The organism is Pseudomonas sp. FYR_7, from assembly GCF_043106155.1.
In the GTDB taxonomy this organism is placed as follows: domain Bacteria; phylum Pseudomonadota; class Gammaproteobacteria; order Pseudomonadales; family Pseudomonadaceae; genus Aquipseudomonas; species Aquipseudomonas parafulva_B.
Map to the genome: position 1 here is coordinate 57,672 of NZ_JBICMI010000034.1, position 50,823 is coordinate 108,494.

Genomic DNA, 50,823 nt, shown 5'->3' on the forward strand with positions numbered 1-50,823 from the left:
GCCGTCGGCCGCACGGCCGAGCAACCACAGCGCATCGGCTTCGAACGGCACGTTCTCGGCCTCGAGCACGTGGCTCAGGTGCTCGACCACACGCTCCGGGCTCATGTTCTTCAAGGAGAACTGAAGGCAGCGCGAAAGAATGGTAGCCGGCAGTTTCTGCGGGTCGGTGGTGGCGAGGATGAACTTGACGTAGGGCGGTGGTTCTTCCAGCGTCTTGAGCAACGCGTTGAAGGAATGGGTCGAGAGCATGTGCACTTCGTCGATCAGGTAGACCTTGAAGCGACCACGGCTCGGCGCGTACTGGACATTGTCCAGCAGCTCGCGGGTATCCTCGACCTTGGTACGGCTGGCGGCGTCGATCTCGATCAGGTCGACGAAACGTCCTTCATCGATTTCCCGGCAGACCGAGCAGGTACCGCAGGGCGTGGAGGTAATGCCGGTTTCGCAGTTCAGGCATTTGGCGATGATGCGCGCGATGGTAGTCTTGCCTACACCGCGCGTGCCGGTGAACAGGTAGGCATGGTGCAGGCGCTGGTTGTCCAGCGCGTTGATCAAGGCCTTGAGCACATGGGCCTGGCCGACCATTTCGCGAAACGAGCGCGGACGCCATTTACGTGCAAGAACCTGATAACTCATCGAAAAACCATCGTAGCCTGATCGAGCGGAAGAGCGCTAATGCTAGCGGAGCGGGGGCAAAATTGCACTGCCTGACTGGCCGGGCGCGACGATGGACAGCGGATCATGGAGGACCTGCGGTGCGGACCCTGCTGACTTTGCTTCTTTTCTGGTCGGCTCACAGCCTGGCTGAACAGCCGGTACTGCGTTTTTCGGTGGCCGAGAGCTGGAGCATGCCGCTGATTCGCATCGAGAACGGCCAGCCGGTCGAGGGCCTGTTGTTCGATGTGATGCAGGCGGCCGCCGAGCAAGCCGGTGTACGCGCCGAATATCATGTAATGGCTCGAATGCGCCTCGAGGAGGCGATGAACCAGGGTGATATCGATGTACGTTGCTATGTCAGCGATCAGTGGCTGATGGCGCGGCCGAAGGACTTCATCTGGAGCGTGCCGCTGATTCACCAGCGCGATGTGCTGGTAGGCCGCATAGGCGAAGGCGGCCCGATTTCGCCGCAACGGTTGTCACCCCAGCCCATCGGCACCGTCCTGGGCTACACCTACACCACGCTTGAACCCCTGCTGGCGGCACACCGCCTTTACCGGGAGGATAGCCGCAGCCAGGAGCTGGCCCTGCAGAAGCTGCAAGCGGGACGGTACCGCTATGCCGTCAGCAACCAACTGTCACTGCGGTGGTTCAACCATCAGCGCCATGCGCAACTGCAGCCACTGGCGGTGCTGGACGAACAGGACCTGGGCTGCCTGGTACGCAACGACCCTGACATACCCGCCCAAGCGCTTCTGCGCGCATTGGTGCGCCTCAAGCAGAGCGGGGAGATGGAGCGCTTGCTGCAACGCTACGGCAGCACCGCAGAGCCCCAACCCGCCGGGACGGGCACCTGACACCTACAGCGCCAAGGCCGTCACGTACATCCCGATACCGAATACCAGGTGATTCACCAGGCTCTTGAACCGCGCGCGCCAGGGGCTGGGCGTGCGTGAAGCAAAAAAGCCCATGCCCATGGCAGGCTGCATCAGGCACAGGGGCGCCAGTACCGTACCTGCGCCCACGGCCAATGCCGGCCACAGGGTCGGGGCGCTCAGCCAGGGGGTGCCCGCCGTGATGACCAGCAACATCGCGAACGCCACGCCAATGACGTAGTGCAGCGTCCAGCCCAAGATCCGCTCATGCTTGATGGGCGGGGCCTGACGGATTGCCTGGTGGCGCCAGCGCCCTCGCAGTGCATGCCCCGCCCAGCGACCCACCAAGGCGTAATCGAGCGTGCTAACGCCCAGGCGCCGGGAGACCGCCGACCAGCCGTCCATGACCAGTGTGGCCCCGACGCCGATACCTATTGCTGTAATCCACTGTTCGCTGATGCCCATGACGCTCTCTCTGATTTGACGTTGTCGGATACGCCGGTCAGCATGCAAGTTGAAGTCAACTTCAAGTCAAGGGCTTGTACATGGACATTGCCGATGTGGCGAGGCGGACGGGCGTGCCCTCTTCGACGCTGCGTTATTACCAGAAGAAGGGACTGCTCACGGCGCGTGGCGAGCCTGGCCAACGCCGGCAGTTTTCGGCTGACGTGGCGCAAAGGCTCGCATTGATAGCGCTGGGCCAGGCCGCCGGTTTTTCGCTAGACGAAATCAGCACCCTGCTGGTGGACATGAAGGTCGACCGGGGTCAACTGCTGGCCAAGGCCGATGAGCTCGACAGCCGGATCAAGACGTTGCAGGCCATGAGCAAAGGCTTGCGCCACGCGGCTGAGTGCCCTGCCGACGATCATCTGGCTTGCCCGAGGTTTCGCCGGTTGATGGCAGTGGCCTCAGCGAGGTCAGCACGCATGAAAGTGTCGAGCCGCTCTGTGAAGGCCGGGTAGAAACGCGGTAGTGTGCGCAGCGCCATAGCCAATTGCCTCAGGGGCGTGACCGGGCTGCGCTTACAACAAAAACCGAAACGCCTTGGCGCATTGTGGCAAAGGCCGACAGATTTTCGTGTGCAGTCTGAGTGACCAAGCGCTTGGCCTTTTAGAACTCAAGGCCTGAAATGGAGGCGGCCCCGCCAGCCACACCCCGGCACTCGATGTTCCCGCTATGGCTGCTCCCTTCCGGGCCTGACCAGGTTAACGGGTAATCAATGCGGGAGGACCGACAGGGCCACCACAACATGTCTCGCTGAACAGCGAGTGGCGCCATTGTACCGGTCCTGAGCCCAGATACAACCTCTGCAGCAGAAAAAGTCATCATTTCTCAATGACTTGTCTGGCTAGCGCGCGCCACGCGGTCAAACACCTCGCCAGCCACCCCCGCACGCCAAGATGGCCAAGTGCCGACAATCACGCACCGGGCCAACACGGCTCCAGGGTTATCAGACCTCGATGCCCTGCTGGGCAAGAAACGCCACGAACGCCTCTTCATCGAGCACCTTCACGCCCAGCTCGCTGGCCTTGGCCAGCTTCGACCCGGCACCCGGCCCTGCCACCACGCAGTGGGTCTTGCCAGAAACGGACCCCGCCACTTTCGCCCCCAGGCCTTCGAGCTTTTCCTTGGCGATGTCGCGGCTCATGCGTTCCAGGGAGCCGGTCAGCACCCATGTTTGGCCCGCCAGAGGCAGCCCCTCGGCCACCTTCTTCTCGCTGCGCCAGTGCATGCCGAAGGCCAGCAGCTGCGCCTCGATGGCATGGGCAAGACGCTGGTTGGCTTCATCCCTGAAGAACGCGCGTACAGCCTCTGCCTGGCGCGTATTGAGCGCCTGGCGCAGGTCAATGCCGTCGGCGGCGATGATCTTGTCCAGGCCGTCCAGGCGCGCCACCAGCTTTTGCGCGCCGGTAGGCCCTACCGAGGGGATGTCGAGCTTGGCGAGCATGTCAGCCAGGGTGGTACTGGCGGCGAACTCCGCGGCCAGTTCGCCTTCGTCCTGCAACTGCATGCCGCTGTCCAGCAGCTGGCGGATGACCTTCTGGTTGTGTTCGTCTTCAAAGAAGTTGTGGATCTCATGGGCCACTTCCAGGCCAATGTCCGGCAGATAAGTGAGCACCTGCGGCAATGCCTGTTGCACGCGCGACAGGCTGCCCAGTGAGCGGGCCAGCACCTTGGCGGTTTCTTCACCGACATCGGGAATGCCCAGGGCATAGATGAAGCGGGCAAGGGTCGGCTGCTTGCTGGCGGCGATGGCATCGAGCAGCTTGCGGCTGGACACTTCGGCAAAACCTTCGAGGCCGACGATTTGGTCAAACGTGAGCGTGTAAAGGTCGGCGGGTGAGGCAATCAGGCCCTCGTCCACCAACTGCTCCACGCTTTTCTCACCCAGCCCGTCGATGTCCATGGCCCGGCGCGACACGTAGTGGATGATCGCCTGCTTGAGCTGCGCCCCACAGGCCAGGCGACCGACACAGCGGTACACGGCCCCCTCGCTGGTCACTTCCCTGCCCTTGCTGCGCTTGACCAGCTGGGTGCGCTCCACATGCGAGCCGCACACCGGGCACTGGCTGGGCACCCGCACTTCACGCGCCCCTTCCGGCCGACGCTCCAGCACCACCTGCATCACCTGCGGGATCACGTCGCCTGCGCGGCGGATGATGACCGTATCGCCAATGCGCAAGCCCAGGCGGGCGATCTCGTCCATGTTGTGCAAGGTGGCATTGGACACCGTCACACCGGCGACCTTGACCGGCTTCAGGCGGGCGACTGGGGTGACCGCGCCCGTACGCCCCACCTGGAACTCCACGTCCAGCACCTCGGTGAGCTCCTCCATCGCCGGGAATTTATGGGCGATGGCCCAGCGCGGCTCCCGGGCACGGAAACCCAGCTCCCGCTGTGCGGCCAGGCTGTTGACCTTGAACACCACGCCATCGATCTCGTAAGGCAGGCTGTTACGCCGCTCGCCGATGTCGCGGTAATAGTCCAGACATTGCTCGATGCCGGCCGCGTGCTTGAGCTCGCGACTGATCGGCAACCCCCATGTCTTGAGCTGCTCCAGCGTGGCGATATGGCTGTCGGCCACAGGTGCGGACACCTGGCCGACACCGTAGCAGCAGAATTCCAGCGGGCGACTGGCAGTGATCTTGGAGTCCAGCTGACGCAGGCTGCCTGCCGCGGCATTGCGCGGGTTGGCGAAGGTCTTGCCGCCGAGGTCGGCCTGGGACGCATTGAGCCGGTCGAAGCCGGCCTTGCTCATGAACACCTCGCCGCGCACTTCCAGCACCGCAGGCCAGCCTTGCCCGTGCAGCTTCAAGGGAATGTTGCGCACGGTACGCACGTTGGCGCTGATGTCTTCACCCGTGGTGCCGTCGCCTCGCGTGGCACCCTGCACCAGGTGACCGTCACGGTAGAGCAGGCTGACCGCCAGGCCATCGAGCTTGGGCTCGCAGCTGAAATCCACCGCGCCTGGCTGGTCCAGCCCTTCCGTCACACGGCGACCGAACTCACGCAGGTCAGCCTCTTCGAAGGCATTACCCAGGCTGAGCATGGGAATCTCATGACGAACCTGGCTGAATGCGGCAAGGGCCGCCCCACCTACCCGCTGGGTGGGCGAGTCGGGCGTGACCAGGTGGGGATGCTCGGCCTCCAGCGCCTTGAGTTCGTTGAACAGCCGGTCGTACTCGGCGTCGGGCACGCTGGGTTCGTCCAGCACATAGTAGCGGTAGTTGTGCTGGTCGAGTTCGGCACGCAGTTCGTGAATGCGGGTTTCAGCGGTCATTTTGAGCTTCTCTTGCAAAACGAAAGAGCAGCCTGGCAGCCTCTGGAGAGCCAGGTCTCGTCATCGCCTTGTGCCTTAGGCAGCGAGCCCGCTCCACAGGTTCGCCACAGCCTTCAAAGGCTGCGGTGAAACCGTGAAGCGGGCTCGCTTGCCGAAAGCCGAGTCGATGAGCAAGAGGCCTGAACCGACCAGCACGCCCCGAGGCTGCTCTTCGTCTGGATTTATCAGCGCTTCTGGGTCAGGGCACGGCGCTCGAATTCCACGATGCGCTGGCGGTAGTGTTCGATGGTCTGCGCCGTTAAAACGCTGCGCTGGTCATCCTTGAGTTCACCGTTGAGCTCATGGGCCAGCTTGCGCGCTGCCGCCACCATGACGTCGAAGGCCTGCTTCGGATGGCGCGGGCCGGGCAGGCCGAGGAAGAAGCTCACCGCACGCGTGCTGAAATGGTCGATGTCATCCAGGTCGAAGATGCCAGGCTTGACGGCATTGGCCATGGAGAACAGCACTTCGCCGTGACCGGCCATGCTCTCGTGACGGTGGAAGATGTCCATCTCGCCGAACCGCAGGCCACTTTCCAGAATGTTCTGCAGCAACGCCGGGCCCTTGAACCCACCCTCGTCACGGGAAATAACGCTGATCACCAGCACTTCCTCGGCCGGCGGCAGCTCCTTGACGCTGTTGTTGGCCGCTGCAGGGGATGGGCTACGCCCTTTGTCCGCCGCGAAGTCGTCCTCGTCGTCGATCACAATATCCGCTTCACGGGAGGGCGCGCTGAAGCCTGCGTCAACGCGCGGCGCTTCTGCAGCCGCCGGGCGTTTTGGCCACTTGCTGACCTTGGTAGGTTTGGGTTCGCGCTCACGGTCCCGGTCCGAGGCACTGAGCGACGGAAGATCACTTTCGTCCAGCTCAGGCTCCCTGTGGGTGTCGAGCACGCGGGGTGGGCCGAGCACTTCGGCACCACCGCCTTCATCGTCCGCCGCATTGACATAACTGCGGTCCAGACGGAATTTCAACTTACCCTTGCCGCCGCGCATACGGCGCCAGCCATCGAAAAGAATGCCGGCAATGACAATGATGCCGATAAGGATCAGCCACTCGCGCAGACCGATTTCCATGTAATCCCGTGCCTCTAATAAATATGCTGAAAACAAAGGCTTCAAAGGCCTTTAACACGTGGCGCCAAGCCTATGTTCTGACAGGCGTTTTACCCACGCAGAAAACGAGTGACATAAAGCTAGCACGACCAAAGACAACTTTACACCGTCTGTCTCACATGACAGGGGCATTTCAATGAAGATTGTGCCGTTCGACCACAGGTTTCACGCATCGACCATCGCCATGGCCGCCTCCACATCCACGGCCACCAGGCGTGAACAGCCCGGCTCGTGCATGGTGACCCCCATCAGCTGGTCGGCCATTTCCATGGCGATCTTGTTGTGCGTGATGTAAATGAACTGCACGCTCTCACTCATTTCCTTTACCAGTCGGGCATACCGCCCGACGTTGGCATCGTCCAACGGTGCGTCGACTTCATCGAGCATGCAGAACGGTGCGGGGTTCAACTTGAAGATGGCAAACACCAGCGCCAAGGCGGTCAGTGCTTTTTCGCCACCGGACAGCAGATGAATGGTGCTGTTCTTCTTGCCCGGTGGTCGCGCCATGATCGTCACCCCTGTATCGAGTAGATCTTCGCCCGTCAGTTCCAGATAAGCGCTGCCGCCACCGAAAACTTTTGGGAAAAGTGCCTGCAATCCGGCATTTATCTGATCAAAGGTATCTTTGAAGCGGTGGCGGGTTTCCTTGTCGATCTTGCGAATGACGTTTTCAAGCGTGTCCAGCGCTTCGACCAGGTCAGCATCCTGGGCATCGAGGTAGCGCTTGCGCTCGGACTGCTGTTCGTACTCCTCGATGGCGGCCAGGTTGATCGCGCCCAGCCGCTGGATACGGGCATCGAGTTGCTCCAAGGCCTGTTCGGTGCCGGCCTCGGTAGCGTCGGGCTCGACCGTGGCGAGAACGCCCTGCAAGTCGTAACCGTCGGCGAGCAACTGCTCCTGCAATGTGGTACGCCGCACTTCCAGGCCCTGACACTCCAGGCGCAGTTGTTCGAGTTGACCACGCAGCAACTGAGCCTGCTGCTCGGCCTGGGTGCGGCGCTTTTCGGCATCGCGCAGTTCGCGGTCGGCCTCGTCCATTTGCAGGCGTGCCTGGCGCATTTCTTCGTCGACACCCATGCGCCGTTCCAGCAACTCTTCGAGCTTGAGCCGCAGCTCCTCCAACGGCGCCTCCCCCTCCTCCAGGTTCAGACTCAGCTGCTCCTGTCGCTCGCTCAGACGGGCCGCTTGCAGTTCCAGGCGTTCCAGGGCCTGACGCGTGGAGTCATGCTGGGCGCGCAGCGACCCCAGGCGCACGGCCAGCTGGTGGGCATGGTCCTTGTGCTGCCTGGCTTCCTGACGAATGCGGTCCAGGCCCTCACGCAGCCGGTCGCGCTGGGCCAGCAGCACTTCGCGCCGATCGGTGTCCTGGGCCATGAGTTCGAGGGCATCCTGCAACAGCAAACGGGCTTCGCCCAGTTGCTCATGCTCGAGGGCGCGCTGCTCGTCGAGCTCAGCCAGCTCTTCGTCCAAACGGCGGCGGCGCAGCGCGACCTGTTCGGCACGGGCACGGTTGGCTGACAAGCTGGCCTTGAGTTCGGCTTGCAGGCGGCTTTCTTCCTGGGCGCGACGGCGTACCTGCTCGCGCTGCGCTTCCAGGTGCTGCTGCTGTTCACGCAGGGTGTGCAGCTGCTGGTCAAGCTGCTGCAGGGCGATGTGCTGCTCACGCTGACTGTGCTCGAGCCGCTCGATCTCCTGACCGCGCGCCAGCACCCCGCCTTCACCGCTGCCACCGCGGCGCACACGAAGGCTGTGGCGGGCGACCCAGTAGCCATCGCGGCTGACCAGGCTCTGCCCTTCGCCCAACGCAGCACGCAAGGCCAAGGCCTCGGCCAGGTCTTCCACGGGCCTGACCTGGCCCAGCCATGGCGCGAGGTCGACGGGGCCTTGTACCTTGTCCAGCAGGCTGCCGGAAGGCACCGCCTGGCTGGCGCAAGCCGCGAGCAGCAGGCTCACATCGCCCTGCTGCAAGCCCGCCAGATCCAACGGTGCGAAGTCGTCCACCAGCACGGCTTGCAAGTCGGCGCCCAACACGGTTTCCACCGCAAGCTCCCACCCGGGCTCAACGCGCAACGCTTGTGCCAGGCGAGGGCAGTCTGCCAACCCCTGCCCCTGCAACCATTGGCCCACACCAGCACCTGGGTCCAGGGCTGCCTGCTGCAGGGCTTCCAGCGATGCCAGGCGCCCGCCCAGGCGTTGCACATCACCCTGGGCCTGTTGCTGAGCCAGCCCGGCCTCCTGCAGCGCCTGGCGCACCGTTTCCAGGCGCTCGATAACCTCCTCTTCCTCCAGCTGCAGTGCTTCGAGCGACAACTCGCTGCTGGCCAACTGCTCAACCTGCTCCAGCATGGCCGCGTCTTGCGGGTCTTCGCCCAACTGCACCTGTTCGTCGGTGAGTTTGCGCTGACGCTCGGCCAGGCGCTCCAAGCCGCTTTCCAACTGCTGCAAGCGCGCCTGCTGCACTTCGGCCTGACGACGCGGTTCAGCCGAGCGACTGTTGAAGGTGTCCCACTGCTCCTGCCAACCGTGCATGCCTGATTCGGCCTCTTCCAGCACGGCAGCGCTTTCTTCGGCAGCCGCCAGGGTCAGCGCCTGCTCGGGCTCGAGCATGGCCAGTTCTTCTGCCAAAGTTGCCAGCAGCGTACGGTCATGCCCCAGGTGCGATTCGGTTTCCTGGCGCGTGCGTTCGGCTTCCTTGAAATCGTCCTGCAACTGGCGCAAACGTTGCTGGCCGTGCTGGATGCTTTGCTCGACCCGGGCGATGTCGCCGGCCACCGAGTAGAACCGGGCCTGCACCTGGTTGAAGCGCTCGGACAGCTCATGATGACCGTCACGCAGCCGCTCGATGCTGGCATCGGCATTGCGCTGCTCGGCCACCAGCGCCTCGAAGGACACATCCTGGTTACCGATCACCGACTGACGCTGACGAACCCGTTCGTCCAGCTCGCGCCAGCGCAACGCCGCCAGGCGCGCCTTGAGCTGGCGTTCCTGCGCCTTGTATTCACGGTATTTCTCGGCCGCCTGGGCCTGGCGGTGCAGGCGCTCAAGCTGGCGTTCCAGCTCCTCGCGCAGGTCGGTCAGGCGTGCCAGGTTCTCCTGGGTTCGGCGGATGCGGTTTTCAGTTTCGCGGCGACGCTCCTTGTACTTGGAGATACCCGCCGCTTCCTCGATGAAATTGCGCAGTTCCTCGGGCTTGGCTTCGATCAGCTTGGAGATCATGCCCTGTTCGATGATCGAGTAGCTGCGAGGCCCAAGGCCTGTGCCCAGGAAGATATCGGTGATGTCCCGACGCCGGCACTTGGTGCCATTGAGGTAGTAGCTGTTCTGGCTGTCGCGGGTCACCTTGCGCCGAATCGAGATCTCGGCGTAGGCGGCATACTCGCCCACAAGGGTAGTCTCGCTGTTGTCGAACACCAGTTCGATGCTGGCCTGGCTGACCGGCTTGCGGCCGCTGGAGCCGTTGAAGATGACGTCGGTCATCGACTCGCCGCGCAGGTTCTTTGCCGAACTTTCGCCCATCACCCAGCGTACGGCGTCGATGATGTTGGACTTGCCACAGCCATTGGGGCCTACGACCGCCGCCATGTTGCTTGGGAAGTTGACGGTGGTGGGGTCGACGAAGGACTTGAACCCCGCCAGGCGGATGCATTTGAGGCGCATCGGTCAGGGCCGGGCCAGCGCTGCCAGTACCAGTTCGCAACTGCGCTGGCCATAGGCGGTAAGTACTTCACGAATGCGCGGCAAGTCGCGCAGCAACACCGCCTCGAGCAAGTGACCGAACAGGCCCAGGTAATCGACCATGTTCGCCTGGCGCTGGTCCAGGGACAGGTAATAGGCGCGGCTCATGGCTGGCTGCAGGTTCTCGACGGTTTCCTGCAGGAACGGGTTGTCGGCGAAGGGGTAGGCAGCACGCATCACCTCGAAGCTCTCGGCCACGAACGCCTCGATGTCGCGTGCGGCATGCGCCACCTGAAGACGCTGCTGAATGTCCAGAAACGGGCGCAGTTCGTCTTCGCTGCGCCAGCGTTGTGCAACCGCGTTGCCCAGCAGAATGTAGAACTCGCTCATGAGCGTGCACAGGCTGCGCACGCTGCGCTCGTCCAGTTCGGTGACGTGGGCGCCCCGGCGCGGCAATATCGCCACCAGGTGGCGACGTTCAAGGATCAGCAGCGCTTCGCGCACCGAACCCCGGCTGACGTTGAGCGCCTGGGTCACCTTCTGTTCCTGGATACGCTCTGCAGGCGCCAGTTCGCCGCGGATGATGCGCTCGGCCAGGTAATCGGCAATCTGCTCGGCGAGGCTGTCCGGGGCCTTGAACGTCATGGTTTTCCTTCAAATCACTGAACGGGACACAAGGGGGCGGATTGTAGCCTACTTGCCCCCGGGAAGCGCAGCGGGCTATCGGGGTTTATTTGACCACCCGGACAGCTGCCGGGCCGGCGCGATCTATGCTTGGTGTAAGCATCATCAACCAGGGTGGGCCGGCCGCCGGACGATTTCCTGACCTTTGAGTCAGAAAAACATTGACCCGTGCGACAGGTGTTGCTTAGAGTCGGCCCAACAACAATAAAACCATTGCGAGGCCATACCCGTGATCCAGTTTCTCGTCAACCAGGAGCTGCGCAGCGAGCACGCCCTGGACCCGAACATGACCGTGCTGCAATACCTGCGCGAGCAGTTGGGCAAACCCGGCACCAAAGAGGGCTGCGCCAGCGGTGACTGTGGTGCCTGCACCGTGGTGATCGGTGAACTGACCCAGGACGACGCCGGCGACGATGCCTTGCGCTATCGCAGCCTCAACTCATGCCTGACGTTCGTGTCCAGCCTGCACGGCAAGCAACTGATCAGCGTCGAAGGCCTCAAGCACCAAGGCCAGCTGCACAGCGTGCAACAAGCCATGGCGGACTGCCATGGGTCGCAATGCGGTTTCTGTACGCCAGGCTTTGTGATGTCGTTGTTCGCCCTGCAAAAGAACAGTCAAGGTGCCGACGTGCATCAGGCCCAGGAAGCACTGGCCGGCAACCTGTGCCGCTGCACGGGTTACCGGCCCATCCTCGACGCCGCCCAGCAGAGCTGCCGGCAGCCCTGCCGCGACCAGTTCGATGCCCAGCAAGCGCAGACCATTGCCCGCCTCAAGGCCATTGCACCGTCGCAGACTGGCGAGCTGAACAGTGGCGACAAGCGTTGCCTGGTCCCGCTGACCGTCGCCGACCTGGCCGAGCTTTATAGTTCGCACCCCGAAGCCCGGTTGCTGGCAGGCGGTACCGACCTGGCGCTGGAAGTCACGCAAATGCACAAGACCCTGCCAGTGATGATCTACGTGGGGCATGTGGCCGAGCTCAAGCGGATCGAGCAGACCGCCACCCATCTTGAAATCGGTGCTGCCACCCCGCTCACCGACTGCTACCAGGCGTTGAACGCCCAATACCCGGACTTCGGGGCGCTGCTGCATCGCTTCGCTTCGCTGCAGATCCGCAACCAGGGCACCCTGGGCGGCAACATCGGCAACGCTTCGCCCATCGGCGACTCACCGCCCTTGTTGATCGCGCTGGACGCCCAGGTAGTCCTGCGCCAGGGCGAGCGCCAGCGCACGATGCCGCTGGAAGCCTATTTCATCGACTACCGCATCACCGCCCGGCAGGACAGCGAGTTCATCGAGAAGATCCTGGTACCCCTGGCCCGGCACGACTGGACGTTCCGCGCCTACAAGGTTTCCAAGCGCCTGGACGATGACATTTCGGCGGTGTGCGCAGCGTTCAACCTGAGCATCGAGCACGGGATGGTCAGCGGCGCACGCATCGCCTTCGGCGGCATGGCGGCCATCCCCAAGCGCGCCCGTGCCTGCGAGGCGGCGTTGCTGGGCCAACCCTGGAACAAGGCCAGCGTGGAGCGCGCCTGCCAGGCCCTGGCCGAAGACTTCACCCCGCTCAGCGACTTCCGCGCCAGCCAGCAATACCGCCTGCTGACCGCGCAGAACCTGCTGCGCAAGTACTTTATCGAACTGCAAACGCCGCACATCGAAACCCGGGTGACCGCTTATGTCTAACCATCATGTGCCCAAAAGCCAGGCCGAAATGGCCGACCTGTTCCGCCAGGACCTGACCACCGGGGTCGGGCGCAGCGTCAAGCACGATAGCGCCGACAAGCACGTGTCCGGCGAAGCGTTGTACATCGACGACCGACTGGAATTCCCCAACCAGCTGCACGTCTACGCACGTACCGCAGACCGTGCCCATGCGCGCATCCTGCGCATCGACACCACGCCCTGCTACGCCTTCGAAGGGGTGCGCATCGCGATCACCCATCAGGACATTCCCGGGCTCAAGGACATCGGCCCGGTGGTGGCAGGCGATCCCTTGCTGGCCATCGACAAGGTCGAGTTCTTCGGTCAGCCGGTCCTGGCCGTGGCCGCACGTGACCTGGACACCGCACGCCGCGCCGCCATGGCCGCCGTCATCGAATACGAAGACCTCGAACCGGTGCTCGATGTGGTCGAGGCGCTGCGCAAGCGGCACTTCGTGCTCGACAGCCACACCCATCAGCGCGGCGACAGCGCTGCAGCCCTGGCCAGCGCCCCGCATCGCCTGCAAGGCACCCTGCACATCGGCGGCCAGGAACACTTCTACCTGGAGACCCAAATTTCCTCGGTGATGCCCACCGAAGACGGCGGCATGATCGTCTACTGCTCGACCCAGAACCCCACTGAGGTGCAGAAACTGGTGGCCGAAGTGCTCGATGTGCCCATGAACAAGGTGGTGCTGGACATGCGCCGCATGGGCGGCGGATTTGGCGGCAAGGAGACCCAGGCCGCGAGCCCGGCTTGCCTGTGCGCCGTCATCGCCCGCCTGACCGGGCAACCGACGAAGATGCGCTTGCCGCGGGTCGAGGACATGACCATGACCGGCAAGCGACACCCCTTCTACGTCGAGTACGACGTGGGCTTCGACGACCAGGGTCGCCTGCACGGCATCAACCTGGACCTGGCCGGCAACTGTGGCTACTCCCCGGACCTGTCCGGCTCGATCGTCGACCGCGCCATGTTCCACTCCGACAACGCCTACTACCTGGGCGATGCCACCGTCCACGGGCACCGCTGCAAGACCAACACCGCGTCGAACACGGCCTACCGGGGCTTTGGCGGGCCGCAAGGCATGGTCGCCATCGAGCAGGTGATGGACCACATCGCCAGGCACCTTGGCCGCGACCCGCTGGCCGTGCGCAAGGCCAACTACTATGGCAAGGACGAGCGCAACGTCACCCATTATTACCAGACCGTCGAGCACAACATGCTCGAGGAGATGACCGCCGAGCTTGAAGCCAGCAGTGACTACGCCGAGCGGCGGGCGGCCATCGGCCGCTTCAATGCCAGCAGCCCGATCCTGAAAAAAGGCCTGGCGCTGACCCCGGTCAAGTTCGGCATCTCGTTCACCGCCACCTTCCTCAACCAGGCAGGGGCGCTGATCCATATCTACACCGATGGCAGCATCCACCTGAACCACGGCGGCACTGAAATGGGCCAGGGCCTGAACACCAAGGTGGCGCAGGTGGTGGCCCAGGTCTTCCAGGTCGATATCGACCGGATCCAGATCACCGCCACCAACACCGACAAGGTACCCAACACCTCCCCTACCGCCGCTTCCAGTGGGGCTGACTTGAACGGTAAGGCCGCACAGCATGCAGCCGAGATTCTCAAGAAACGTTTGACCGAATTCGCTGCCAGGCACTACCAGGTCACCGAGGAAGACGTGGAGTTCCGTAATGGCCACGTGCGTGTGCGCGACCAGATCGTCAGCTTCGAGCAGTTGGTGCAGCAGGCTTATTTCGGTCAGGTGTCGCTATCGAGCACCGGGTTCTACCGCACGCCAAAGATCTTCTATGACCGCAGCCAGGCACGGGGGCGCCCCTTCTACTACTACGCCTTCGGCGCGGCCTGCGTGGAAGTGATCGTCGACACCCTGACCGGCGAATACAAGATGTTGCGCGCCGACATCCTGCACGATGTGGGCGACTCGCTGAACCCGGCCATCGACATCGGACAGGTCGAGGGAGGATTCATTCAAGGCATGGGCTGGCTCACCACCGAGGAGCTGGTGTGGAACGCCAAGGGCAAACTGGTGACCAACGGCCCGGCCAGCTACAAGATTCCAGCGGTGGCCGACATGCCGCTGGACATGCGGGTCAAGCTGGTGGAGAACCGCAAGAACCCGGAGGACACGGTGTTCCATTCCAAGGCCGTGGGCGAGCCGCCGTTCATGCTCGGGATCGCCGCCTGGTGCGCGATCAAGGATGCGGTGGCCAGCCTTGCCGACTACCGCGTGCAACCGAACATAGATGCCCCTGCCACGCCGGAGCGGGTGTTGTGGGGCTGTGAGCAGATGCGCAAGGCGGCCACCCTGCAACCTGCGGTGCAGGAGCTGGACGCAGTGAACAATTGAAGGTGCGTTGCCTGTTCGGGCCCATTGCCGGCAAGTCGGCGAGAAGGCCCGAACAGGCACCCATAGATGAGGATCTTGCATCATGCACCAATGGATCAACGCCCTGGCCGAACACCAAGCCCGCGGCGAGGCCTGCGTACTGGTGACCATCATCGAAGAACGCGGCTCCACCCCGCGCAATGCCGGTTCGAAAATGGTGGTCAGCGCCTGCGGATCATACGACACCATCGGCGGCGGCCATCTGGAATACAAGGCGCTGCACATCGCCCGGCAGATGCTCGGCGAGCACCGCGGTACCCCGCACCTGGAACGCTTCAGTCTTGGCGCCAGCCTCGGCCAGTGCTGCGGGGGTGTGACGGTGTTGTTGTTCGAACCCATGGCCGCCGTGCAGGCGCAGATCGCCGTGTTCGGCGCGGGCCATGTCGGCCGGGCTCTGGTACCCTTGCTCGCCGCGCTGCCCTGTCGGGTGCGCTGGATCGATTCGCGCGAGCAGGAATTCCCTGCCCAGATTCCCGCCGGCGTGACGCGCGTGGTCAGCGAGGAACCGGTCGACGAAGTGGCAGACCTGCCGCCGGGCAGCTACTGCATCGTCATGACCCATAACCATCAGCTCGACCTGGAGCTGACCGCTGCCATCCTCAAGCGCAACGATTTCACCTGGTTCGGCCTGATCGGCTCGAAGACCAAGCGAGTCAAGTTCGAGCATCGCCTGCGCGAGCGCGGGTTCGACCCCGCCCTGGTGGCGCGCATGCGGTGCCCGATGGGCCTGACCGAGGTCAAGGGCAAGCTGCCCATCGAAATCGCCGTGTCCATCGCCGGCGAAATCATCGCCACCTACAACGCCCGCTTCGGCCAGCACGACGCTGCCGCCAACGCCGGCCCCATTGCCCAGTTGCTGCCGCCTTCACGGCGCAGCCAAGCCATTTGACGAGTGAGATATGACCGTTACCCGCAAAGCCTACCGAGCCGCCATCCTGCACAGCATCGCCGACCCGGCCGAGGTAGGCCTGGACGCTTCCCATGAGTATTTCGAAGACGGCGTGCTTGTGATCGACGGCGGACGCATCCAAGCCGTGGGCCATGCCAGCGACTTGTTGCCGACCCTGGACGCCGACATACCGGTAGAGCACTACCAGGACGCATTGATCACCCCAGGGTTCATCGACATTCACATCCACTTCCCCCAGACCGGCATGATCGGCTCCTACGGGGAGCAGTTGCTGGACTGGTTGAACACCTACACCTTCCCTTGCGAGAAGCAATTTGCCGACAAGGACCATGCCGACCAGGTGGCGCAGATCTTCCTCAAGGAGCTGCTGCGTAACGGCACCACCACCGCCCTGGTGTTCGGCAGTGTGCACTCCGAATCGGTCAACGCCTTGTTCGAAGCAGCCGAGCGCCTGGACCTGCGTCTGATCGCTGGCAAGGTGATGATGGACCGCAACGCCCCCGATTACCTGACCGACACCGCCGAGTCCGGTTACGCCCAGAGCAAAGCGCTGATCGAGCGCTGGCATGGCAAAGGCCGCCTGCACTACGCTGTCACCCCGCGTTTCGCACCGACCAGCACGCCTGAGCAGCTGGCACGGGCGGGCCAACTGCTCAAGGAACACCCAGGCGTTTACCTGCACACGCACCTGTCGGAGAACCTTCAGGAAATCGACTGGGTCAAGTCGCTGTTCCCCGAACAGAAGGGCTACCTGGATGTGTACGACCATTTCGAACTGCTGGGCGAGCGCTCGGTCTTCGCCCATGGCGTGCACCTGTGCGACGAAGAATGCCAGCGCCTGGCCGAGACGGGCTCGGCGATCGCGTTCTGCCCCACCTCCAACCTGTTCCTGGGCAGCGGGCTGTTCAACCTGCCTCAGGCGGAGCGCTTCAAGGTCAATGTCGGCCTGGGCACCGACGTAGGCGCCGGTACCAGCTTCTCGCTGCTCAACACGCTCAATGAGGCATACAAGGTGATGCAGCTGCAAGGCGCACGCCTGCACCCTTTCAAGTCGCTCTACCTGGCGACCCTGGGCGGTGCGCGCGCGCTGCGCCTGGATGACCGGATCGGCAGCCTGCGCCCGGGCAATGACGCGGACTTCGTGGTGCTGGACTACAAGGCAACGCCGCTGCTGGACTATCGCCTGCAGCAGTCCAGAAGCATCGAGGAAACGTTGTTCGTGCTGACCACCCTGGGCGACGACCGCACGGTTCGTGAAACCTATGCGGCCGGGCGTTGCGTGCATCAGCGCGAAAGGTAAGGGTCGCGCTGATGCGAGCCCAGGCGAACGGTCAGTTCTTGACCGTGAGCTTGGGCTTTTTCAGCAGATGGGAGAACACCGCATGCAGATCGTCCGAGGCGCTCTCCTCGTCCAGGTTCAGCTTGCTGTCGATGTGGTCCATGTGATGCATCATCAGGCTGACTGCCTGGGCGGCGTCACGCGCCTCGATGGCATCGATCAGCTGCAGATGCTCGTCGTACGAGCAGTGGGAACGATTGCCGCTCTCGTACTGGGCGATGATCAGCGAGGTCTGCGATACCAGGCTGCGCTGGAAGCTCACCAGCGGCGCATTCCCCGCCGCTTCGGCAAGCTTGAGGTGAAACTCGCCGGACAGCCGGATGCCGGCGCCGCGATCCCCTCGGGAAAAACTATCGCGCTCTTCGCGGACCATCTGCCGAAGCTCGGCCAACTGCTCGGCGGTGGCGTGCTCCACGGCAAGCTCGGTGATGGCACGCTCGACCATGCGCCGCGAGAAGAACACCTGGCGCGCCTCCTCCACGGTTGGGCTGGCGACCACGGCGCCCCGATTGGGCCGCAGCAGCACCACGCTCTCGTGGGCCAACCGTGACAGGGCCCGGCGGATGATGGTGCGGCTGACGCCGAAAATCTCGCCCAGCGCCTCTTCGCTGAGCTTGGTGCCCGGCGCCAGACGTTGCTCCAGGATGGCCTCGAAGATGTGCGCATAGACAATGTCGTCCTGGGTACCACTGCGACCGGCCTTGCCAGCACGCGCGGGTTTTTTCAGGGGTTGCAGCTGTTCGTTCATGGGCTCTCGAGGCACGAAGGAAAGTATGGCGTCATTGTACACAGGCTGAGCCGTTTCTGCAGGCGTGCTTTAACGCATATAGCGATTGTTCACCTCACCTAGCATACAAAACATAAAACAGTATTTGCTTTCTTTGTACACAAAAGCATAATCGCTCAGGCAACTTCCTGACCTTACGGTCAACAATGCGCCACGGCACTGCATGCTGCTGGCCAGTTGCCGCCCTCGCGGAGCCGCCAAGTGCATTGCTCAGGACCACGGGCTCCATAACAACAAGAAAGACTTGAGGAGTACTCGCTGTGGAAAGCCGCAAAACCGAAGTCCCTACGCTGGACATCGCTTCACCGCCCGCCACGGGTTGGCTGGAGCGCATTTTCAAACTCAGGCAACACGGCAGTACCGTTAAAACCGAGCTGATCGCCGGGGTGACCACCTTCATCACCATGGCCTACATCATTTTCGTCAACCCCAACATCATGGCCGATGCCGGCATTGATCATGGCGCAGCCTTCGTGGCGACTTGCATCGCCGCCGCCCTCGGCTGCCTGCTCATGGGGCTGTATGCCAACTGGCCAGTGGGCCTGGCACCCGGCATGGGCCTCAATGCGTTCTTTACCTACACCGTGGTCGGCACCATGGGCTACAACTGGGAAACGGCACTGGGCGCGGTCTTCATCTCCGGCGTGCTGTTCATGTTCCTGACGCTGTCCAAGGTGCGCGAGTGGCTGCTCAACAGCATCCCCGTCAGCCTGCGCCATGCCATGGGCGCCGGGGTGGGCCTGTTCCTCGGCCTGATCGGCCTGAAGACCGCAGGTATCATCGTCGACAGCCCCGCCACCCTGATCAAACTCGGTTCGCTGCATGAGCCAGGCCCGCTGCTGGCGGCGATGTGCTTTTTGATGATCGCCATCCTCAGCTACAAGCGGGTATTCGGGGCGATCCTGATCAGCATCATCGGCGTAACGCTGGCGGGCTGGGGTCTGGGACTGGTGAAGTTCGGCGGCGTGGTGTCGATGCCGCCCAGCCTGGCGCCGACCTGGATGGCCATGGACGTGGCGGGCGTGTTCAACGTGAGCATGATTAGCGTGGTCCTGGCCTTTCTGTTCGTGCACATGTTCGACACCGCCGGGACGCTGATGGGCGTGGCACAGCGGGCGAACCTGGTGGCCCCCGACGGCCGTATCGAGAACCTGTCCAGAGCCCTCAAGGCCGACAGTGCTTCGAGCGTGTTCGGCGCCGTAGTCGGCGTGCCGCCGGTCACCAGCTATGTGGAAAGTGCCGCGGGGGTGGCCGCCGGGGGGCGCACCGGCCTGACGGCTGTGGTGGTGGGCGTCCTATTCATTGCTGCCATGTTCTTTGCACCGCTGGCTGGCATGATCCCCGCCTATGCAACCGCTGGCGCCTTGATCTACGTCGCGATGCTGATGATGGGCAGCATGGCGCACATCAACTGGGACGAGGCGACCGACAGCATTCCGGCAATCGTCACCGTGATCATGATGCCACTGACGTTCTCGGTAGCCGATGGCATTGCGCTGGGTTTCATCAGCTACGTGGCGCTTAAAGCCGGTACGGGTAAATACAAGGAGATCTCTGCCAGCCTGTGGGTGCTGTGTGCGATCTTTATTGCCAAGTTCATCTTCCTCTGAAACTTTCGCAACAGCCAAGGGCGCTTCGGCGCCCATTTGTCATTACCGGCGCGATTGGCGTGCAAATCGATCAAACTAGGATTTTTGCCAGGTGCAAACTGAATCGGTGCTTGTTACAAGTGAAAGCCTTTACGGAGGCCTGCCGATGCACATACCTACCTCTGCCTTATCCACCTATACCCCATATGGTCATAGCCTATGGAGCAAGAGCTCATTGGGCTTCAACGGCGAGTTCAGTGATCCGATTTCCCGCCTGTACCCTCTAGGCAAAGGCCACCGGCTCTACGACCCGACACTGATGAGGTTGCAGAGCCCTGACCACTGGAGTCCATTTGCTCAGGGTGGGCTCAATCCATACGCCTACTGCCAGAACGATCCGGTGAACATGGCCGACCCGTCGGGTCGAGCGCCCGTGACGTTCAGCGCAATCAAGAAGTGGTGGAGGTCAAATCATGAGCTCGCGGCCGAAAGCTTGGGTCTTACCCGAAAGTCGATATCGCCAAACCCGCAGTCCATACCTAGCTTCAATGGGGGACGGGCCGTGATCCATGAATACACGAGGAAACTCTCAACCAGTACGCCTTTCATTCACAAGCTTGGCGTGGTCAACAGCAACCTGGCCAGCCACGGTGATAATTCCCTGAGCATTGAGCACGCGCAAGTCTATGTAGACATCGCCGATCGCACTAGACGCGCTAGCATTTCCAACACATCTGCGCATTTACTGGCCAGTCAGGAATGGATGAAGGAACGGGGAGCACCTCGCCTGGTCGGCACGAGTTTCAACCTGCTAGGTGCGTTGGCCGCAGGCGCAGAAGACCACGCATTGTTCAGGACCGGCAAGTCGCTGGCATATATGCAACAGAGCATTCGTACCGAAACCACCTAGGCCTAGGCGAAAAAAAGCCCGCCAGTGTGAGAGCGGGCCAAAGGACCTACGAAGATTCTTCTAGCGACCAACTAGCTTCCACGGTAGGTCGAATAACTGTACGGCGATATCAGCAGCGGCACATGGTAGTGCTCCTGCTGCGCATCGATGCCAAAGCGCAATACCACCACATCCAGAAACGGCTGCTCAGGCAGCGCCACGCCACGCCCACGGTAGTAGTCACCGGCATTGAACTGCAGCTGGTAAACACCCGAACGGTAGTCATCGCCTTGCAATAATGGCGCGTCGACGCGGCCATCGCTGTTGGTGAGCGCCGAGGTGACCAACGTCAACTGGCTGCCTTCGACACGGTACAACTCCACCTTGATTGCGCTGCCTGGGCAGCCATGGGCTGCGTCCAGTACGTGAGTGGTCAAACGTCCCATCTGCTTGTCGCCTCTTGTTTGCCAGGGGCAAGTACGCACGCCAGTGACCCGAACTGGGGCAGCGAGCGCCTTGAATTCGCCTAATTAAGACATTCGCATGGAAAATTGTACACAATTTTTTTGCTTTCCCGGCGAAGGAGGTGACGGACCATGACACCAGCAGCAATAAAGCGGAGCACTGCGTTGTCGTCAGGCTTAGTTGACCAAGTGGGCAGGTTTCTTGCAAGGTACCCAGACACGGCTCCTAGGCAGAAATACGGAAATTCAGACTTACAAAAGAATTCATAAGTTGTATACAATCATCGCATCCGGTGGTGCGACACAGCGACGCGGCCCGCCACCCTGCCCACACGTACAAGAAGGAAGACTGCAGTGAGCGCTGACTACCCTCGCGACATGATTGGTTACGGCAATAACCCTCCTCACCCGCAATGGCCAGGCAACGCCCGCATTGCCCTGTCATTCGTGCTCAACTACGAAGAAGGCGGCGAGCGCAACATCCTGCACGGCGACAAGGAGTCCGAAGCCTTTCTCTCCGAGATGGTCGCTGCCCAGCCGTTGCAGGGCGTGCGCAACCAGAGCATGGAGTCGCTCTACGAATACGGCAGCCGCGCAGGCGTGTGGCGCCTGCTCAAACTGTTCAAGGACAGCGGCATTCCCTTGACCATCTTCGCCGTGGCCATGGCCGCCCAGCGCCACCCCGACGTGATCCGCGCCATGGTCCAGGCCGGCCATGAAATCTGCAGCCACGGCTACCGCTGGATCGACTACCAGTACATGGACGAGGCCCAGGAGCGCGAGCACATGCTCGAAGCCATCCGCATCCTCACCGAAATCACCGGCGAACGCCCGCTGGGCTGGTACACCGGCCGCACCGGTCCCAACACCCGCCGACTGGTCATGGAAGAAGGCGGCTTTCTCTACGACAGCGACACCTATGACGACGACTTGCCCTACTGGGAGCCGAACAACCCCACCGGCAAGCCGCACCTGGTCATTCCCTACACCCTGGACACCAATGACATGCGCTTCACCCAAGTGCAGGGCTTCAACTGTGGCGAGCAGTTCTATCAGTACCTCAAGGACGCTTTCGACGTGCTGTACGCCGAAGGCGCCGAGGCGCCGAAGATGCTCTCCATCGGCCTGCACTGCCGCCTGGTCGGTCGGCCGGCACGCCTGGCAGCGCTCAAGCGTTTCGTCGACTACGCCAAAAGCCACGAGCAGGTATGGTTCGCCCGCCGCGTCGACATCGCCCGCCACTGGCAAGCCACCCACCCGTACCAGAAAGAGACCGTCTGATGACCACCTTCAAGACCCTCAAGCCGTCCACCCTTGACCGTGACGCGTTCGTCCACGCCTTCGCCGACATCTACGAGCACTCGCCGTGGGTCGCCGAGAAGGCCTACGACCTCGGTCAACTGGACGAACTGGACAACGTGCAAACACTGCACCAGCGTATGAGCGACATCCTGCTGAGCGCACCCCAAGCCGACCAACTGGCCTTGATCAACGCCCACCCGGACCTGGCCGGCAAGGCTGCCGTGCAGGGTGAACTGACCGCCTCGAGCACCAACGAACAGGCCGGAGCTGGTATTCACCAATGCACCGCCGAGGAATTTGCGCGCTTCACCTCGCTCAATGAGGCGTACAAGGCCAAGTTCCAGTTCCCGTTCATCATGGCCGTGAAGGGCAGCGACCGGCACCAGATCCTGGCCTCGTTCGAACAGCGCATCCACAACGATGCCAAGGCCGAATTCGCCGAGGCGCTCAAGCAGATCAACCAGATCGCCCTGTTCCGCCTGCAACAGCTGTAAGCGACCGACGATTCTTTACAGAACAACGCACAATAGAAGAGATAACCGCATGCGCACCCTGATGATCGAGCCCCTGACCAAAGAAGCCTTCGCCCCTTTCGGTGACGTGATCGAAACCGACGGCAGCGACCACTTCATGATCAACAACGGCTCGACCATGCGCTTTCACAAGCTCGCCACGGTCGAGACCGCCGAGCCCGAAGACAAGGCGATCATCAGTATTTTCCGCGCCGACGCGTTGGAAATGCCGCTGACCGTGCGCATGCTCGAACGCCATCCGCTGGGCAGCCAGGCTTTCATTCCGCTGCTCGGCAACCCCTTTCTGATCGTGGTCGCGCCACTTGGCGATGCACCTGTATCAGGCTTGGTCCGCGCCTTCCGCAGCAACGGCAGGCAGGGCGTCAATTACCATCGCGGCGTCTGGCACCATCCGGTGCTGACGATCGAAAAGCGGGATGACTTCCTGGTGGTTGATCGCAGTGGTTCTGGCAACAACTGCGATGAGCATTACTTCAGCGAGGAACAGATGCTGATCCTCAACCCCCACCAATAAGAAAAGGTCGGTCATGCCAGGGCACTGCCCGCGCCTGTGACCGGCAAGAGGTACATACTGTGGAAGCACACCTTCACGAGTGGCTGAACCTGAGCATTCGCTGGGTTCACATGATCACCGGCGTGGCCTGGATCGGTGCATCGTTCTACTTTGTCTGGCTGGAAAACCACCTGAATCGAAGCAACCCGCGCGATGGGTTGTCAGGTGACCTCTGGGCCATCCATGGCGGTGGTATTTACCACCTGGAAAAATACAAGCTCGCCCCGCCGAAAATGCCCGAGAACCTGCACTGGTTCAAATGGGAAGCCTACTTCACCTGGATGTCCGGCATTGCCCTGCTGTGTGTGGTGTTCTACTGGAACCCCACCTTGTACCTGCTGGCACCGGGCAGCACCCTCAGCGGCGCCGAGGGCGTGGCGATCGGTATCGGGTCGCTGGTCGTGGGCTGGTTCGTCTACGACTTCCTCTGCGACTCGCCCCTGGGCAAGCGCCCTGCCCTGCTGGGTGCGGTGCTGTTCGTGCTGATCATTGCCGCCTGCTGGGGCTTCAGCCTGGTGTTCAGCGGCCGTGGGGCCTACCTGCACACGGGCGCGATCATCGGCACCATCATGGTCGGCAACGTGTTCCGCATCATCATGCCGGCCCAGCGCCAGCTGGTGGCTGCCATCGAGAACAACCAGACCCCGGACCCGGTGTTGCCGGCCAAGGGCCTGCTGCGTTCACGCCACAACAACTACTTCACGCTGCCGGTGCTGTTCATCATGATCAGCAACCACTTCCCCAGCACCTACGGCAGCCAGTACAACTGGCTGATCCTGGCGGGGATCGCAGTGGCGGCGGTGTTGATCCGTCACTACTTCAACACCCGCCACGACAGCAACAAGTACGCCTGGACGCTGCCGGTCGGCGCCCTGGCCATGATCTGCCTGGCCTATGTCACAGGTCCCAAGCCGATGCCGGTCAGCCCGGAACAGGCCGCTGCCAAGATCGAGTACCAGCCGTTGCCAGCCACGGCCGTGGGCGGCAAAACGGCAGCCGAACGCCGCGCCGAAGACGCGGCCAAGCCCGCCGAACCGGCAGTGCCGGCGCAGGCGACGGTGCAGGCCGGCGGTGACAGCTTCGAGAAGATCCACCACGTCATCCAGGAACGCTGCACCGTGTGCCACTCCTCCAAGCCGACCAGCCCACTGTTCAGTGCCGCCCCAGGTGGCGTGATGTTCGACACCCCGCAACAGATCCAGGCCCAAGCCGCGCGCATCCAAGCGCAAGCGGTTGCCAGCCAGATCATGCCGCTGGGCAACATCACCCAGATGACCACCGAAGAGCGCAAGCTGGTAGGCGACTGGATCGCCAAGGGCGCGCCTGTCAACTGACCGCAATTGGCTACACCGCATAACGTCGTACGCAAGCATCGAGCGCAGGCGCTGGCCCAGGCTTAAAGCAACGCGATCTTCAAGTCGAAGATCGCCGCTTGAACCTTGGGCTCGCCCGCCGCTTGGATCCGAGAATAAAAACAAAACTCGAGGTGCTGCATGTCCGAGTCATCCAATGCGTCTATCCCGGTAGCGCCGCCGCGACAGCCCCTGCCCCTGTTCCAGCTCTTTCTGGTTGGCCTGCAACATGTGCTTCTGATGTACGGTGGCGCCATCGCGGTACCGCTGATCATCGGCCAGGCCGCAGGCCTGTCCCGCGAAGAAGTCGCCTTTCTGATCAACGCCGACCTGCTGGTCGCTGGGGTCGCCACCCTGGTGCAATCACTGGGCATCGGCCCGGTGGGCATTCGCATGCCCGTGATGATGGGGGCCAGTTTTGCCGCCGTCGGCAGCATGGTGGCCATGGCCGGCATGCCCGGCGTGGGCCTGCAGGGTATCTTCGGGGCCACCATTGCCGCAGGCTTCTTCGGCATGCTGGTCGCGCCCTTCATGTCCAAGGTGGTGAGGTTTTTCCCGCCGCTGGTGACCGGCACGGTGATCACGTCCATCGGCCTGTCGCTGTTTCCCGTGGCGGTGAACTGGGCCGGAGGCGGCCAGCAAGCGACCACCTTCGGCTCACCGATCTACCTGCTGGTCGCCGGCCTGGTGCTGGCAGTGATTCTGTTGATCAACCGCTTCATGCGTGGCTTCTGGGTCAACGTGTCGGTACTGGTGGGGATGGGCCTGGGTTACCTGCTGGCGGGATCGATCGGCATGGTCGACCTCTCGGGCCTAGGGGCCACGCCCTGGTTGCAGGTGGTCACCCCGCTGCACTTTGGCATGCCCACCTTCAGCCTGGCCCCGATCCTGTCGATGTGCCTGGTGGTGGTGATCATCTTCGTCGAGTCCACCGGCATGTTCCTGGCCTTGGGCAAGGTCACCGACCGCGAAGTCACCCCAGGCATGCTGCGCCGCGGGCTGCTGTGCGACGCTGGCGCTTCCTTCATCGCAGGCTTTTTCAACACCTTCACCCATTCCTCGTTCGCCCAGAACATCGGCCTGGTGCAGATGACCGGCGTACGCTGCCGTTTCGTCACGGTGGTGGCCGGCGGCTTGCTGGTGGTGCTCAGCTTGCTGCCCAAGGCGGCCTACCTGATCGCCTCGATTCCGCCAGCGGTGCTCGGCGGCGCGTCCATTGCCATGTTCGGCATGGTCACTGCCACTGGCATCAAGATCCTCCAGGAAGCGGACATCGGGGATCGGCGCAACCAGTTGCTGGTGGCGGTCAGCGTCGGTTTCGGCCTGATCCCGGTGGTACGGCCGGAATTCTTCGCTCAGATGCCCCAGTGGATGGAGCCCATCACCCATAGCGGCATCGCCATGGCCACGGTCAGTGCGCTGGTGCTCAACGTGCTGTTCAACATTCTCGGCGGTGCGGACCGCGCGGCGCACAACGCGCCCTGCCACCCCCACTGAGCCAACGGGCGGCGCCCTGCCCGCCCGTGCTTTACGCCTGAATCACTGCTGTGCCGTCGGCCCACCCCGCGTGGGCCGCCCGGGGCGCGCACGCGCCTGACAACCCACAAGAACAACATCCGGGAGCTGTCACATGAACCACATCCCCACAGCCTTGTTGCTGGGCACCAGCCTGCTGGCCAGCGTACCGAGCCAGGCCGGCCAATGGCTGCAATGGCACGGCGAGAGCCTGACCTACCTGTACGGCAAGGACTTCAAGATCAACCCTGGCATCCAGCAGACGCTCACCTTCGAGCACGCCAACAAGTGGAAATACGGCGACACCTTCCTGGTCGTCGACAAGATTTTCTACAACGGCAAGGCCGACCCCGGCAAAGGGGTGACCACCTACTACGGCGAATTCAGCCCTCGCTTCTCGCTGGGCAAGATCCTCGACCGCAAGCTCGCGTTCGGCCCGGTCAAGGACGTGCTGCTGGCCATGACCTACGAGCGTGGCGAAGGTGACAATCAAGCCTACCTGATCGGCCCAGGCTTTGACCTCGACGTGCCAGGCTTCAACTATTTCGTGCTCAATTTCTACGTGCGCAATACCGAAGGCAGCCGCCCTGGCGACAACGTATGGCAGATCACGCCTGCCTGGTCCTACACCGTGCCACTGGGCAAGTCCGACATTCTGATAGACGGCTATATGGACTGGGTGACCGACAACGACCAGAACCGACGGGGCACCTACCACGCCAACCTGCACTTCAACCCGCAGGTGAAATACGACCTGGGCAAGGCGCTGAGCCTGGGCAACAAGCAGCTGTACGTGGGCTTGGAGTACAGCTACTGGAAGGACAAATACGGCATCGACAGCCGGGGCGCCCTGGACAGCAATCAGAGCGTGGCCAGTGCCTTGATCAAGGTACACTTCTGACAACCTGACCACATGCACAGGTTTGCTCCACCATGCTCCACGACGGAGCACTTGAGGCCAGGCGCGCAAGCCAGTAATCTGCGCGCCCCCTCGATCAGGGCAGGACGGATTCTGCCTGCGTTTACTGACCGCTCAGTCAATGAATTCGGGCGGTTGGCCAACGTGTTGCCAGCCTGAAAGACCCTTTTCATCCGTTCAGAACGACGTCGAGCAGGACGGTTTCGCCAACCGGGAGAAAGTTGGCTCAACCCTTGCCAGACAGCTGTGGCCCATCGAAAAAAGCTGACTAAAAAGACAGAAAAAGCGCCAACACCGAGCGCTGACAACAGATCAACCAAGGGAGCGACATCCGCAATGCGTACCATCAACAGCCTGATCCTCGCCGGCGGCCTGCTGGCCTGTGGCACCACCTTCGCCGGCGACCTGCTGCAGTGGCAGAGCAACAGCCTGACCTACCTGTGGGGCAAGAACTTCAAGGTCAACCCGTCGACCCAACAGACCCTGACCTTCGAGCACGCCGACGGCTGGAAGTACGGCGATAACTTCCTGTTCGTCGACAAGATCTTCTACCAAGGCCAGAAGGACGCCGGCAACGGTCCCAACACCTACTACGGCGAGATCAGCCCGCGCCTGTCGTTCAACAAGATCTTCGACCAGAAGCTGTCCTTCGGCCCGGTCAAGGACGTGCTGCTGGCCATGACCTATGAGTTTGGCGAGGGCGACACGGAAGCCTACCTGATCGGCCCTGGCTTCGACCTGGACATCCCAGGCTTTGACTACTTCCAGCTGAACTTCTACCAGCGCACCACCGATGGCAGCCGCCCTGGCGACAATGTCTGGCAGATCACCCCGGTGTGGGCCTACACCATCCCGGTCGGCTCCTCCGACGTGTTGATCGATGGCTTCATGGACTGGGTGGTGGACAACGATGAAAACCGCCGTGGCACCTACCACGCCAACCTGCACTTCAACCCGCAGATCAAGTATGACCTGGGCAAAGCCATGCACCTGGGCGAGAAGCAGCTGTACGTGGGTGTTGAGTACGACTATTGGAAGAACAAGTACGGCATCAAGGACTCCGGCGCCTTCACCACCGACCAGAACACCATGAGCTTCCTGGTCAAGGTGCTGTTCTGATCACGGCATGATCGCGGGGCCGCGAGCCGGCCCCTTTGCCGAGGCGTCGTCGCTCAACCGGTCGCGCGTGCGCGAACCCAAGAGAATCCGCCGACCACCAGTGCCGCCAGGCCTCCGGCGACAGCCCCGACAACCCCGAACACGACGTGCTTGGCAACCGCTTCCCAGCTTCCGCTGTGCGCAACCCAGCCTTCGATGACATGCTCCAGGGGTGCAATGCCTTCGGCAATGAATGTTCCGCCGACCAAGAACATCGCGACCGTTCCGATCCAGGACAGCGCCTTCATCAGGAAAGGCGCGGCCGACACCAGCACTTCACCCAACTTTCTGACCGCACGGCCCCACATACCCTGGGCCTTGGATTTGGCCAAGGCGAAGCCTGCGTCGTCCAGCCGCACAATGCCAGCGACCAGCCCATAGACGCCCATCGTCATGACCAGGGCGATCAGAACCAAGGTCAGGATCTGCTGGTACAGCGCAGCCTCAGCCACCACGTTGAGGGTGATGACGATGATCTCCGCGCTCAAAATGAAGTCGGTCTTGATCGCCCCTTTGATCTTGCGTTGCTCATACGCGGCCAGTGCCTCGGGGGTTTTGGGAAGCGCCTTTTTTCCTTGCGCCTTGGCGCCATGCTCGCTGCGAGAAAACTTGTCCTTGATCGCCTCGAAGCCCTCGTAGCACAGATACAGGCCGCCGGCCATGAGCAGCCATTTGACCGCTGCCGGCAGGACCGCACTGAGGATCAGGGCGCAGGGCACCAGGATGGCCTTGTTCTTCAGAGAGCCCTTGAATACCGCCCATACCACCGGCAGTTCGCGATCGGCCTTCATGCCCGTCACTTGCTCGGCGTTAACGGCCAAGTCATCGCTCAGCACGCTGGCCGACTTCTTGGCCGCGACCTTGGTCATCAACGAGATGTCATCCAACAGGGCCGCGATGTCATCCAACAACGCAAAAAAACTGCTGCCAGCCATTCCATTCACCCTTAGTAGACGCTTGCGATTTCATCATCCTGAAACGCCTGAATAGCCAGACGTGCTCCCAGGGCAATCACGATGGCATACAGACCGGCCGGTGGCTGAACAGTTCTGCCGGGCGTGTGTGCGGTGGCCTGCGGCAGCAGAGGAGGTTCAGGGCAGCGTCAGGCACGGGGCAGCGCGCATGACGATTCGTTCATGGACGCAAACGAACAGCCGTGGCCAAGCGCCTGTCTCTATCTCATCGATCACGTCCTTTCATTCGCACCAGGAGTATTCATGGCAAAGCTCAACATGGCCCAGCAGTTGGCCTCGACCCTCGAACAGGCCGGTATCAAACGGATCTGGGGCCTGACCGGCGACAGCCTAAATGGCCTGACCGACGCCCTGCGCAGCATGGACAGCATCGAATGGATGCACGTGCGCCATGAGGAAGTCGCTGCCTTCGCCGCCGGTGCCGAGGCGGCGGTCACCGGTGAGTTGACGGTGTGTGCTGGCAGTTGCGGGCCGGGCAACCTGCACTTGATCAATGGCCTGTTCGACTGCCACCGCAACCGGGTGCCCGTGCTGGCCATCGCCGCGCAGATCCCCTCCTCGGAGATTGGCCTGAACTACTTCCAGGAAACCCATCCGCAAGAACTGTTCAAGGAATGCAGCCATTTCATCGAACTGGTCAGCAACCCTGCGCAGATGCCGCAGGTGCTGCACCGGGCCATGCGCTCGGCCATCCTCAATCGCGGTGTGGCGGTGGTGGTGATTCCCGGTGACGTATCGCTGCTGGAGGTCGAGCAGAAACCGGCGGCCTGGCCTTCCCTGCAGCAGCCACGCATCCTGCCAACCGAAGTCGATCTGCAGCGCCTGACCGAGTTGTTGCAGGACAGCCACAAGGTGACCCTGCTGTGCGGCAGCGGCTGCGCCGGTGCGCATGACCAGGTCGTGGCCCTGGCCGATGCACTCGGCGCACCGGTGGTCCATGCGTTGCGCGGCAAGGAGCATGTGGAATGGGACAACCCCTTCGATGTCGGCATGACGGGCTTGATCGGCTTCAGTTCCGGTTACCACGCGATGCTCGGCTGCGACACGCTGGTGATGCTGGGCACCGACTTCCCCTACCGGCAGTTTTTCCCAAGCGACGCCAAGATCGTGCAGGTCGACCGTGATCCGCAAGCGCTGGGACGACGCGCCACGTTATCGCTGGGCATCGCTGCCGATGTCGGCGAAACCCTCAACGCCTTGCTGCCACGCCTGACGCGCAAGACCGATCGGCGCTTCCTGGATGATGCACTCAAAGCCTACAGCAAGGCGCGTCAGGGGCTGGACGACCTGGCGGTACCCTCCAAGGGTGACCGGCCGATCCACCCACAATACGTCACGCGCCTGCTCAGCGAACTGGCCAGCGAAGACGCGATCTTCACCGCCGACGTCGGTTCGCCCACGGTCTGGGCGGCGCGTTACCTGAAGATGAATGGCCAGCGTCGCCTGGTCGGCTCGTTCAACCACGGCTCGATGGCCAACGCCATGCCACAGGCCATGGGCGCACAGGCGGCCTTCCCGGGGCGCCAGGTGATCTCGATGAGTGGCGACGGTGGGTTCAGCATGCTGATGGGTGACTTCATCTCGCTCGCCCAGCTTAAGCTGCCCGTGAAGGTGGTAGTGTTCAATAACGCGTCACTGGGCTTCGTCGCCATGGAAATGAAGGCTGCCGGTTACCTGGATACCGGCACCGACCTGCACAACCCAGACTTCGCCGCCATGTCCAATGCCATGGGCATTCTGGGCATTCGCGTCGAGCGCTCCGAAGACCTGGAGCAGGCCCTGCGCCGTGCTCTGGACCACGACGGCCCCGTACTGGTCGATGTGGTCACCGCCACGCAAGAGCTGGTCATGCCGCCGGCGATCAAGCTGGAGCAGGCCAAGGGCTTTAGCCTGTACATGCTCAAGGCAGTGATGAGCGGGCGCGGCGACGAAGTGCTGGACCTGGCGAAGACCAACCTGCTGCGCTAGCGCCCACGCGCGCGACTGGATGCAAAGGCCCTGCCCAAAGCCGCTGCCTTGAGCCGCCCTTGGGCACGGTGCTACCATGCCGGCTGCCTCCTAGGCTCTGTGTGAAAAGTCTTGAGACGAAGGTCAGGCAAGGCGAAAACAGCCGAGGAAGCGGAGTTTACGGGTTGTAAATGAGCATTCCGAGGCTGTTTTCAACGCAGCATCACCGAGTATCAAGGCTTTTCACACAGAGCCTAGAGGTGGCCTGACACGAGGAAAATCCCTGACCATGAGCACCATTCGCGAGCGCAACAAGGAATTGATCCTACGCGCGGCCAGCGAGGAATTCGCCGACAAGGGCTTCGCAGCCACCAAAACCAGCGATATTGCCGCCAAGGCTGGCCTGCCCAAGCCCAACGTCTACTACTACTTCAAGTCCAAAGACAACCTGTACCGCGAGGTGCTGGAAAGCATCATCGCGCCGATCATGCAGGCCTCCACCCCGTTCAACGCCGATGGCGATCCTCGCGAGGTGCTGAGCGCATACATTCGCTCCAAGATCCGCATCTCCCGCGACCTGCCCCATGCGTCGAAGGTGTTCGCCAGCGAAATCATGCACGGCGCCCCGCATTTGTCGCCCAGCCAGGTCGAACAGCTCAACGAGCAGGCGCGGCACAACATCGAGTGCATCCAGCACTGGATAGACCGCGGCCAGATCGCCCACGTCGATGCGCATCACCTGATGTTCAGCATCTGGGCGGCAACCCAGACGTACGCTGATTTCGACTGGCAGATCTCGGCAGTGACCGGCAAGGCCAAGCTGGCCGACAGCGACTACGACGCGGCGGCCGAAACCATCATCCGCATGGTGCTCAAAGGCTGCGAACCCGAGCCGGCCTGAGCAGTACCGCCTTGCCGTTTGCCCTGCCCCGTCCCAGGTCCTCTGGGGGCTGGGGCATCGAGCAACGGCAGTTGATGCGGGTCAGGCCACCGCGCCCGCATCGGCGCGCAGCCCCAGCGCCTCGATGGCACTGATCGCACACTGCTCGTCGATATCCGATGTGTCCCCGCTGATCCCCACCGCCCCCAGCACCCGCCCATCCTGATCACGCACCAGCACACCGCCTGGCGCCGGCACGACCGCCCGTTCGCCCAACCCGTTGAGCGCGGCGAAGAAGGCCGGCCGTTGCTGCGCATCCAGCGCCAGCAGACGCGAGCCCTTGCCCAGCGCTATCGCACCCCAGGCTTTGCCAGTGGCGACCTCGGGTCGGATCAGGCTCGCCCCGTCTTCGCGCTGCAAGGCAAGCAAGTGCCCACCGGCATCGAGCACCGCCACCGTCAGTGGCGCCGCCTGGATGGTACGCCCGGCAGCCAATGCGGCGTTTACCAGGCTCAGCGCCAGGTTCAGGTTCAGGTTCAAAGCATTCATGGGAAGGTCCTCTTTTTATTGTGAGAAGCCCTGAGGGCAGTTGAAAACCGATACGCCAATAGAACACAACCAAAAATATTTTTGTATACAATATTTAGATTCAATCGTATTCGATAGCGCAAACACCCTATTTCACGGCCGCATCGACTTGCCCGATCAAAACCCATTGACCGGATCACCTGAGCATGAATACACTGCATCGCAACGCAGGTTGTATACAATTACAAAATCGATGAGGCACAAATCATGAGCAAAATGAGAGCAATCGATGCAGCCGTACTGGTCATGCGCCGTGAAGGCGTGGTGACTGCGTTCGGCATCCCAGGGGCTGCCATCAACCCGTTGTATTCAGCCCTGAAGAAAGTGGGTGGCATCGATCACGTCCTCGCTCGCCACGTCGAAGGCGCCTCGCACATGGCAGAGGGCTACACCCGTGCCAACCCCGGCAACATCGGTGTGTGCATCGGCACCTCCGGCCCGGCGGGCACGGACATGGTCACCGGCCTTTACAGCGCCAGTGCCGACTCCATTCCGATCCTGTGCATCACTGGCCAGGCGCCACGCTCCCGCCTGCACAAGGAAGACTTCCAGGCCGTGGACATCACCAGCATCGTCAAGCCCGTCACCAAGTGGGCAACCACCGTGCTGGAGCCTGGCCAGGTGCCGTATGCGTTCCAGAAAGCGTTCTTCGAAATGCGCAGCGGCCGGCCCGGCCCGGTACTGATCGACCTGCCATTCGACGTGCAGATGGCTGAAATCGAGTTCGACATCGACGCCTATGAACCGCTGCCCGTGCACAAGCCTTCCGCCACGCGCGTCCAGGCGGAAAAGGCCCTTGCCATGCTCAACGAGGCCGAACGGCCCTTGCTGGTGGCAGGCGGCGGCATCATCAACGCCGACGCCAGCGACAAACTGGTCGAATTCGCCGAATTGACCGGTGTGCCAGTGATCCCGACGCTCATGGGCTGGGGCACCATCCCGGATGACCACCCGCTGATGGTCGGGATGGTCGGCCTGCAAACCTCCCACCGCTATGGCAACGCCACCCTGCTCAAGTCCGACCTGGTACTGGGCATCGGCAACCGCTGGGCCAACCGCCACACCGGTTCCGTGGACGTGTACACCGAAGGCCGTAAATTCGTGCATGTGGATATCGAGCCGACCCAGATCGGTCGCGTGTTCACCCCAGACCTGGGGATCGTTTCCGATGCCGGCAAGGCCCTGGAGGTGTTCCTGGAAGTCGCCAGGGAATGGCAGGCCGCTGGCAAACTCAAGTGCCGCCAGGCCTGGCTTGAAGACTGCCAGCAGCGCAAGGCCAGCCTGCAGCGCAAGACCCATTTCGACAACGTGCCGGTCAAGCCCCAGCGCGTGTACCAGGAGATGAACCAGGTGTTCGGCAAGGACACCTGCTATGTCAGCACCATTGGTCTGTCGCAGATCGCCGGTGCGCAGTTCCTGCACGTGTACAAGCCACGGCACTGGATCAACTGCGGCCAGGCCGGCCCACTGGGCTGGACCATCCCTGCGGCACTGGGTGTTGTCAAGGCCGACCCCACGCGCCAGGTCGTGGCCTTGTCGGGCGACTACGACTTCCAGTTCATGATCGAAGAACTGGCCGTCGGGGCGCAGTTCAACCTGCCCTACGTCCACGTGCTGGTGAACAACGCCTATCTGGGGCTGATTCGCCAGGCCCAGCGTGGTTTCGACATGGACTACTGTGTACAACTGGCGTTCGAGAACATCAACGCCACCGACGCTGCCAGCTATGGCGTCGATCACGTCGCCGTGGTCGAAGGCCTGGGCTGCAAGGCCCTGCGGGTATTCGAGCCGGCCGACATCGCCCCTGCCCTGCTAAAAGCACGGCAAATGGCCGAGCAGTTCCGCGTGCCGGTCGTGGTCGAGATCATTCTTGAACGGGTTACCAACATTTCCATGGGCACCGAGATCAACGCGGTCAACGAGTTCGAAGACCTCGCCCTGGTCGGCAACGATGCGCCGACCGCCATCTCGCTGCTGGACTGATCGCCTGACGCCCCGGCTGGCCCGGGGCTCTCAACGCAAGGAGACAACCATGCCTCGCTTCGCTGCCAACCTGTCCATGCTGTTCACCGAGCAGGACTTCCTGGCCCGCTTCAAGGCCGCCGCCGACGCCGGTTTCAGTGGTGTCGAATACCTGTTCCCCTACGATTTCAGCGCTGCCGAAATCCAGGCGCAGCTCAAGGCTCACGGCCTGACCCAGGTGCTGTTCAATCTTCCCGCGGGGGATTGGTCCAAGGGTGAGCGTGGCATCACCTGCCACCCCGATCGCGTCGAAGAATTCCGTGCAGGTGTCGACAAGGCCATCGAGTACGCCAAGGTGCTGGGCAACACCCAGGTCAACGCCCTGGCTGGGATTCGCCCAGACGGCCCGGACTGCGCCACCGTGCGCAAGACCTTTGTGGAAAACCTGCGCTATGCCGCCGACAAGCTCCAGGCCGCCGGTATTCGCCTGGTCATGGAAATGATCAACACCCGCGACATTCCGGGCTTCTACCTCAACACCACCGAGCAGGCATTGGCCATTCAGGCCGAAGTGGGCAGCGACAACCTGTTCTTGCAATACGACATCTACCACATGCAGATCATGGAAGGTGACCTGGCGCGCACCATGGAAACCAATCTGCCGCTGATCAACCACATCCAGCTGGCCGACAACCCGGGCCGTCACGAGCCGGGTACTGGCGAGATCAACTACCGCTTCCTGTTCGAGCACCTGGACCGCATCGGCTACCAGGGCTGGGTGGGCGCGGAATACAAGCCCAAGACCACCACCGAAGCGGGCCTGGGCTGGCTGAAAACGCACAACGCGATCTGAATCCCACCGGGAACGCGAACAACGATAAAAGAGGTAATTTCTGATGGCTAAAATCGGTTTCATCGGCACCGGCATCATGGGCAAGCCCATGGCCCAGAACCTGCAAAAAGCAGGGCACAGCCTGTTCGTCTCCACCCACCACGATGCAGCTCCAGCCGACCTGATCGCCGACGGCGCCGTGGCCCTGGCCAACCCCAAGGAGGTGGCCCAGGAAGCCGAGTTCATCATCGTCATGGTCCCGGACACCCCACAGGTCGACAGCGTGCTGTTCGGGGACAACGGCGTTGCCCAGGGCGTTGGCCCGAACAAGGTGGTGATCGACATGAGTTCGATTTCCCCAACCGCCACCAAAGCCTTTGCCGAGAAGATCAACGCCACCGGCGCTACCTACCTCGATGCCCCGGTGTCCGGGGGTGAAGTGGGCGCCAAGGCCGCGACCCTGAGCATCATGGTCGGCGGCTGCCCAAAAGCCTTCGAGCGCGCCCTGCCGCTGTTCCAGAGCATGGGCAAGAACATCACCCTGGTAGGCGGCAATGGTGACGGTCAGACCGCGAAGGTGGCGAACCAGATCATCGTCGCCCTGAACATCCAGGCCGTCAGCGAGGCGTTGCTGTTTGCCGCGAAGAACGGCGCCGACCCGGCCAAGGTGCGCGAGGCACTGATGGGCGGCTTCGCATCGTCGAAAATTCTGGAAGTGCACGCCGAGCGCATGATCAAAGGCACCTTCGACCCAGGCTTCCGCATCAACCTGCACCAGAAGGACCTTAACCTGGCCCTGCAAGGCGCCAAGGAACTGGGCATCAACCTGCCTAACACTTCCAATGCCCAGCAAGTGTTCAACACCTGCCAGGCCCTGGGTGGCGGCAACTGGGACCACTCGGCGCTGATCAAGGGCCTGGAGCACATGGCCAATTTCTCGATCCGCGACGACCGCTGATCCGAGCGCAGGGCCTGCCTTGCAGCCCAGCTGCCGGTAAGCCGGCACACCTGTTACGCCCCTTGGCTGAGCACAGCCAGGGGTGAACCCGAGCAACACCGCCCCTGGTTCGGCCTGCACGGAGGCTGTTCCAGGGGCGTTCTCGATTGTGCAGAACAACAATAAAGGGAGCCTGCCATGTCGGTCGATCCACACAAACTGCTGCGTGAGCTGTTCGACACAGCCATCGCCGCGGCCCATCCCAGCCACGTGCTCGAACCCTACCTGCCCGCCGACCGCAGCGGTCGGGTGATCGTCATCGGCGCAGGCAAGGCGGCCGCCGCCATGGCCGAGGTGGTTGAGAAGCACTGGCAAGGCGAGGTCAGCGGCCTGGTCGTGACCCGCTACGGCCATGGTGCCAACTGCCAACACATCGAAGTGGTCGAAGCCGCCCACCCGGTGCCTGATGCGGCCGGCCTGGCGGTTGCCAGGCGCGTGCTGGAACTGGTCGGCAACCTCAGCGAGCAGGATCGGGTGATATTCCTGCTGTCCGGCGGCGGCTCTGCCTTGCTGGCGCTGCCCGCCGCCAACCTGACCCTGGCGGACAAACAGCACATCAACAAGGCCCTGCTCAAATCCGGCGCCACCATCGGCGAGATGAACTGCGTGCGCAAGCACCTCTCGGCGATCAAGGGTGGGCGCCTGGCCAAGGCCTGCTGGCCGGCCACGGTCTACACCTACGCGATCTCGGACGTGCCGGGCGCCCTGGCCACGGTCATCGCTTCAGGCCCCACCGTGGCCGACCCAAGCACCTCGGCCGAGGCACTGGCGATCCTCAAGCGCTACGCCATTGACGCTCCACAGGCCGTCATCGACTGGCTCAACGACCCGGCCTCGGAAACCCTCAAGGCTGGCGACCCAGCCCTGGCCCGCAGCCATTTCCAGCTGATCGCCAAGCCTCAACAGTCGCTCGAAGCTGCGGCGGTCCAGGCGCGCCAGGCAGGTTTCAGCCCGTTGATATTGGGCGACCTGGAAGGTGAGTCACGGGAAGTGGCCAAGGTGCATGCAGGCATTGCCCGACAGATCGTTCAGCATGGCCAGCCGCTCAAGGCCCCTTGCGTGATTCTGTCCGGCGGCGAGACCACCGTCACCGTGCGCGGTAATGGCCGCGGCGGGCGCAATGCGGAATTTCTGCTCAGCCTCACCGAAAGCCTCAAGGGCCTGCCGGGCGTCTACGCACTGGCAGGCGACACCGACGGCATCGACGGCTCGGAAGAAAACGCCGGCGCTGTCATGACGCCTAACAGCTACGCACGCGCCCAAGCGTCGGGCCTGTCGGCCAGCGACGAGCTGGACGACAACAACGGCTACGGCTACTTCGCCGCACTCGATGCGCTGATCGTCACCGAACCCACGCGCACCAACGTCAATGACTTTCGCGCCATCCTGATTCTCGAGACCGACCCCTCATGACGCCTGACAAGAAAGTGAAAATCCTCGCCACCCTGGGCCCGGCTACGGGTGGCATCGACGATGTGCGGCAACTGGTGGAAGCAGGCGTGAACATTTTTCGCCTCAACTTCAGCCATGGCGAGCACGCCGACCATGCGCTGCGCTATCAGTGGATCCGCGAGGTGGAGCAGCAGCTGCACTACCCGCTAGGCATCCTCATGGACCTGCAAGGGCCGAAGCTGCGTGTGGGCCGTTTCGCTGAAGGCAAGGTGCAGTTGCAACGCGGTCAGGCCCTGCGCCTGGACCTGGACGAGGCCCCTGGCGACAGCCGCCGAGTCAACCTGCCACACCCTGAAATCATCGCAGCCCTTGAGCCCGGCATGGACCTGCTGCTGGATGACGGCAAGCTGCGCCTGCAGGTGACCGCCAAACACAGCGATGCGATCGACACCGAAGTGCTGAACGGTGGCGAGCTGTCCGACCGCAAGGGCGTCAACGTGCCGCAAGCGGTGCTCAACCTCTCCCCGCTCACCGAAAAAGACCGCCGCGACCTGGCTTTCGGCCTGGAGCTGGGTGTGGACTGGGTGGCCCTGTCGTTTGTACAGCGCCCCGAGGACATCCTTGAAGCGCGCCAGCTGATTGGTGACCGCGCCTTCCTGATGGCCAAGATCGAGAAACCTTCGGCGGTCGAACAACTGCCAGCCATTGCCGAACTGGCGGACGCGATCATGGTGGCCCGTGGCGACCTGGGCGTGGAAGTACCGGCCGAGAGCGTGCCGCAGATTCAGAAGCGCATCATCGGCACCTGCCGGCAGCTGGGTAAACCGGTGGTAGTGGCTACGCAGATGCTCGAATCGATGCGTTTCTCGCCAGCACCGACTCGTGCCGAAGTCACCGACGTGGCCAACGCCGTGGCCGAAGGTGCGGACGCTGTGATGTTGTCGGCGGAGACGGCCTCGGGTGACTACCCGCTCGAAGCCGTGCAGATGATGAGCAAGATTATCCGCCAGGTGGAGAACGGCCCGGACTACCAGGCCCAGCTCGACGTTGGCCGGCCGAAGGCCGAGGCCACCGTATCGGACGCCATCAGCTGCGCCATCCGCCGCATCAGCGGCATCCTACCGGTGGCGGTGCTGGTCAACTACAGCGAGTCGGGCGCCTCGACCCTGCGTGCTGCGCGCGAGCGCCCACGGGCACCGATCCTCAACCTGACGCCGAACCTGAACACCGCTCGCCGCCTTAGCGTGGCCTGGGGCGTGCATTCGGTAGTGAATGACCGCCTGCGCCAGGTGGACGAAGTGGTTTCCACTGCGCTGGAAATTGCCCAGGCCCAAGGCATGGCTAACCGTGGCGACACGCTTCTGATCACTGCCGGTGTGCCTTTCGGCAAGCCAGGCTCGACCAACACGCTGCGCATCGAGACGTTGAACTGAGATCCCCGGGGGCGCTCTGCGCCCCAGTCGCGGGCCAAGCCCACTCCCACAGGATGCGCGCCGCTCCATGGCACAGCGCAGACCTTGTGGGAACGGGCTTGCACCGGGAATGGAGGGCGGAGCCCTCCCCGAACACCGATGTACCAGACCTGCGGTCAATCGAGGCCCAAAGAGGCCCACCGCCCTCCCATCCACCTCACTGACTGCCCCATGTACACCAAAAATTTCGTAAACCCGTGCCCCGACTGGGCCACGGCGCTGCTAAACGGCTTCAGCCAGGTGCTGCTGCTGCGTAACCCCTGGTGCGGGCTATGCTGCCTGCTGGCGATCTTGTTGACCGCACCGGCACTGCTGGGCGGCGCGCTGCTTGGCGCGCTGGCAGGCCTGCTGACGGCACAGGCCCGCGGCTACGACCGCGCCGATCGACAGGCTGGGCTGTACAGCTACAACGGCGTGCTCATCGGTTTGTTGATCAGCGCTGTGCTGCCTTGGTCGATCATCCAGCCACCGCTGGTAATCGCTGCCGCCGGCCTGTCCAGCATCATCACCCACCAATGGCGCAAGCGGGGGGGCAAGCTGCTGGTCGCCTACACGGCGCCCTTCGTACTGCTGGGCTGGGGCACGTTGCTATTCGTGCAGACGGCTAGCGCACCCGTGGTGGTCGAGGCCGACCTGGCGAGTGCCCTGGCAAGAGGGGTCGGGCAGATTTTCCTGCTCGATCAACCCCTGGCCGGGCTGCTGATCATCGTCGGCCTATTGATCGCCAACCCGTATGCCTGTCTCTGGGCGGTCATAGGCTCTGCCGCGGGTGCAGGCCTGGCACTGCTCGTGGGTGATGCGCAGTCAGCATGGATGGGGCTGTATGGATTCAACGCGGCCCTGGCAGCCCTGGCCTTCAGCCGACAAGGGGAAAAACCCTGGGTCACGCTGTTGGCCATCGGCTTGGCGCTGGCGTTGCAGCCGCTTTTGAGCAGGCTGCCGGTCCCGGCGCTCACGGCACCCTTCGTCGCCGCCTGCTGGCTCATCCACTTCGGTCTTCACCTGAAGCTTGGCAAACGCCAGACACCGGGGCGCTTGCATAGCTGAAAGGCACCCCATAGGCTCAGCCGACTTCACGATGGACAGAGCCAATGAACAAACCTGCAAGCCTGCGCGAGCGGCTTTACGTGATCGTCTTCCAGAGCGATACCGTGGCCGGAAGACGCTTCGACAAGACCCTGTTGCTGATCATCCTGGCCAGCCTGGTCACGGTCATCCTGGACAGCATCGACGAGGTGCATCGCGGGTACGGGGGCCTGCTGGCCGCGATCGAATGGGGCTTTACCGCCATTTTCCTGTGCGAATACCTGACACGGTTGTACTGCTCGCCCCGGCCCTTGCGCTACGCATTCAGCTTCTACGGCCTGGTGGATCTGCTGGCGATCGTGCCGGGCATCATCGCGCTGTACTACAGCGACGCGCAGTACCTGCTGATCGTGAGGGTCATCCGCATGTTGCGGATCTTCCGTGTGCTCAAGCTCAGCCCGTACCTCAAGCAGGCCAATTACCTGCTCGATGCCCTGCGCGGCAGCAAGCAGAAGATCATCGTGTTTCTGGTCAGCGTCTCGACGCTGGTCACCGTGTTCGGCACCCTCATGTATGTGATCGAAGGCCCGGAACATGGCTTCACGAGCATTCCCAAGGGGATCTACTGGGCCATCGTCACGCTGACCACGGTCGGGTTCGGCGATATCGTGCCCAGAACGCCATTGGGCCAGGTGCTGTCTTCACTGGTGATGATCATCGGCTACTCGATCATCGCGGTGCCGACCGGGATCTTTACGGCCGAGCTCGCCAATGCCATGCGTGGAGAACAACTGCAGCACGCCTGCCCGACCTGCAGCAAGAAATCCCATGAAAGTGGCGCGGCGTTTTGTGCCCGGTGTGGCAATGCGTTGTTCCCGAAATCCGGTTGACTAAGGCGCCCCTGACGATCTGAAGGGCTCGCTCACCTTGACGGCTGAGCGAGTCATTAAGTGGGCAAAGCCCCTGGACAACTGCCAGAACCGCCAATCGGCCAGCGCATATAAGCAAAGACGCATTGATTCTTTAATACCTGAAGAACAAGACGCTATAGTCGCTGGCACATTGCCCAACATTCATACCCATAAGGAATGCGTCGTGAAAAAGTTCTTCACCGTCTCGCTGGCCGCCGCCAGCCTGGCCTTCGGCACCCTGGCCCACGCTGCCCCGACCTTGCTGAACGTTTCCTACGACGTGATGCGTGACTTCTACAAGGATTACAACCCCGCCTTCCAGAAGCACTGGGAGGCCGAGCATAACGAGAAGGTCAATGTGCAGATGTCCTTCGGTGGCTCGAGCAAACAGGCGCGCGCGGTGATCGATGGCCTGCCGGCCGACGTGATCACCATGAACATGGCCACCGACATCAATGCCTTGGTCGACAACGGCAAATTGATCCCTGACAACTGGGTCACGCGCCTGCCGAACAACAGTGCACCGTTCACCTCTGCCACGGTGTTCATCGTGCGCAAAGGCAACCCCAAGGCATTGAAAGACTGGCCCGACCTGCTCAAGGATGGCGTACAGGTCATCGTACCCAACCCCAAGACCTCGGGTAACGGCCGCTACACCTACCTGTCGGCGTGGGGCTATGTGCTCAAGCAAGGCGGTGACGAGAACAAGGCGCGCGCGTTCGTCGGCAAGCTGTTCAAGCAGGCACCGGTGCTCGACACAGGTGGTCGCGCCGCCACCACCACGTTCATGACCAACCAGATTGGCGATGTGCTGGTGACGTTCGAGAACGAAGCCGAAATGATCGCCCGCGAATTCGGTCGCGATCAGTTCGAGGTGGTTTACCCAAGCGTGTCGGCCGAAGCCGAGCCGCCGGTGAGCGTGGTCGATAAAGTGGTCGCCCGCAAAGGTACCCAAGCCGTGGCCGAGGAATACCTGAAATACCTGTGGTCCCCGGCCGCCCAGGAACTCGCCGCCCAGAACTACCTGCGCCCACGCGATGCGACTGTGTTGGCCAAGTACACCGACCGTTTCCCCAAGGTTGAATTCCTCTCGGTCGAGAAGACCTTTGGTGACTGGCGCACCGTGCAGAAAACGCATTTCAACGATGGCGGCGTGTTCGATCAGATTTATACCGGTCAGTGAAGCGGGCTGAGCTAGGTCAGCCGCGCACGCGCCTGGGGGCTTGAGCTTCGCCGCATGGGCCCGCCCCATCAACCCAACCGAAACACCAACGCCTTCAACCCCCCAGCCGGATCCACATCCGGAAACTCCGGCGGGTTGTGCAGGCGTTCGACGAAGGCAAGGCCGGGCGCGTGCTCGGCCATGCCCTCGATCAAGAACTCAGGCCCGATGCCCGGGTCGTTCACACAGGCCAACACCGTCCCACCTTCATTCAACAGCTCAGGCAAGCGCCGCAGGATCTTCGCGTAGTCCTGGGTCAGCACGAAGCTACCGCGTTGGAAGGTAGGCGGATCGATGATGATCAGATCGTAAGGCCCGTATTTGCGCACCTTGCCCCACGACTTGAACAGCTCATGGCCCAGGTAGGCCACCCGGGACGGGTCGTGCTGGTTAAGGCGGTGGTTATCGCGCCCTCGGGACAGTGCCGATTTGGCCATGTCCAGGTTCACCACCTGCTCGGCGCCACCTGCAATCGCCGCCACCGAAAAACCACAGGTGTAGGCAAACAGGTTCAGCACGCGCTGCCCCTTGGCCTGGGCGCGCACCCACCGGCGACCAAGGCGCATGTCCAGGAACAAGCCATTGTTCTGGCGTACCCCCAGGTCCAGCAGATAGGTCAACCCGTCCTCGATCACTTCACGTTGCTGACACGGCTCGCCCACCAGCCATTGACCGGGGCTGTCGGGCAGGTAACGGTGTTGCAGCAGGATCGCCTGGCCTGTCCACTGCTCAAGGCGCGACAGCCGCAACAGCATCGCCTCAAGCTCTGCCAATTGTCCTTCCGGGGGCTCACGGAACAAGGCGACCGACAACACGCCTTGAAGCCAGTCCACCGTGATTTGCTCAAGACCAGGCCAGCAACGGCCACGACCGTGGAAAAGACGACGGGTTTCTTCAGGGGCGGGGTTCAGGGCGGCAAGCAGATGCTGCTCGAGGGCGGCAATCGGAGAGGTCATGTCAGGTCACATCGGTAAGCGGAGTCGTATTTTACATGGCAAGGCCACGAAGGGGCGCCATCTCGGATTGTCTATTTTTTGTACACACTAATGTCACCTTAAGTGCCATTTTTGTGTGCACTTGCACCGATTAAGCCCCGATGTGTTACATGAAGCGCTCATTGAATGCTGACTAACTGATCAACTAAGCCCATGAATTCAAACAATTATTGACTTTATGGTCAGTTTAAAAACCTGATTTTTCAGCTTGTTACCGCAATATACCCGCTTTCCGAATGAACACCTTGGTGGTCGCTTACTCAAGCTGGCATGGAACTGGCTTTACTGTGCTTGTGTTTTGTATACAAGTTTCAACGAACATAGATACACAAGAACCCGCGACGCCGATTGACCGTCGGCCGCCGCGCCCAGAACCCGAGATGCCAACGCTGCACCGACGAGATGGCGAGCCCGTGCGCTGCCCGCTCATCGCAGTCAACGTGCATCAGGAGCCCGCCGGAATGAGTAGCAGCCTCAACCTTGCCCCTGAACTATCCGTCGCCAGCACCCAGACCCACCCAACCCCGGCCGACACGATGCCGGACATGGCACTGAGCCCTCGCCTGCACAACCGGGACCTGGCCCCCACGCGCATCGCCGGACGCCGCTGGGGCCGTTACAGCATCTTCGCGCTGTGGACCAACGATGTGCACAACATCGCCAACTATTCATTTGCCATGGGCCTATTCGCCCTGGGCCTGGGCGGCTGGCAGATATTGCTGTCGTTGGCCATTGGCGCGGCCCTGGTGTACTTCTTCATGAACCTGTCGGGCTACATGGGGCAGAAAACCGGCGTACCCTTCCCGGTCATCAGCCGCATCGCCTTCGGCATTCACGGCGCGCAGATCCCGGCGCTGATACGTGCGGTCATCGCCATCGCCTGGTTTGGCATCCAGACCTACCTGGCCTCGGTGGTCCTGCGCGTGCTGCTCAGCGCCATCTGGCCGCAAATGGCAGCCTATGACCACGACAGCATCCTTGGCCTTTCCAGCCTGGGCTGGGCCTGTTTCGTGGCCATCTGGCTGGTGCAGCTGGTGATCCTCGCCTACGGCATGGAGATGGTGCGTCGCTACGAAGCCTTCGCAGGCCCTGTCATCCTGGTAACGGTCGCGGCGCTGGCGGTATTCATGTACTTCAAGGCCGACACCCGCATCGCATGGTCGGTGGCAGAGCCCCTGAGTGGTTACGAGATGTGGCGCAACATTTTTGCCGGTGGTGCCTTGTGGCTGGCCATCTACGGCACGCTGGTGCTCAACTTCTGCGACTTCGCCCGCTCCTCGCCGTGCCGCAAGACCATTCGCGTCGGCAATTTCTGGGGCCTGCCGGTGAACATCCTGGTGTTTGCCGTGATCACCGTCGTGCTGTGCGGCGCTCAATTCAAGATCAACGGCCAGATCATCGATAGCCCCACCCAGATCGTGGCAGCCATTCCAAACACCACCTTCCTGGTGCTGGGCTGTCTGTCGTTCCTGATCGTCACGGTCGCGGTCAATATCATGGCCAACTTCGTGGCGCCGGCCTTCGTGCTCAGCAACCTGGCACCGCGTCACCTCAACTTCCGCCGCGCGGGGCTGATCAGCGCCACGCTGGCGGTGCTGATCCTGCCGTGGAACCTGTACAACAGCCCCTTGGTGATCGTCTACTTCCTCTCCGGCCTGGGTGCATTGCTGGGCCCGTTGTACGGGGTGATCATGTCCGACTACTGGCTGCTGCGCAAAGGCTGCATCAACGTCCCGCAGCTCTACAGCGAAGACCCGGCCGGCGCTTATCACTACACCAAGGGCATCAACCTGCGCGCGGTCGCGGCGTTCGTGCCGGCGGCCCTGCTGGCCATCGTGCTGGCCCTGGTCCCCAACTTCCACAGCGTCGCGCCGTTCTCGTGGCTGATCGGGGCTGGCATCGCCGCCGCCCTGTACCTGTTGATCGCGCCGCGCAACCGTCATTACCACGACGTCAGCGGCGAATGCATCGCCGTCGACCACAGCAGCCACTGAACAAGGAGGACTGCCCATGCGAATCCTGATTGCCAACGTCAACACCACCGAAGCCATCACCGAGGCCATCGCCGAGCAGGCCCGCGCCGTGGCGGCGCCGGGCACCGAGATCATCGGCCTGACGCCGTGGTTCGGCGCAGAATCGGTGGAGGGCAACTTCGAGAGTTACCTGGCCGCCATCGCCGTGATGGATCGGGTACTGGCCTATGAGGGCCCCTATGATGCCGTGATCCAGGCCGGCTATGGCGAGCACGGCCGTGAAGGCTTGCAGGAGCTGCTGAACGTGCCAGTGGTGGACATCACCGATGCCGCCGCCAGTACCGCCATGTACCTGGGCCACGCTTACTCGGTGGTCACCACCCTGGACCGTACCGTGCCCTTGATCGAAGACCGCCTCAAACTTTCCGGGCTCTACGATCGGTGCGCCTCGGTACGCGCCAGCGGCCTGGCGGTGCTGGAGCTCGAGGCCGATCCGCAGCGCGCCGTCGAGGCCATCGTCGAGCAGGCCGAACGGGCCGTACGCGATGACAAGGCCGAGGTCATCTGCCTGGGATGCGGAGGCATGGCCGGGCTGGACGAGCAGATCCGCCAACGCACCGGGGTACCGGTGGTCGATGGGGTCAGCGCGGCGGTGACCATCGCCGAGTCGCTGGTGCGCCTGGGTCTGAGTACGTCCAAGGTCCGCACCTACGCGACCCCTCGGGCAAAGAAGGTCATAGGCTGGCCGATGCGCCTGGGCCGCTAGGGCACCACGGCGCAACCTGCGCGGGATCGGCAACCGACCCTGCGCAGGGCCTGCTTAACCGATCATTCTGGCCAGCCGCTGGCCACTGCCGCAGGCCAGGGTGAAGCCCAGCGCGCCATGGCCAAGGTTGAGCCAAAAGTTGCGATAAGGCGTTGCGCCGATGATCGGCACACCGGTGGGCGTCGCCGGTCGCATGCCGGCCCACTCCACCGCGTGGGCGTAATCGGCGGCTTGGGGCAGTGTCTCCAGGGCCAGGCGTCGCATGCTCTGCAACCGGCGCTTGTCCAGCGCCTCGTCTTGCCCCACGATGTCGACCATGGCCGCAACGCGCAGTTGCCGATCCAGCCGGGCATAGACGATCTTGCGCTCGTAGTCCGTCAGGCTGATTTCAGGCGCACGCTGCCCTGATGCTAGCGGCGCAGTCAGGCTGTACCCTTTGAGTGGATAGATCGGAATGTTCACCCCTGGCAACTTCAACGCAGCGCTGCGGTAACCGGCGCACAGCACCAACTGATCGACTGCCAGTTCTTCGTGGCCAAGGCGCAGCGCTACCACCTGATGCCCACGGTGAAGCAGCTGGGTCACCGGCTGACCGAGCCGGAACCAGCATTGGCCAGAGGCTTGCAGCGCGGCGGCCAGGCGCAGGCAGAAGGCATGGCAGTCGCCTACCTCTTCGTCCGGGGTGAATATGCCACCCACGAAGGACGACTCTTGCAGCGCAGGTTCCAGTGTCCGCAGCTCAGCAGCGCCCAGTACCTGCTGGTGATCAGGATCGGTCAGTTGCAGACGGCTGCGCTTGAACTGGGACTCGCTGCGAAACGCTACAAGCTTGCCATTGCGGCGCCAGGCAAAGTCGCCGAGGTCCTGGGCTTGGCGCCACTGGGCCAACACCGCCTGGCTGTGCAGGGCAAGGTCAAGCAAGACGGCGGCGTTGCGCCGATTGACGCCGCGTCGACATGCCAGGGTAAAGGCCAACAGCCAGCGCCACTGCGCCGGGTCCAGACGCAGGCGCAGACGCAGCGGGGAATCGCCCTGCAGCAACCATCCCAGCGCCTGCCACGGCACGCCCGCATCAGCCAGTGGCGCGACGTAGCGGTAGGACAATTGACCGCCATTGGCAAAGCTGGTGGCTGCCCCCAAGGTGTCGTGGGCCTCGATCAATTCTACGCAATGGCCTTCCTGCACCAGCGCATAGGCCGTCGCCAGCCCGACCACGCCGCCCCCTATCACCGTCACCTGCCGCTTCATCGTTCATCCCTGTTCAGCATCCTGGCTCAACAGTACCAGCGGATCAGGTCGGGCAGCTATGCTCACCGTCATCGAGCCCCTGACGCACGTTACGGCTGCGCAGGCTGGCCTTGCCATCGTGCCAGTTCAGGGTCAGAACATAGAGGGTGTCGAAATCACCATCCTGCCAATCCTCGGTGATGACGTGCTCCTTGCCGACAGCTTTTTCCGCGACGGTATTGATCAGGTCCGGCAGGTAGCCGTGTGACCACGCGGTATAGATGGTCGCGTTACGGTACTTGTTGCTGAGCAGCTCATCGGCCAGGTCATCGGTGTCGTTGGCGCTGTAGTCAATGTTGACCGGCAGGCCAAGGCGAATGGCACTGGGGCTGATGGTCATGAGCGGACGCAGGTAGCTGTAGCTTTGATCATCGGCGCCCTCCTCCACGTGCCGGGACGGGTTGGCGGCAAACACGTAATCGGCCTTGCCGAAACGTTCGGGTAAAACCGTGGCCAGGTCCAGTGCACGGTTCAGGCCCTGGCAGTTCAATTGGCCTAAGCCTTCACCGGGTTTTTCGGCATGGCGCAGAAACACCAGGGTCTGGGTGCCATCGACCGGTTGCGCGCGGCTCTCGACGGCGTCCAGCGCCAGCGGTACGCCTACGGCGGTCAGGGCCAGGCCCAGCAACCAATGACGGCGACGATGCAGGTGTGGAATCAACTTCATCAATGCAGGCTCGTGTGACAAACGGGTCACCCGCGCATCGCCCGGACGGGCACAGGGCGCCTTTTGCAGTGAGTGCCTTCCTTGACGACGGGTTCGGTTCAGAGTGCCAAAAACCCGATTTGTTCCCCGCTGCCCGGGTTCCAGGCGTCTGGCACGGGCATTACGGGGCCATCCTGTCAGTCGTCGCGCGTCAGCACTTCAAGCAGCTCGATTTCGAACGCAAGGTCCGAATCAGGTGGAATAGATCCGACGCTACGCGCCCCGTAGCCCAGGTGCGCCGGCACCAACAGCTTGCGCTTGCCGCCAACGCGCATGCCCATGATGCCCTGGTCCCACCCCTTGATAACGCGCCCGGTACCGATCACGCATTGAAACGGCTTGCCGCGTGACCAGGAGGAGTCGAACTCGGTGCCATCGGCCAGCCATCCGGTGTATTGGGTAGTGATCAGGGCACCTTTGACGGCCGCTTTGCCGTCGCCCTCGACCAGGTCGATGATCTGCAGTTCTTGGTTCATGCGCAGGCTCCAGCCGCTACGAAAATGCCGTCCTTTTCGCAGCATTGCCCGGATTTGGCAAGCCTTGGTGTCGGCTCGCGCATTGTCCGTGACGACAGGGCCGTCCTATAGGTAGACGGTACCGCTCATGAACAACGCCGCCCGCCCACTGATGATCACCCGGCCATTGCCCGGCAGCACGCAGCGCAGCTGGCCCTTGCGCGCACCGCCCTGCTCGCACTCAAGTGACTGCTTGCCCAGCCGTTGTGCCCAGATCGGTGCGAGCGAGGTATGGGCCGAGCCGGTCACCGGGTCTTCATTGACCCCCACGCGTGGCCCGAACCAGCGCGTCACGAAATCGAACCCACGCCCCGCCGCCGTCACGGCGATGCCGCGCACGTCAAAGCCGGCCAGCGCGACAAAATCTGGCGTGAGGGTGTCGAGCAACCCAGGGTCATCGACCACCACCACGTAGTCGTCGCTGCGATATACCGCCAACGCTTGGCGCAGGCCCAACGCCTGCAACAGACCGGCTGGCACGGGCTGGACCTCTGGTTGGCGAGCGGGGAAATCCATGGCCAGCAGGCCGTCCGCTTGACGAGTTACCCGCAGTTCACCGCTGCGGGTATTGAAGCGCAGCACCTGCGCCGGTTCATTGAGGTGTTCGAACAACACGTAGGCCGAGGCCAGCGTGGCGTGGCCGCACAAGTCCACTTCCACGGTGGGCGTGAACCAGCGCAGGTCGAACGCCTCGCCGTTGCGTACGAAATACGCCGTTTCGGAAAGGTTATTTTCCTCGGCGATGCGCTGCAGCACGGCATCGGGTAGCCAGTGATCGAGCGGGATGACCGCAGCCGGGTTGCCGCCGAAGGGTTCGGCACTGAAGGCGTCGACCTGGAAGATTTCAAGTTGCATGGATACGCTCCTTGTTGCCTGCCCTTGTGCAGGCATTTGGCAGTATGGGGCTTAATGAAGCACAGGTGTCAGCACTGGCTTGCCGGCGAAAAAAGCATCGAGGTTACGCAGGACCAACGTCACCGTGGCTTCTGCCGCTTCTGGCGATTGTCCGGCGACATGGGGCGTCAATACCGTGTTCGGCAGCGACTTGAGGGTGTCGGGAACGTCAGGTTCCTCATCGAACACGTCCAGGGCCGCACCGGCCAATTGCCCGCCCTGCAGTGCCTGGGTCAGCGCCTGGGTATCGACGACGCTGGCCCGCGCGATGTTGACCAGGTAGCCCTGGGGGCCGAGTGCGTGCAGCACCTGTGCATCCACCAGGTGGCGTGTATCGGCGCCGCCGGGTGTGGCGACCACGAGAATATCGACTGCCCCGGCCAGGGCCAGGACGCTGTCGTAGCCGGTGTAGGGCAATGCCGGACGTGGTGTACGGTTGTAGTAGCTTACGGGCATGTCGAACCCTTGATGCGCGCGCTTGGCGATGGCTCGGCCAACGGCGCCCATGCCCAGAATGCCCAGGCGTTTGCCAGTGACCGATGGGCTGATCACGCGCTGCCATTGGCCGCGCCGGGTACTGGCGTCGGCTTGTGGGATGTTGCGCAGCAGGGCCAGGAGCATGGCCATGGCGTGATCGGCCACAGCGTCAGCGTTGGCGCCGGCGCCGTTGGTGACGGTGATGTGGCGGGCATGGGCGGCTTGCAGGTCGACCTGCTCATAGCCGGCGCCGATGACGCAGATGACCTGCAGGTTGGGCAGTGCGTCGATTTCCTGGGCGGTCAGGCCGAGGGGGCCGCGGGTGAGGACGGCGTCGATGCGGGGGCCGTTTTGCTCGATGGCTTGGGCGCGCAGGTCGGGGGTTTGGGCGAGGATCAGGTGGTAGCCAGCGTTGGTCAACAGGGGTAGGTAGGTGTCCACGGTTTCGACCAGGACCAGGATTGTCTTGTGCATGGGGCCTCCGGGTGGGTTGGGGATTATGCGGAGGGGGTGGGTGGTACAGTCAATGGGTATTGTCGGTGGGGACTTTATGGGAGGTGGGGGTGGGGTTTGTGGGCGGGCGCTTAGTAGTTACCCGGATTTTGAATCAAACTCGGCGGGATTTGAACTTTGAACTTTGAACTTTGAGTTCTGAGTTCTGAGTTCTGAGTTCTGAGTTCTGAGTTCTGAGTTCTGAGTTCTGAGTATCAGTGTGGGCATTTATATTGAGTTGGTATTCAATAGTTAGGGTGGCGCATG

Annotated in this window: 43 protein-coding genes and 1 other RNA gene (1 of these 44 cut by a window edge); 27 read left to right on the forward strand and 17 right to left on the reverse strand. The window is 62.5% G+C overall.

Annotation, left to right across the window (positions count from 1 at the left end):
- Positions 1–636, reverse strand: the beginning of a protein-coding gene (gene dnaX, locus ACF8R3_RS08950) for a DNA polymerase III subunit gamma/tau (RefSeq protein ID WP_196127032.1). The gene continues 1,413 nt to the left of window position 1, outside the view; only the first 636 of its 2,049 coding nucleotides appear in the window; the start codon lies at positions 634–636; the stop codon falls past the left edge of the window.
- A gap of 119 nt (positions 637–755) precedes the next feature.
- Here dnaX and ACF8R3_RS08955 point away from each other — a divergent pair, with 119 nt between their 5' ends.
- A complete protein-coding gene (locus tag ACF8R3_RS08955; RefSeq protein ID WP_392515492.1) occupies positions 756–1,514 on the forward strand; it encodes a substrate-binding periplasmic protein in 759 nt (252 codons plus the stop codon).
- A gap of 3 nt (positions 1,515–1,517) precedes the next feature.
- Here ACF8R3_RS08955 and ACF8R3_RS08960 read toward each other — a convergent pair whose 3' ends face one another.
- On the reverse strand, positions 1,518–1,997 hold the full coding sequence (locus ACF8R3_RS08960; RefSeq protein WP_392515493.1) for a DUF2938 domain-containing protein: 480 nt from the start codon (positions 1,995–1,997) through the stop codon (positions 1,518–1,520).
- A gap of 80 nt (positions 1,998–2,077) precedes the next feature.
- On the opposite strand from ACF8R3_RS08960, the gene ACF8R3_RS08965 reads away from it, so the two are divergent.
- On the forward strand, positions 2,078–2,494 hold the full coding sequence (locus ACF8R3_RS08965; protein WP_197844531.1) for a helix-turn-helix domain-containing protein: 417 nt from the start codon (positions 2,078–2,080) through the stop codon (positions 2,492–2,494).
- Between the two features lie 177 nt (positions 2,495–2,671).
- Here ACF8R3_RS08965 and ffs read toward each other — a convergent pair.
- From ffs to ACF8R3_RS08990, 5 genes are all read right to left on the reverse strand, one after another.
- Positions 2,672–2,768, reverse strand: an RNA gene (gene ffs, locus ACF8R3_RS08970) — signal recognition particle sRNA small type.
- A 214-nt stretch (positions 2,769–2,982) separates the two neighbouring features.
- The gene (gene ligA / locus ACF8R3_RS08975; RefSeq protein WP_197844530.1) at positions 2,983–5,313 is read right to left on the reverse strand and encodes an NAD-dependent DNA ligase LigA; all 2,331 of its coding nucleotides are present in this window, start codon (positions 5,311–5,313) and stop codon (positions 2,983–2,985) included.
- Positions 5,314–5,537: 224 nt separating this feature from the next.
- On the reverse strand, positions 5,538–6,428 hold the full coding sequence (gene zipA / locus ACF8R3_RS08980; RefSeq protein WP_392515494.1) for a cell division protein ZipA: 891 nt from the start codon (positions 6,426–6,428) through the stop codon (positions 5,538–5,540).
- A 204-nt stretch (positions 6,429–6,632) separates the two neighbouring features.
- Positions 6,633–10,124, reverse strand: a complete 3,492-nt coding sequence (gene smc / locus ACF8R3_RS08985; protein ID WP_197844529.1) for a chromosome segregation protein SMC — start codon at positions 10,122–10,124, stop codon at positions 6,633–6,635.
- Between the two features lie 3 nt (positions 10,125–10,127).
- Complete coding sequence (locus ACF8R3_RS08990) at positions 10,128–10,787, reverse strand: GntR family transcriptional regulator (protein ID WP_196127043.1); 660 nt, start codon at positions 10,785–10,787, stop codon at positions 10,128–10,130.
- Positions 10,788–11,055: 268 nt separating this feature from the next.
- Between ACF8R3_RS08990 and xdhA the strand changes: the two genes are divergently transcribed.
- The 4 genes from xdhA to guaD all read left to right on the forward strand — a co-directional run bounded on the left by xdhA (position 11,056) and on the right by guaD (position 17,148).
- Positions 11,056–12,510 (forward strand): xanthine dehydrogenase small subunit, encoded by a 1,455-nt coding sequence (xdhA, locus tag ACF8R3_RS08995; RefSeq protein WP_392515495.1) that lies wholly within the window; start codon positions 11,056–11,058, stop codon positions 12,508–12,510.
- Positions 12,503–14,899 carry a xanthine dehydrogenase molybdopterin binding subunit gene (gene xdhB, locus ACF8R3_RS09000; RefSeq protein WP_058638554.1) on the forward strand — a complete coding sequence of 799 codons (2,397 nt, stop codon included), beginning with the start codon at positions 12,503–12,505 and terminating at the stop codon, positions 14,897–14,899. The genes xdhA and xdhB overlap by 8 nt, the downstream gene beginning before the upstream one ends.
- Positions 14,900–14,981: 82 nt before the next feature.
- Positions 14,982–15,827 (forward strand): xanthine dehydrogenase accessory protein XdhC, encoded by an 846-nt coding sequence (xdhC, locus tag ACF8R3_RS09005; protein ID WP_144967046.1) that lies wholly within the window; start codon positions 14,982–14,984, stop codon positions 15,825–15,827.
- Positions 15,828–15,837: 10 nt separating this feature from the next.
- Positions 15,838–17,148, forward strand: coding sequence for a guanine deaminase (gene guaD, locus ACF8R3_RS09010; RefSeq protein WP_392515496.1), 1,311 nt, complete (start codon positions 15,838–15,840; stop codon positions 17,146–17,148).
- 31 nt (positions 17,149–17,179) lie between these two features.
- Here the strand turns inward: guaD and ACF8R3_RS09015 are convergent, their stop codons facing one another.
- Complete coding sequence (locus tag ACF8R3_RS09015; RefSeq protein ID WP_058638551.1) at positions 17,180–17,935, reverse strand: GntR family transcriptional regulator; 756 nt, start codon at positions 17,933–17,935, stop codon at positions 17,180–17,182.
- A 299-nt stretch (positions 17,936–18,234) separates the two neighbouring features.
- Between ACF8R3_RS09015 and ACF8R3_RS09020 the strand changes: the two genes are divergently transcribed.
- Together ACF8R3_RS09020 and ACF8R3_RS09025 are read left to right on the forward strand one after the other, a co-directional pair.
- Entirely contained in the window at positions 18,235–19,584 is a 1,350-nt protein-coding gene (locus ACF8R3_RS09020) for an NCS2 family permease (protein WP_058638550.1), read from the forward strand.
- Positions 19,585–19,675: 91 nt separating this feature from the next.
- A complete protein-coding gene (locus ACF8R3_RS09025; RefSeq protein ID WP_328299002.1) occupies positions 19,676–20,473 on the forward strand; it encodes an RHS repeat-associated core domain-containing protein in 798 nt (265 codons plus the stop codon).
- 71 nt (positions 20,474–20,544) lie between these two features.
- On the opposite strand, the gene uraH is transcribed toward ACF8R3_RS09025, so the two are convergent.
- On the reverse strand, positions 20,545–20,898 hold the full coding sequence (gene uraH, locus ACF8R3_RS09030; protein WP_058604793.1) for a hydroxyisourate hydrolase: 354 nt from the start codon (positions 20,896–20,898) through the stop codon (positions 20,545–20,547).
- A gap of 372 nt (positions 20,899–21,270) precedes the next feature.
- Here uraH and puuE point away from each other — a divergent pair, with 372 nt between their 5' ends.
- The 7 genes from puuE to ACF8R3_RS09065 all read left to right on the forward strand — a co-directional run bounded on the left by puuE (position 21,271) and on the right by ACF8R3_RS09065 (position 28,209).
- Positions 21,271–22,197 (forward strand): allantoinase PuuE, encoded by a 927-nt coding sequence (gene puuE, locus ACF8R3_RS09035; RefSeq protein ID WP_058638548.1) that lies wholly within the window; start codon positions 21,271–21,273, stop codon positions 22,195–22,197.
- Positions 22,197–22,712 carry a 2-oxo-4-hydroxy-4-carboxy-5-ureidoimidazoline decarboxylase gene (gene uraD, locus ACF8R3_RS09040; protein WP_058638547.1) on the forward strand — a complete coding sequence of 172 codons (516 nt, stop codon included), beginning with the start codon at positions 22,197–22,199 and terminating at the stop codon, positions 22,710–22,712. Before puuE ends, uraD begins: the two co-directional genes overlap by 1 nt.
- Before the next feature lie 49 nt (positions 22,713–22,761).
- Positions 22,762–23,265 (forward strand): ureidoglycolate lyase, encoded by a 504-nt coding sequence (locus ACF8R3_RS09045; protein WP_023535901.1) that lies wholly within the window; start codon positions 22,762–22,764, stop codon positions 23,263–23,265.
- A gap of 59 nt (positions 23,266–23,324) precedes the next feature.
- Positions 23,325–24,638 (forward strand): urate hydroxylase PuuD, encoded by a 1,314-nt coding sequence (locus ACF8R3_RS09050; RefSeq protein ID WP_392515497.1) that lies wholly within the window; start codon positions 23,325–23,327, stop codon positions 24,636–24,638.
- Between the two features lie 159 nt (positions 24,639–24,797).
- Complete coding sequence (locus tag ACF8R3_RS09055; protein ID WP_392515498.1) at positions 24,798–26,153, forward strand: nucleobase:cation symporter-2 family protein; 1,356 nt, start codon at positions 24,798–24,800, stop codon at positions 26,151–26,153.
- 133 nt (positions 26,154–26,286) lie between these two features.
- A complete protein-coding gene (locus tag ACF8R3_RS09060; RefSeq protein ID WP_392515499.1) occupies positions 26,287–27,072 on the forward strand; it encodes an outer membrane protein OmpK in 786 nt (261 codons plus the stop codon).
- A 354-nt stretch (positions 27,073–27,426) separates the two neighbouring features.
- Positions 27,427–28,209 carry an outer membrane protein OmpK gene (locus ACF8R3_RS09065; RefSeq protein ID WP_023535873.1) on the forward strand — a complete coding sequence of 261 codons (783 nt, stop codon included), beginning with the start codon at positions 27,427–27,429 and terminating at the stop codon, positions 28,207–28,209.
- Between the two features lie 53 nt (positions 28,210–28,262).
- On the opposite strand, the gene ACF8R3_RS09070 is transcribed toward ACF8R3_RS09065, so the two are convergent.
- Positions 28,263–29,183, reverse strand: a complete 921-nt coding sequence (locus ACF8R3_RS09070) for a DUF808 domain-containing protein (RefSeq protein ID WP_197844524.1) — start codon at positions 29,181–29,183, stop codon at positions 28,263–28,265.
- 282 nt (positions 29,184–29,465) lie between these two features.
- Between ACF8R3_RS09070 and poxB the strand changes: the two genes are divergently transcribed.
- Positions 29,466–31,190, forward strand: coding sequence for a ubiquinone-dependent pyruvate dehydrogenase (gene poxB / locus ACF8R3_RS09075; protein ID WP_230384462.1), 1,725 nt, complete (start codon positions 29,466–29,468; stop codon positions 31,188–31,190).
- 268 nt (positions 31,191–31,458) lie between these two features.
- The gene (locus ACF8R3_RS09080) at positions 31,459–32,070 is read left to right on the forward strand and encodes a TetR/AcrR family transcriptional regulator (protein ID WP_078478865.1); all 612 of its coding nucleotides are present in this window, start codon (positions 31,459–31,461) and stop codon (positions 32,068–32,070) included.
- Positions 32,071–32,151: 81 nt separating this feature from the next.
- Here ACF8R3_RS09080 and ACF8R3_RS09085 read toward each other — a convergent pair whose 3' ends face one another.
- Positions 32,152–32,598: a heme-binding protein gene (locus tag ACF8R3_RS09085; protein WP_167338470.1), complete on the reverse strand. Its 447-nt coding sequence runs from the start codon at positions 32,596–32,598 to the stop codon at positions 32,152–32,154.
- Between the two features lie 246 nt (positions 32,599–32,844).
- Between ACF8R3_RS09085 and gcl the strand changes: the two genes are divergently transcribed.
- The 8 genes from gcl to ACF8R3_RS09125 all read left to right on the forward strand — a co-directional run bounded on the left by gcl (position 32,845) and on the right by ACF8R3_RS09125 (position 42,412).
- On the forward strand, positions 32,845–34,620 hold the full coding sequence (gene gcl, locus ACF8R3_RS09090; RefSeq protein ID WP_078478867.1) for a glyoxylate carboligase: 1,776 nt from the start codon (positions 32,845–32,847) through the stop codon (positions 34,618–34,620).
- Between the two features lie 49 nt (positions 34,621–34,669).
- The gene (gene hyi / locus ACF8R3_RS09095; protein WP_144967059.1) at positions 34,670–35,452 is read left to right on the forward strand and encodes a hydroxypyruvate isomerase; all 783 of its coding nucleotides are present in this window, start codon (positions 34,670–34,672) and stop codon (positions 35,450–35,452) included.
- Positions 35,453–35,495: 43 nt separating this feature from the next.
- Positions 35,496–36,389, forward strand: a complete 894-nt coding sequence (locus tag ACF8R3_RS09100; protein ID WP_058639843.1) for a 2-hydroxy-3-oxopropionate reductase — start codon at positions 35,496–35,498, stop codon at positions 36,387–36,389.
- A 177-nt stretch (positions 36,390–36,566) separates the two neighbouring features.
- On the forward strand, positions 36,567–37,841 hold the full coding sequence (locus ACF8R3_RS09105; RefSeq protein WP_392515500.1) for a glycerate kinase: 1,275 nt from the start codon (positions 36,567–36,569) through the stop codon (positions 37,839–37,841).
- Entirely contained in the window at positions 37,838–39,253 is a 1,416-nt protein-coding gene (gene pyk, locus ACF8R3_RS09110; RefSeq protein WP_392515501.1) for a pyruvate kinase, read from the forward strand. The genes ACF8R3_RS09105 and pyk overlap by 4 nt, the downstream gene beginning before the upstream one ends.
- Positions 39,254–39,463: 210 nt before the next feature.
- The gene (locus ACF8R3_RS09115) at positions 39,464–40,339 is read left to right on the forward strand and encodes an urea transporter (protein WP_197844518.1); all 876 of its coding nucleotides are present in this window, start codon (positions 39,464–39,466) and stop codon (positions 40,337–40,339) included.
- Positions 40,340–40,383: 44 nt separating this feature from the next.
- The gene (locus tag ACF8R3_RS09120; protein WP_058605970.1) at positions 40,384–41,208 is read left to right on the forward strand and encodes an ion transporter; all 825 of its coding nucleotides are present in this window, start codon (positions 40,384–40,386) and stop codon (positions 41,206–41,208) included.
- 205 nt (positions 41,209–41,413) lie between these two features.
- Positions 41,414–42,412, forward strand: coding sequence for a sulfate ABC transporter substrate-binding protein (locus ACF8R3_RS09125; protein ID WP_058605969.1), 999 nt, complete (start codon positions 41,414–41,416; stop codon positions 42,410–42,412).
- A 68-nt stretch (positions 42,413–42,480) separates the two neighbouring features.
- Here ACF8R3_RS09125 and ACF8R3_RS09130 read toward each other — a convergent pair whose 3' ends face one another.
- Entirely contained in the window at positions 42,481–43,407 is a 927-nt protein-coding gene (locus tag ACF8R3_RS09130; RefSeq protein WP_392515502.1) for a class I SAM-dependent methyltransferase, read from the reverse strand.
- A 500-nt stretch (positions 43,408–43,907) separates the two neighbouring features.
- Between ACF8R3_RS09130 and ACF8R3_RS09135 the strand changes: the two genes are divergently transcribed.
- On the forward strand, positions 43,908–45,440 hold the full coding sequence (locus ACF8R3_RS09135; RefSeq protein ID WP_058639838.1) for an NCS1 family nucleobase:cation symporter-1: 1,533 nt from the start codon (positions 43,908–43,910) through the stop codon (positions 45,438–45,440).
- 16 nt (positions 45,441–45,456) lie between these two features.
- Complete coding sequence (locus ACF8R3_RS09140; protein WP_058639837.1) at positions 45,457–46,185, forward strand: aspartate/glutamate racemase family protein; 729 nt, start codon at positions 45,457–45,459, stop codon at positions 46,183–46,185.
- Between the two features lie 54 nt (positions 46,186–46,239).
- On the opposite strand, the gene ACF8R3_RS09145 is transcribed toward ACF8R3_RS09140, so the two are convergent.
- From ACF8R3_RS09145 to ACF8R3_RS09165, 5 genes are all read right to left on the reverse strand, one after another.
- The gene (locus ACF8R3_RS09145; RefSeq protein ID WP_392515503.1) at positions 46,240–47,433 is read right to left on the reverse strand and encodes a D-amino acid dehydrogenase; all 1,194 of its coding nucleotides are present in this window, start codon (positions 47,431–47,433) and stop codon (positions 46,240–46,242) included.
- Positions 47,434–47,476: 43 nt separating this feature from the next.
- Positions 47,477–48,139: a hypothetical protein gene (locus ACF8R3_RS09150; protein WP_058639835.1), complete on the reverse strand. Its 663-nt coding sequence runs from the start codon at positions 48,137–48,139 to the stop codon at positions 47,477–47,479.
- Between the two features lie 176 nt (positions 48,140–48,315).
- Positions 48,316–48,654, reverse strand: coding sequence for an FKBP-type peptidyl-prolyl cis-trans isomerase (locus ACF8R3_RS09155; protein ID WP_027915980.1), 339 nt, complete (start codon positions 48,652–48,654; stop codon positions 48,316–48,318).
- A gap of 105 nt (positions 48,655–48,759) precedes the next feature.
- Positions 48,760–49,548 (reverse strand): PhzF family phenazine biosynthesis protein, encoded by a 789-nt coding sequence (locus tag ACF8R3_RS09160; protein ID WP_392515504.1) that lies wholly within the window; start codon positions 49,546–49,548, stop codon positions 48,760–48,762.
- A 51-nt stretch (positions 49,549–49,599) separates the two neighbouring features.
- A complete protein-coding gene (locus ACF8R3_RS09165) occupies positions 49,600–50,538 on the reverse strand; it encodes a 2-hydroxyacid dehydrogenase (protein ID WP_196127064.1) in 939 nt (312 codons plus the stop codon).
- Between the last annotated feature and the right edge of the window lie 285 nt (positions 50,539–50,823).

Excerpts from the sequence above, each read along its gene's own strand:
- ACF8R3_RS08960 (WP_392515493.1), bottom strand. The coding sequence starts at position 1,997 with ATGGGCATCAGCGAACAGTGGATTACAGCAATAGGTATCGGCGTCGGG.
- ACF8R3_RS08965 (WP_197844531.1), top strand. The coding sequence starts at position 2,078 with ATGGACATTGCCGATGTGGCGAGGCGGACGGGCGTGCCCTCTTCGACG.
- ligA (WP_197844530.1), bottom strand. The coding sequence starts at position 5,313 with ATGACCGCTGAAACCCGCATTCACGAACTGCGTGCCGAACTCGACCAG.
- zipA (WP_392515494.1), bottom strand. The coding sequence starts at position 6,428 with ATGGAAATCGGTCTGCGCGAGTGGCTGATCCTTATCGGCATCATTGTC.
- smc (WP_197844529.1), bottom strand. The coding sequence starts at position 10,124 with ATGCGCCTCAAATGCATCCGCCTGGCGGGGTTCAAGTCCTTCGTCGAC.
- ACF8R3_RS08990 (WP_196127043.1), bottom strand. The coding sequence starts at position 10,787 with ATGACGTTCAAGGCCCCGGACAGCCTCGCCGAGCAGATTGCCGATTAC.
- xdhB (WP_058638554.1), top strand. The coding sequence starts at position 12,503 with ATGTCTAACCATCATGTGCCCAAAAGCCAGGCCGAAATGGCCGACCTG.
- xdhC (WP_144967046.1), top strand. The coding sequence starts at position 14,982 with ATGCACCAATGGATCAACGCCCTGGCCGAACACCAAGCCCGCGGCGAG.
- guaD (WP_392515496.1), top strand. The coding sequence starts at position 15,838 with ATGACCGTTACCCGCAAAGCCTACCGAGCCGCCATCCTGCACAGCATC.
- ACF8R3_RS09015 (WP_058638551.1), bottom strand. The coding sequence starts at position 17,935 with ATGAACGAACAGCTGCAACCCCTGAAAAAACCCGCGCGTGCTGGCAAG.
- uraH (WP_058604793.1), bottom strand. The coding sequence starts at position 20,898 with ATGGGACGTTTGACCACTCACGTACTGGACGCAGCCCATGGCTGCCCA.
- uraD (WP_058638547.1), top strand. The coding sequence starts at position 22,197 with ATGACCACCTTCAAGACCCTCAAGCCGTCCACCCTTGACCGTGACGCG.
- ACF8R3_RS09045 (WP_023535901.1), top strand. The coding sequence starts at position 22,762 with ATGCGCACCCTGATGATCGAGCCCCTGACCAAAGAAGCCTTCGCCCCT.
- ACF8R3_RS09055 (WP_392515498.1), top strand. The coding sequence starts at position 24,798 with ATGTCCGAGTCATCCAATGCGTCTATCCCGGTAGCGCCGCCGCGACAG.
- ACF8R3_RS09060 (WP_392515499.1), top strand. The coding sequence starts at position 26,287 with ATGAACCACATCCCCACAGCCTTGTTGCTGGGCACCAGCCTGCTGGCC.
- ACF8R3_RS09065 (WP_023535873.1), top strand. The coding sequence starts at position 27,427 with ATGCGTACCATCAACAGCCTGATCCTCGCCGGCGGCCTGCTGGCCTGT.
- ACF8R3_RS09070 (WP_197844524.1), bottom strand. The coding sequence starts at position 29,183 with ATGGCTGGCAGCAGTTTTTTTGCGTTGTTGGATGACATCGCGGCCCTG.
- poxB (WP_230384462.1), top strand. The coding sequence starts at position 29,466 with ATGGCAAAGCTCAACATGGCCCAGCAGTTGGCCTCGACCCTCGAACAG.
- ACF8R3_RS09080 (WP_078478865.1), top strand. The coding sequence starts at position 31,459 with ATGAGCACCATTCGCGAGCGCAACAAGGAATTGATCCTACGCGCGGCC.
- ACF8R3_RS09085 (WP_167338470.1), bottom strand. The coding sequence starts at position 32,598 with ATGAATGCTTTGAACCTGAACCTGAACCTGGCGCTGAGCCTGGTAAAC.
- gcl (WP_078478867.1), top strand. The coding sequence starts at position 32,845 with ATGAGCAAAATGAGAGCAATCGATGCAGCCGTACTGGTCATGCGCCGT.
- hyi (WP_144967059.1), top strand. The coding sequence starts at position 34,670 with ATGCCTCGCTTCGCTGCCAACCTGTCCATGCTGTTCACCGAGCAGGAC.
- ACF8R3_RS09100 (WP_058639843.1), top strand. The coding sequence starts at position 35,496 with ATGGCTAAAATCGGTTTCATCGGCACCGGCATCATGGGCAAGCCCATG.
- ACF8R3_RS09105 (WP_392515500.1), top strand. The coding sequence starts at position 36,567 with ATGTCGGTCGATCCACACAAACTGCTGCGTGAGCTGTTCGACACAGCC.
- pyk (WP_392515501.1), top strand. The coding sequence starts at position 37,838 with ATGACGCCTGACAAGAAAGTGAAAATCCTCGCCACCCTGGGCCCGGCT.
- ACF8R3_RS09115 (WP_197844518.1), top strand. The coding sequence starts at position 39,464 with ATGTACACCAAAAATTTCGTAAACCCGTGCCCCGACTGGGCCACGGCG.
- ACF8R3_RS09120 (WP_058605970.1), top strand. The coding sequence starts at position 40,384 with ATGAACAAACCTGCAAGCCTGCGCGAGCGGCTTTACGTGATCGTCTTC.
- ACF8R3_RS09130 (WP_392515502.1), bottom strand. The coding sequence starts at position 43,407 with ATGACCTCTCCGATTGCCGCCCTCGAGCAGCATCTGCTTGCCGCCCTG.
- ACF8R3_RS09135 (WP_058639838.1), top strand. The coding sequence starts at position 43,908 with ATGAGTAGCAGCCTCAACCTTGCCCCTGAACTATCCGTCGCCAGCACC.
- ACF8R3_RS09140 (WP_058639837.1), top strand. The coding sequence starts at position 45,457 with ATGCGAATCCTGATTGCCAACGTCAACACCACCGAAGCCATCACCGAG.
- ACF8R3_RS09145 (WP_392515503.1), bottom strand. The coding sequence starts at position 47,433 with ATGAAGCGGCAGGTGACGGTGATAGGGGGCGGCGTGGTCGGGCTGGCG.
- ACF8R3_RS09150 (WP_058639835.1), bottom strand. The coding sequence starts at position 48,139 with ATGAAGTTGATTCCACACCTGCATCGTCGCCGTCATTGGTTGCTGGGC.
- ACF8R3_RS09155 (WP_027915980.1), bottom strand. The coding sequence starts at position 48,654 with ATGAACCAAGAACTGCAGATCATCGACCTGGTCGAGGGCGACGGCAAA.
- ACF8R3_RS09160 (WP_392515504.1), bottom strand. The coding sequence starts at position 49,548 with ATGCAACTTGAAATCTTCCAGGTCGACGCCTTCAGTGCCGAACCCTTC.
- ACF8R3_RS09165 (WP_196127064.1), bottom strand. The coding sequence starts at position 50,538 with ATGCACAAGACAATCCTGGTCCTGGTCGAAACCGTGGACACCTACCTA.